This is a genomic window from Microbulbifer sp. ABF4_148, assembly GCF_056158985.1.
This window is the reverse complement of sequence record NZ_JBSWUI010000001.1, coordinates 2,313,636-2,371,306: the sequence shown is the minus strand read 5'-3', so window position 1 is coordinate 2,371,306 and position 57,671 is coordinate 2,313,636. Positions and strand designations below refer to the sequence as shown.

Annotated in this window: 56 protein-coding genes (2 of these 56 cut by a window edge); 13 read left to right on the top strand and 43 right to left on the bottom strand. The window is 57.9% G+C overall.

Annotated elements, in window-relative coordinates:
• Positions 1–752, top strand: the 3' portion of a protein-coding gene (locus ACXAD0_RS10335; protein ID WP_475088328.1) for a transglutaminase-like domain-containing protein. 712 nt of this gene lie to the left of the window's left edge; 752 of the gene's 1,464 nt are visible here — the last part of the coding sequence; its start codon lies off the left edge, out of view; it ends in the stop codon at positions 750–752.
• 144 nt (positions 753–896) lie between these two features.
• On the opposite strand, the gene ACXAD0_RS10330 is transcribed toward ACXAD0_RS10335, so the two are convergent.
• The 8 genes from ACXAD0_RS10330 to ACXAD0_RS10295 form a co-directional block, all read right to left on the bottom strand.
• Positions 897–1,682, bottom strand: coding sequence for a MurR/RpiR family transcriptional regulator (locus tag ACXAD0_RS10330; RefSeq protein WP_475088327.1), 786 nt, complete (start codon positions 1,680–1,682; stop codon positions 897–899).
• Between the two features lie 39 nt (positions 1,683–1,721).
• Complete coding sequence (locus ACXAD0_RS10325) at positions 1,722–2,816, bottom strand: dipeptide epimerase (protein WP_475088326.1); 1,095 nt, start codon at positions 2,814–2,816, stop codon at positions 1,722–1,724.
• 11 nt (positions 2,817–2,827) lie between these two features.
• Positions 2,828–4,228, bottom strand: a complete 1,401-nt coding sequence (locus ACXAD0_RS10320) for an SH3 domain-containing protein (RefSeq protein WP_475088325.1) — start codon at positions 4,226–4,228, stop codon at positions 2,828–2,830.
• 197 nt (positions 4,229–4,425) lie between these two features.
• Positions 4,426–5,517 (bottom strand): tRNA-queuosine alpha-mannosyltransferase domain-containing protein, encoded by a 1,092-nt coding sequence (locus tag ACXAD0_RS10315; protein ID WP_475088324.1) that lies wholly within the window; start codon positions 5,515–5,517, stop codon positions 4,426–4,428.
• Between the two features lie 31 nt (positions 5,518–5,548).
• Entirely contained in the window at positions 5,549–6,430 is an 882-nt protein-coding gene (locus ACXAD0_RS10310) for an NAD(P)-dependent oxidoreductase (RefSeq protein WP_475088323.1), read from the bottom strand.
• Positions 6,431–6,436: 6 nt separating this feature from the next.
• The gene (locus ACXAD0_RS10305; RefSeq protein ID WP_475088322.1) at positions 6,437–7,234 is read right to left on the bottom strand and encodes an undecaprenyl-diphosphate phosphatase; all 798 of its coding nucleotides are present in this window, start codon (positions 7,232–7,234) and stop codon (positions 6,437–6,439) included.
• 18 nt (positions 7,235–7,252) lie between these two features.
• Entirely contained in the window at positions 7,253–7,951 is a 699-nt protein-coding gene (gene tsaB, locus ACXAD0_RS10300) for a tRNA (adenosine(37)-N6)-threonylcarbamoyltransferase complex dimerization subunit type 1 TsaB (protein WP_475088321.1), read from the bottom strand.
• A 220-nt stretch (positions 7,952–8,171) separates the two neighbouring features.
• Positions 8,172–8,945: a hypothetical protein gene (locus ACXAD0_RS10295; RefSeq protein WP_475088320.1), complete on the bottom strand. Its 774-nt coding sequence runs from the start codon at positions 8,943–8,945 to the stop codon at positions 8,172–8,174.
• A 100-nt stretch (positions 8,946–9,045) separates the two neighbouring features.
• Between ACXAD0_RS10295 and ACXAD0_RS10290 the strand changes: the two genes are divergently transcribed.
• Positions 9,046–9,255: a hypothetical protein gene (locus tag ACXAD0_RS10290; RefSeq protein WP_475088319.1), complete on the top strand. Its 210-nt coding sequence runs from the start codon at positions 9,046–9,048 to the stop codon at positions 9,253–9,255.
• 15 nt (positions 9,256–9,270) lie between these two features.
• Here the strand turns inward: ACXAD0_RS10290 and hemH are convergent, their stop codons facing one another.
• Positions 9,271–10,263: a ferrochelatase gene (gene hemH / locus ACXAD0_RS10285; protein WP_475088318.1), complete on the bottom strand. Its 993-nt coding sequence runs from the start codon at positions 10,261–10,263 to the stop codon at positions 9,271–9,273.
• A 197-nt stretch (positions 10,264–10,460) separates the two neighbouring features.
• Positions 10,461–11,114 (bottom strand): adenylate kinase, encoded by a 654-nt coding sequence (adk, locus tag ACXAD0_RS10280; protein WP_475088317.1) that lies wholly within the window; start codon positions 11,112–11,114, stop codon positions 10,461–10,463.
• Between the two features lie 250 nt (positions 11,115–11,364).
• Here adk and ACXAD0_RS10275 point away from each other — a divergent pair, with 250 nt between their 5' ends.
• A complete protein-coding gene (locus tag ACXAD0_RS10275; protein ID WP_475088316.1) occupies positions 11,365–12,381 on the top strand; it encodes a 2-hydroxyacid dehydrogenase in 1,017 nt (338 codons plus the stop codon).
• A gap of 40 nt (positions 12,382–12,421) precedes the next feature.
• On the opposite strand, the gene mazG is transcribed toward ACXAD0_RS10275, so the two are convergent.
• Genes mazG through cysM form a run of 3 tightly spaced genes read right to left on the bottom strand, consistent with a single transcriptional unit; the run spans position 12,422 to position 16,486 of the window.
• Positions 12,422–13,267 (bottom strand): nucleoside triphosphate pyrophosphohydrolase, encoded by an 846-nt coding sequence (mazG, locus tag ACXAD0_RS10270; protein ID WP_475088315.1) that lies wholly within the window; start codon positions 13,265–13,267, stop codon positions 12,422–12,424.
• Between the two features lie 24 nt (positions 13,268–13,291).
• Complete coding sequence (relA, locus tag ACXAD0_RS10265) at positions 13,292–15,541, bottom strand: GTP diphosphokinase (protein WP_475088314.1); 2,250 nt, start codon at positions 15,539–15,541, stop codon at positions 13,292–13,294.
• Between the two features lie 51 nt (positions 15,542–15,592).
• Entirely contained in the window at positions 15,593–16,486 is an 894-nt protein-coding gene (gene cysM, locus ACXAD0_RS10260) for a cysteine synthase CysM (protein WP_475088313.1), read from the bottom strand.
• A gap of 145 nt (positions 16,487–16,631) precedes the next feature.
• On the opposite strand from cysM, the gene ACXAD0_RS10255 reads away from it, so the two are divergent.
• Positions 16,632–19,472, top strand: coding sequence for a response regulator (locus tag ACXAD0_RS10255; RefSeq protein ID WP_475088312.1), 2,841 nt, complete (start codon positions 16,632–16,634; stop codon positions 19,470–19,472).
• A 54-nt stretch (positions 19,473–19,526) separates the two neighbouring features.
• On the opposite strand, the gene acpS is transcribed toward ACXAD0_RS10255, so the two are convergent.
• The 8 genes from acpS to ACXAD0_RS10215 all read right to left on the bottom strand — a co-directional run bounded on the left by acpS (position 19,527) and on the right by ACXAD0_RS10215 (position 27,142).
• Positions 19,527–19,919, bottom strand: a complete 393-nt coding sequence (gene acpS / locus ACXAD0_RS10250) for a holo-ACP synthase (RefSeq protein ID WP_475088311.1) — start codon at positions 19,917–19,919, stop codon at positions 19,527–19,529.
• On the bottom strand, positions 19,909–20,658 hold the full coding sequence (gene recO / locus ACXAD0_RS10245) for a DNA repair protein RecO (protein ID WP_475088310.1): 750 nt from the start codon (positions 20,656–20,658) through the stop codon (positions 19,909–19,911). Before recO ends, acpS begins: the two co-directional genes overlap by 11 nt.
• Positions 20,659–20,789: 131 nt before the next feature.
• On the bottom strand, positions 20,790–21,689 hold the full coding sequence (era, locus tag ACXAD0_RS10240; protein ID WP_475088309.1) for a GTPase Era: 900 nt from the start codon (positions 21,687–21,689) through the stop codon (positions 20,790–20,792).
• Between the two features lie 88 nt (positions 21,690–21,777).
• On the bottom strand, positions 21,778–22,464 hold the full coding sequence (rnc, locus tag ACXAD0_RS10235) for a ribonuclease III (protein ID WP_475088308.1): 687 nt from the start codon (positions 22,462–22,464) through the stop codon (positions 21,778–21,780).
• Complete coding sequence (locus ACXAD0_RS10230) at positions 22,457–22,906, bottom strand: DUF4845 domain-containing protein (protein WP_475088307.1); 450 nt, start codon at positions 22,904–22,906, stop codon at positions 22,457–22,459. The genes rnc and ACXAD0_RS10230 overlap by 8 nt, the downstream gene beginning before the upstream one ends.
• A 47-nt stretch (positions 22,907–22,953) precedes the next feature.
• Positions 22,954–23,721, bottom strand: a complete 768-nt coding sequence (gene lepB, locus ACXAD0_RS10225) for a signal peptidase I (RefSeq protein ID WP_475088306.1) — start codon at positions 23,719–23,721, stop codon at positions 22,954–22,956.
• Between the two features lie 75 nt (positions 23,722–23,796).
• Complete coding sequence (lepA, locus tag ACXAD0_RS10220; protein ID WP_475088305.1) at positions 23,797–25,602, bottom strand: translation elongation factor 4; 1,806 nt, start codon at positions 25,600–25,602, stop codon at positions 23,797–23,799.
• A gap of 142 nt (positions 25,603–25,744) precedes the next feature.
• Positions 25,745–27,142 (bottom strand): Do family serine endopeptidase, encoded by a 1,398-nt coding sequence (locus tag ACXAD0_RS10215; protein ID WP_475088304.1) that lies wholly within the window; start codon positions 27,140–27,142, stop codon positions 25,745–25,747.
• A 242-nt stretch (positions 27,143–27,384) separates the two neighbouring features.
• On the opposite strand from ACXAD0_RS10215, the gene mpaA reads away from it, so the two are divergent.
• A complete protein-coding gene (mpaA, locus tag ACXAD0_RS10210; protein WP_475088303.1) occupies positions 27,385–28,095 on the top strand; it encodes a murein tripeptide amidase MpaA in 711 nt (236 codons plus the stop codon).
• Here mpaA and ycjG read toward each other — a convergent pair.
• The 5 genes from ycjG to rpoE form a co-directional block, all read right to left on the bottom strand.
• The gene (ycjG, locus tag ACXAD0_RS10205) at positions 28,083–29,033 is read right to left on the bottom strand and encodes an L-Ala-D/L-Glu epimerase (protein WP_475088302.1); all 951 of its coding nucleotides are present in this window, start codon (positions 29,031–29,033) and stop codon (positions 28,083–28,085) included. The two genes, mpaA and ycjG, sit on opposite strands and share 13 nt — an antisense overlap.
• A gap of 73 nt (positions 29,034–29,106) precedes the next feature.
• Complete coding sequence (locus ACXAD0_RS10200) at positions 29,107–29,556, bottom strand: SoxR reducing system RseC family protein (protein WP_475088301.1); 450 nt, start codon at positions 29,554–29,556, stop codon at positions 29,107–29,109.
• The gene (locus ACXAD0_RS10195; RefSeq protein WP_475088300.1) at positions 29,549–30,523 is read right to left on the bottom strand and encodes a MucB/RseB C-terminal domain-containing protein; all 975 of its coding nucleotides are present in this window, start codon (positions 30,521–30,523) and stop codon (positions 29,549–29,551) included. Before ACXAD0_RS10195 ends, ACXAD0_RS10200 begins: the two co-directional genes overlap by 8 nt.
• Before the next feature lie 2 nt (positions 30,524–30,525).
• Positions 30,526–31,203 carry a sigma-E factor negative regulatory protein gene (locus ACXAD0_RS10190; RefSeq protein WP_475088299.1) on the bottom strand — a complete coding sequence of 226 codons (678 nt, stop codon included), beginning with the start codon at positions 31,201–31,203 and terminating at the stop codon, positions 30,526–30,528.
• A gap of 186 nt (positions 31,204–31,389) precedes the next feature.
• A complete protein-coding gene (gene rpoE, locus ACXAD0_RS10185; protein ID WP_475088298.1) occupies positions 31,390–32,004 on the bottom strand; it encodes an RNA polymerase sigma factor RpoE in 615 nt (204 codons plus the stop codon).
• A gap of 161 nt (positions 32,005–32,165) precedes the next feature.
• Between rpoE and nadB the strand changes: the two genes are divergently transcribed.
• Positions 32,166–33,782: an L-aspartate oxidase gene (gene nadB, locus ACXAD0_RS10180; RefSeq protein ID WP_475088297.1), complete on the top strand. Its 1,617-nt coding sequence runs from the start codon at positions 32,166–32,168 to the stop codon at positions 33,780–33,782.
• 58 nt (positions 33,783–33,840) lie between these two features.
• Here nadB and ACXAD0_RS10175 read toward each other — a convergent pair whose 3' ends face one another.
• Together ACXAD0_RS10175 and ACXAD0_RS10170 are read right to left on the bottom strand one after the other, a co-directional pair.
• Entirely contained in the window at positions 33,841–34,242 is a 402-nt protein-coding gene (locus ACXAD0_RS10175; protein WP_475090360.1) for a protein YgfX, read from the bottom strand.
• A 46-nt stretch (positions 34,243–34,288) separates the two neighbouring features.
• Positions 34,289–34,534 (bottom strand): FAD assembly factor SdhE, encoded by a 246-nt coding sequence (locus ACXAD0_RS10170; RefSeq protein WP_475088296.1) that lies wholly within the window; start codon positions 34,532–34,534, stop codon positions 34,289–34,291.
• Between the two features lie 201 nt (positions 34,535–34,735).
• Between ACXAD0_RS10170 and ygfZ the strand changes: the two genes are divergently transcribed.
• The gene (gene ygfZ / locus ACXAD0_RS10165; protein WP_475088295.1) at positions 34,736–35,764 is read left to right on the top strand and encodes a CAF17-like 4Fe-4S cluster assembly/insertion protein YgfZ; all 1,029 of its coding nucleotides are present in this window, start codon (positions 34,736–34,738) and stop codon (positions 35,762–35,764) included.
• A 29-nt stretch (positions 35,765–35,793) separates the two neighbouring features.
• Here ygfZ and ung read toward each other — a convergent pair whose 3' ends face one another.
• From ung to ACXAD0_RS10140, 5 genes are read right to left on the bottom strand one after another with little or no spacing between them, the layout of a single operon-like run.
• A complete protein-coding gene (ung, locus tag ACXAD0_RS10160; protein WP_475090358.1) occupies positions 35,794–36,510 on the bottom strand; it encodes a uracil-DNA glycosylase in 717 nt (238 codons plus the stop codon).
• 20 nt (positions 36,511–36,530) lie between these two features.
• On the bottom strand, positions 36,531–37,133 hold the full coding sequence (locus ACXAD0_RS10155) for a uracil-DNA glycosylase family protein (protein ID WP_475088294.1): 603 nt from the start codon (positions 37,131–37,133) through the stop codon (positions 36,531–36,533).
• Positions 37,134–37,145: 12 nt separating this feature from the next.
• Entirely contained in the window at positions 37,146–38,105 is a 960-nt protein-coding gene (locus ACXAD0_RS10150; RefSeq protein ID WP_475088293.1) for an esterase-like activity of phytase family protein, read from the bottom strand.
• 22 nt (positions 38,106–38,127) lie between these two features.
• On the bottom strand, positions 38,128–38,610 hold the full coding sequence (locus ACXAD0_RS10145) for a YajQ family cyclic di-GMP-binding protein (RefSeq protein WP_475088292.1): 483 nt from the start codon (positions 38,608–38,610) through the stop codon (positions 38,128–38,130).
• A gap of 40 nt (positions 38,611–38,650) precedes the next feature.
• Positions 38,651–39,196: a YaeQ family protein gene (locus ACXAD0_RS10140; protein WP_475088291.1), complete on the bottom strand. Its 546-nt coding sequence runs from the start codon at positions 39,194–39,196 to the stop codon at positions 38,651–38,653.
• Between the two features lie 142 nt (positions 39,197–39,338).
• Here ACXAD0_RS10140 and ACXAD0_RS10135 point away from each other — a divergent pair, with 142 nt between their 5' ends.
• The 6 genes from ACXAD0_RS10135 (at position 39,339) to ACXAD0_RS10110 (ending at position 45,707) form a co-directional block, all read left to right on the top strand.
• The gene (locus ACXAD0_RS10135; RefSeq protein WP_475088290.1) at positions 39,339–39,968 is read left to right on the top strand and encodes a LemA family protein; all 630 of its coding nucleotides are present in this window, start codon (positions 39,339–39,341) and stop codon (positions 39,966–39,968) included.
• A 117-nt stretch (positions 39,969–40,085) separates the two neighbouring features.
• Positions 40,086–40,739 (top strand): TPM domain-containing protein, encoded by a 654-nt coding sequence (locus tag ACXAD0_RS10130; protein WP_475088289.1) that lies wholly within the window; start codon positions 40,086–40,088, stop codon positions 40,737–40,739.
• A complete protein-coding gene (locus ACXAD0_RS10125) occupies positions 40,739–41,359 on the top strand; it encodes a TPM domain-containing protein (RefSeq protein WP_475088288.1) in 621 nt (206 codons plus the stop codon). Before ACXAD0_RS10130 ends, ACXAD0_RS10125 begins: the two co-directional genes overlap by 1 nt.
• A gap of 73 nt (positions 41,360–41,432) precedes the next feature.
• A complete protein-coding gene (locus ACXAD0_RS10120; protein WP_475088287.1) occupies positions 41,433–42,305 on the top strand; it encodes a PDZ domain-containing protein in 873 nt (290 codons plus the stop codon).
• Positions 42,306–42,418: 113 nt separating this feature from the next.
• Positions 42,419–44,326, top strand: a complete 1,908-nt coding sequence (locus tag ACXAD0_RS10115; protein ID WP_475088286.1) for a hypothetical protein — start codon at positions 42,419–42,421, stop codon at positions 44,324–44,326.
• Positions 44,310–45,707, top strand: a complete 1,398-nt coding sequence (locus ACXAD0_RS10110; protein WP_475088285.1) for a HupE/UreJ family protein — start codon at positions 44,310–44,312, stop codon at positions 45,705–45,707. The genes ACXAD0_RS10115 and ACXAD0_RS10110 overlap by 17 nt, the downstream gene beginning before the upstream one ends.
• A gap of 21 nt (positions 45,708–45,728) precedes the next feature.
• On the opposite strand, the gene ACXAD0_RS10105 is transcribed toward ACXAD0_RS10110, so the two are convergent.
• The 10 genes from ACXAD0_RS10105 to ACXAD0_RS10060 all read right to left on the bottom strand — a co-directional run.
• Positions 45,729–46,523 (bottom strand): hypothetical protein, encoded by a 795-nt coding sequence (locus tag ACXAD0_RS10105; protein ID WP_475090356.1) that lies wholly within the window; start codon positions 46,521–46,523, stop codon positions 45,729–45,731.
• 142 nt (positions 46,524–46,665) lie between these two features.
• Entirely contained in the window at positions 46,666–47,952 is a 1,287-nt protein-coding gene (gene gntH / locus ACXAD0_RS10100; protein WP_475088284.1) for a guanitoxin biosynthesis MBL fold metallo-hydrolase GntH, read from the bottom strand.
• Between the two features lie 350 nt (positions 47,953–48,302).
• Positions 48,303–49,793, bottom strand: coding sequence for a lysine--tRNA ligase (gene lysS / locus ACXAD0_RS10095; RefSeq protein WP_475088283.1), 1,491 nt, complete (start codon positions 49,791–49,793; stop codon positions 48,303–48,305).
• A gap of 53 nt (positions 49,794–49,846) precedes the next feature.
• Positions 49,847–50,942, bottom strand: a protein-coding gene (gene prfB / locus ACXAD0_RS10090) for a peptide chain release factor 2 (RefSeq protein ID WP_475088282.1) whose coding sequence is annotated in 2 segments (ribosomal slippage) — positions 49,847–50,869 and positions 50,871–50,942 — 1,095 coding nt in all. Because the reading frame shifts where the segments join, the coding sequence is not laid out codon by codon here.
• A 156-nt stretch (positions 50,943–51,098) separates the two neighbouring features.
• Positions 51,099–51,548 (bottom strand): hypothetical protein, encoded by a 450-nt coding sequence (locus ACXAD0_RS10085; RefSeq protein ID WP_475088281.1) that lies wholly within the window; start codon positions 51,546–51,548, stop codon positions 51,099–51,101.
• 48 nt (positions 51,549–51,596) lie between these two features.
• Positions 51,597–52,235 carry a LysE family translocator gene (locus tag ACXAD0_RS10080; protein ID WP_475088280.1) on the bottom strand — a complete coding sequence of 213 codons (639 nt, stop codon included), beginning with the start codon at positions 52,233–52,235 and terminating at the stop codon, positions 51,597–51,599.
• On the bottom strand, positions 52,235–53,140 hold the full coding sequence (locus ACXAD0_RS10075) for a DMT family transporter (protein WP_475088279.1): 906 nt from the start codon (positions 53,138–53,140) through the stop codon (positions 52,235–52,237). Before ACXAD0_RS10075 ends, ACXAD0_RS10080 begins: the two co-directional genes overlap by 1 nt.
• A 62-nt stretch (positions 53,141–53,202) precedes the next feature.
• Positions 53,203–54,930: a single-stranded-DNA-specific exonuclease RecJ gene (gene recJ, locus ACXAD0_RS10070; protein WP_475088278.1), complete on the bottom strand. Its 1,728-nt coding sequence runs from the start codon at positions 54,928–54,930 to the stop codon at positions 53,203–53,205.
• Between the two features lie 10 nt (positions 54,931–54,940).
• Complete coding sequence (gene thrC, locus ACXAD0_RS10065; RefSeq protein WP_475088277.1) at positions 54,941–56,332, bottom strand: threonine synthase; 1,392 nt, start codon at positions 56,330–56,332, stop codon at positions 54,941–54,943.
• A 131-nt stretch (positions 56,333–56,463) separates the two neighbouring features.
• Positions 56,464–57,671 carry the 3' portion of a homoserine dehydrogenase gene (locus ACXAD0_RS10060; RefSeq protein ID WP_475090354.1) on the bottom strand. Its footprint extends 97 nt past the window's final position, so 1,208 of the gene's 1,305 nt are visible here — the last part of the coding sequence; its start codon lies off the right edge, out of view — the gene reads right to left on this strand; it ends in the stop codon at positions 56,464–56,466.

Below are 57,671 nucleotides of genomic sequence, written 5' to 3'. Positions count from 1 at the left end.
TCGAGCAAAGCGCCCAGGCCGGTAAAGCCACCGAATTCTCTGTCACCTACGCGTTTGACAGCCTGTCACAACGCTTCGATATTGACCCCGACATTGTCACTGCCATTGAAGACTCCGCGACGCTCACCCCTTTCCTGAGCGAACGCGCGCCCCATGTCGTATTCACCAGGGAATTGCGCGCGCTCTCCGAGCGCATCGTCGGCGATGAGACAAATCCCTACCGAATTGCGCAAAAACTCTTCAGCCATGTCGACGCGATTCCCTGGGCAAGTGCACGAGAATACTCGACCATCCGCAATATCAGTGCGTATGCCGCGGGTGCCGGCCACGCGGACTGCGGCCAGCAAACCCTTCTGCTGATTACGCTACTACGCATGAATGGTATCCCCGCGCGCTGGCAGTCAGGCTGGGAATTCTCTCCCTCGGAATTCGACACGATGCATGACTGGGGCGAAATCTATCTGGCCCCTTATGGCTGGATGCCAATGGATGTAACCCACGGCCGCCTTGGCGGAGAAGAAGCCACAGACTGGTTCTATCTGGGCGGGATTGATGCCTACCGACTGATCTTTAACAGCGACTACGGACGTCCTTTCTTCCCCGCCAAACAACACTTCCGCTCGGAGACCGTGGACTCACAGCGCGGCGAGGTTGAATGGCGCGGAGGCAACCTGTATTTCGATCAATGGGACTACTCGATGGATTGGAAACCCGTTGAACTGGCACAAAACGGCGGGACTGCGGGCGAATAGCCCGCGGCCAATGAAGCTGTACTGAAAAGGTTTCTGCATTCACGCATTCCGGGTGCGCACCGCGCTTACCAGGAATGCGTCAACAAGGCGGCAACAGAGTCGCCGGGGAAAGAACGTGTTTGATGAGGAGGCAGTAAAGGCGAGTTACAGTGACTCGGACGAAATCAGGCCACCAATCAGGCTTTCAATCACGTGCAGCTGACCGGAACGAAACAAGAGGCGTTGCATTTCCTGCTCCTCCTCGGCGGGCATGACGAAAAGCCGGATATCCGCATTGATACTCGCGGCATTGTAGTTATAGCGGGTGAGGCTCAGCACTTTGACACCCTGCTCACGGGCTTTGTTTGCGGCTTCGACCATCGCCTCTTCGCCATCGAGATCACAGATAATGCACAACAGATCCCGTTCCGTACGGGCATCCACCATCGCCCTCTGCAGCACCCCACCCTGATCGAACACCGCCCAGCGACCGAGTTCCAGCAGCTGGTAAGTCAGGTACTGGGCCACCGAGGTTGAACCGGGGCAGGCAGACACCTGAATACAGCGCGCCTGCCGAATCGCATCAACCGCATCGGCAAGATTCTGGTCATCATTGATGCTGGCGGTATTTTCCAGGATCTCGAGCTTTTTCTGGCCCAGTTGACGCAAGGGGGAGCTGGAATGCGCAACCAATTGCTCGCGGTCACTCGCTGCAGCAGGTGCACCGGCGTAAGTTTCATAGACCGCCAGCTTGAGGCTCGGATAGCCCTTATAGCCCAGCTTCTGGGAAAACTTTACGACGCTGGACTGACTCACCCCAACGGCATCGGCAAGCTGCTGGGAGGAGTAATCCCTGAGCAACTTGGTATTGTCGAGAATAAAATCCGCGAGTTTGCGCTCATTGACCGATAGCTGGTCTCGCATCGCGCGCATTTTTAACAAACAAGTCATCGCTGGCAGCTCCGCTCCCGCTTCTAGAATGCCCGGCAATTATGCCAGCATCTCCAGTCCTTCTATCTTTTCAATGCCCAATCCTGGGGTTTCATTGAGAATGATATCCGCATCGCGGTAGGTAGCACCACCAATAACCGGGTCAAACTGGCAAAGAGATGGCACATCCAGGTCGAGTTTCGATACCACTGGCGACTTTGCTGCAGCGACATGTGCGGCGGCCGACACGCCAATACTGGTTTCGAGCATACAGCCAACCATACACTCAATCTCATGCATTCCCGCAATATCAGCGATTTTCAGCGCATTGGAGATGCCGCCAGTCTTCATCAGCTTGATATTGATAATCTCGGCCGCCTGGTGGCCAATGACATCCAGCACCTCCCGCGGGCCAAAAATACTTTCGTCCGCCATAATCGGCGTTTTCACCCGCTCGGAGATATAGCGCATGCCGGCAAGATTACTCGCGTGCACGGGCTGCTCCACGAGCTCCAGCAGCACACCGGCCTCTTCCAAACTGCGGATCGCCGTGACTGCCTGCTTTGGCGTCCACCCCTGATTGGCATCGAGCCTGAGCAAAGCACTCCCCTTCACTGCCGAATACACTGCCTTAATGCGTTCGATGTCCAGCCGGATATCTTTGCCCACTTTCAGCTTGAGAATTTCAAAACCTCGCTCTACGGCACTTTCCGCATCTGCCACCATCTTGTCGATGTAATCAACACTGATGGTGATATCTGTGGTGAGGCTATTTTCGCCACCCCCAAGTATCCGATAAAGCGGAGTCTCGTAACTCTGTGCAAACAGGTCATACAACGCAATTTCCACTGCGGCTTTTGCGCTGGTGTTATTGATCATTGCGCTGCCGATTTCGCGAGTCAGGCGGTTGAGATCTGCTACATCGCGATCCAGCAACAGGGGCGTAAACACTTCACGAATCGCTGCGATCACAGAACCGTGCGTATCTCCCGTAATTACCGCGGTCGATGGTGCATTGCCGTAACCGATATGGCCCGTATCGGTCTCCAGCATCACAATCACGTCTTCGACATATTCCACCGTTCGCAACGCAGTTTTGAACGGGGTAATCAACGGCACTTTCAGCATGCCTAGCTTTACATCAACAATTTTCATCGTGATACCGGTTATTGGATAGTTTTTATAGCGTAGATACTGTCGACATAGCTCTTCTCCGGCCCGAGTCGCAGGGGCGACAGCGGCGTCACCGACACTCCCGACAGCGTGCCCCGGTAGAAGGTCTGGTCATCATCGAAATAAGCGAGACCCGTCACATCGTGGATCACATAGGGTTCATTCCCTACCCGACCGATATACATCATGACATGGCCGGGTATGTAAATCAGGTCTCCAACAGAAAGCTCGGCCAGGGCCTCTGCGCGGGACTGTGCGTCGTCAACAAAACGGGTTTTGGTAAATCCGCTGCGGCCCTGTTGCCCAGAATTTCGCGGCATCAACAAGCCGAAAGATTTGTAGACCTCGCCAACAAACCCCGTGCAATCGCGCCCGTTGTAATCGTGACCCCATCCATAGCGCTCCCCGAGGAATTTGAAGGCCTGCTTCAATATCTGCGAGGGCCGATAATCCAGATGCCCCACCGCTACATCGCGACTTCGCGCAATCAGCGTGGGCACCACTTCAAGCTGGCCCGTTTCTCCGCGTACGGGCAAGGCAACAATATGGCTCGCGAAGGGATTCTGCCCATGGACGTTATGCCCCACATCATCGGCAGTCAGCAATGGCAGACTGACCCCCATATCCAGTACTTGTTCCGAGGTTCTCGTATCGATCGGATTGTAATTGGTGCGCACCTGCGCTCCCGACACCACTAACCTGGGTGTGCGCCCCAACCAATCCGCAATCTCCTCTCGTTGGCCAACCGCCACAGCGGCCTTCGGTACCCAGGCGGCATAGTGATAGTTCACCGCAAACCACCACTCGCCATCGCGGCTCTGATGCAACAGTGCAACGCGCTGTCCGGGAAACACGCCGGTTTCCTGCAGGCGATCGAGATCGAGATCAGTGGGGGATTTAAAGACTTTCTCCATGGTGGGAAAACTGCGCATCGCCGCGCGCGCCGTCACCAGTCCCCAGCGCACGGAAACGCTCTCAGGTAACGCCTCCAGCGCGATCAGTCGATTCAGGCGCTGATAGTCCGCATCCCTCACCATTTGGCCATCCGCGAAAAATCGTGGCGCCCCAGGGACGCGACTGACGGATTCCATCAATTCCTGAACGTCGGCCGCAGGCAACGTATCGGGAAAGGCATCCAGATCGTGGAGAAAGGCATCCTGCTGCAAGTTGCGGCGATTTCGCGCATCGATTTGATCCGCCGACAGGCGAATGGCATCCGCATCCAGCTGATTGATCCAGAACGTGGCCGACAGCATCGATTCGTCAATACCTGGCACATCGGTGGAATACGCCACAGCGGTCGGCGCGGACTCTGCTGGCTGGTTACAGCCCGACAGTAAGGCGCAGGAAAAAGCAGCGAGAGCCAGCAGAACGGTCGCTCTAATCGTATTCACTATGCTTCCCCCATTTCGCAATACCGCAGCGGCTATGCCGCCGGTCGACGCGGCCGGCCAACCCCGCACTTTCGAGAGAGAATACATTATTCGAATACAGGCAACAACATTGAATAATCACGTAACCAAGATGGAATCTACGCCAACTGATCGCCGTACCATGCCCGGGCCGCGTCTTGCGGGCCCCAAGGAGGCGATCAACGGCCAACCAGCGTCGCCAGCTGTCGACGATACTCATCCCCCAGGACGGACCAACGCAAATGGCTCACATCTGGCCTGCAGACACTCTCTCCGGCCCGGAACGCATCAACAAGACCCTGAAGCCGTTCGACGGCTTCGTCGACACTGCGATAGCGCAGGTGTGCTGGGTAAAGCTCGGGATAGACCTGCTCATCGGGAACCAGGGGGATACAGCCCTGTGCCACAGCCTCCTGAACGGAGAGCCCCTGAAACTCGTGATAAGCGGTCGACAGAAAGACGTGACTGTTCCGCAAGGTGGCCAGGTAATCAGCACGCGACGCCTGAAAACCCTCCGTCAGCAGCACATCGGAAAATTCACGCTGAATCACCTGAAACGACTCCGGTACCTGCCGGAAGGCTTCTCCCATCAGGTTCAGGCGAAAGTCGACCTGAGCTCCACGCAGCGCCTGCAGGATCTGCAACAGCCGGTCCGCACCCTTGTCATATTCCCAGCGTGCGGCCCAACTAATGACCAGCGGCGCCTCGCTAGCGGATGGCAAACTGTCGTTACTGGTGGAGACCGGTTTGCGGGAGAACACTGCGTCTTCCAATGGCACAGGAAGAACACGGGACTTATCGCGGATTTCCGCAACAATCCCGGTAGGCACCTGATCGGGAAATTTCTTCAGCAGCGCCTGGGCCCCCTCAAGCAAGGTGCGTCGATTGAACTCTGAATTGAAGAGCAACAGATCACCGCTCAACGCGGTGTAGATGTTCAGTAACTGGGGTTCAACCGAAGCGAAGGCCTTGCCAGAAACGGGATAGGCAAACTGGTTCTCATGAAAGTAAACCGCAGTGGGGATCTGCGCGATCTCGGGCACCAGCCCCCGTAACGCCGAAAGATCCGTCATCGACGTGGCCACAATCAAGTCCCATGGCCCCCGCAATCGTTCCGCGTTTTCACCGCGCCCCCAGCTCAGGCTGTTACCGCGGATACGCCAACTGAAATATCGGGGTGGCAGGGCCAACTGCGTCCACTCCCACTCGGGAATCGCGGCCGCGAGCCCCTGCCGCCAGTGTCGATGGCTGCCGGCATCGTATGCCGACAACAGCAAGACCCTGGCTGACGTCACCCTGTCGTCAGTCAAAGCTGCGAATATTGGTCAGGCGAGCTAACAGGCTGGAAGTGTCCCAACGACCGCCGCCCAGAGCCTGGACCTCGCTATAAAACTGGTCCACCAGTGCTGTCACAGGCAACAAGGCACCATTTTTCTGCGACTCAGCCAGCACAATTGCAAGATCCTTGCGCATCCAGTCCACGGCAAAACCATGCTCATACTCGCCTGCCAGCATGGTCTGATATCGATTTTCCATCTGCCAGCTTTGCGCTGCGCCCTTGGAAATCACCTCGACAACCTGCTCGGCATCCAGTCCGGCCGCTTTTGCAAAGTGCAGGCCCTCCGCAAGCCCCTGAACCAAGCCTGCGATACAAATCTGATTGACCATCTTGCACAACTGGCCACTGCCAACCGGACCCAAGCGATTGACCGCCCGCGCATAACATTCCAGCAATGGCAGCGCCCGTAGATAGTCCGCCTCTTCACCGCCAACCATAATGGTCAAGGCACCATTCTCCGCGCCTGCCTGCCCACCGGACACTGGGGCATCAATAAACCCGAGTCCACGCTGCTCCGCCATCGCAGCAAGATCCCGGGCGATATCCGCAGAAGCCGTGGTGTGATCAACAAACAGAGCCCCTGGGGCCATTCCGGCAAATGCACCCTGCTCACCCGTCGTCACTTCCCGCAGGTCATCGTCATTGCCGACACAGGCAAACACAACTTCCGCACCGGACGCTGCCTCCGCAGGCGTCGGAAATGATTCACCCGGATAGGCCGCCAGCCACTCCTGCGCGCGACTGCCAGTGCGGTTGTACACGCGTACTTGATGGCCCGCCTTGGCGAGATATCCCGCCATCGGGAAGCCCATCACCCCCAGCCCGAGAAAAGCTACGGTTGCCATGGTTCGTTACCCCCAGATCATCCAGATCAGCGCGGCGCCCAGCACAAGCCGGTAAATGGCAAAAGGTGCCATGCCGATACGACTGATGAATTGCAAGAAAAAGTGAATACACAGATAGGCACTGATCCCGGACAGGACGGCCCCCAGAATAATGTCGAACCAGGGTACATCGTCCACGGACAGCAATTCGTATGTCAGCAGCAACGCGCTGAGGGCAATGACAGGAATCGACATCAAAAAGGAGAAGCGGGCAGCCGCCTCTCGCGTCAACCCCAGCATCAGTCCCGCCGTCATGGTAATGCCGGAGCGCGAGGTACCTGGTATCAGCGCCACTGCCTGGGCGAATCCAATGACCAGCGCCATCGGCCAGTTCAGCTGCGCCAGAGGCCTGGATCGCTCCGCACGGATATCCGCCCACCACAGTAGCAACCCAAAACCGATCGTCGTTGCCGCGATAACCCCGGCAGAGCGCAGGTGCGTTTCGATATATCCCTTGAACATCAACCCCACGAGACCCGCTGGGATTGTCGCAAGTACGATCAACCAGGCCAAACGCCCTTCATCGGTAAAGTTGCCGGTCGCAAAGCCGCCCACCCCGTCGCGGATCAATGCCCAGACGTCCTTGCGAAAATACAGGATGACCGCCGCCAGCGAACCAAAATGCACCGCCACATCAAAGGCGAGCCCCTGATCGGGCCAGCCGAGCACTTCTTTTGGCAAAATCAAATGCGCCGAGCTGGAAATGGGCAGGAACTCCGTCAAACCCTGAATCAGCGCAAGTACAATGATGTGCAGTATTTCCATATACAGACAGGCTTCTTATCAAGAACGAATCTTGCGGCGTTTCTGCCACGTTATCTCATCACGCAGATAAAGTGGTTGCAGCGCTTCCGCCACAACCGATTCCCCGCGTGCAAACAGCGTTTCCGCGAGAAGCGCGATCTCTGCCGCGTGGATATCACAATCCGGGTCGCACTCTGTCAGGCCCGCGCCATCAAATTCCGGATAATGCCAACCCGGTCCGGCCGCAAAGAATGGCTCGGGCAGCGAGCCATCCTCGAGCACCTTTACCACGTCGGAGGGATTCTGCACGGCTTCAGGCAGGACACTATCCGCAGGATCGGTGGCACTGTAACTCCCCCAATAGACCTGCCCCATTCGCGCATCGAGGGCAGCGGCGACAATGCCATCGCCCCAGGCCGGATTTTTTCTGCGTGCGCCACTGGCCAGCGCCGCCAGGCTCGATACCGGAACCACGGGCAAGTCTGCTGCAAATGCCAGCCCCTGTACCGAACTGATTGCAATTCGCAGACCAGTGAATGATCCGGGCCCACGACTTACCGCCAGCGTATCCATATCCCCAAGGGAGAGACCACCCTCGGCAAGTACCTCGTCCACCATCGGAAGCAGACGCCGGGTATGGTCCCGCTCAGCACGAACGAACAGCTCGTGCACATGCCCGTCTACCCGCAGAGCAACAGAGCAGGCGCCCGAAGTAGTGTCCAGAGCGAGGATTTTCACGGTATTTGATCCCTGAGCCTTGAGAGGGGCGAATTGTGGCATGACGGTGACGTCGAGTCATCCGCAATACCATTCAATCACGCCAAAGGCCAAAGGAGGCAGCTGGAATGGCGCGCGCCCCGAATCACCGTCCGCAGGGCACTTTACAGGCAGGAATAACGCACTAACCCCGGAAATCCGGGGTTAGTCGAGGGAAAGAAGGGGGTTCCCCCCAACAGCGTCAGGCTTTTTTCTTTGGCGGACGACCGCGTCTGGCCGGAGCCTTCTTGGCCGCCGTCTTGCGTGCGGCCTTTTTGGGGGCCTTCTTGGCAGTCGCGCGTTTGGCCGGAGCCTTCTTAGCACGAGTCTTCTTGGCAGGCGCTTTTCTAGCCGCTTTTTTGGCAGCTTTCTTTTTCGGTGCCTTCTTCGCGGCCTTCTTGGCTGCTTTCTTCGCGTCAGCCTTCAGTTTTGCAGCAATTTTCTTTTCCAGAGCCTTGGTTTTCGCTGCGGCCTTCTTGGCGGCAGATTTTACTTTTGCCTCGACTTTCTTTTCTGCTGTCTTCAGTTTTTTGGCATCGGCCTTGGCCCGGGCCTTTTTCCATTTTGCGGTGAACGCCTTCACCGCTGCATCCAGGTCCTTATCGGCTTTACTGGACAAACTATCCGACATCTCGGCAACTTTTACTTTTGCCGATTCCTCAACCGTGCGGACCGCGTCCATCACCTTGGCTTTGGCGAGATCGACCTTTGCCAGCGCAACTTTGACGCGCAGATCCTTTAACTTGCCACTGGCGTTGCTTAACGACGTTTTTGCTGCGACGGAATTACTCTTTTGCGCCCTGGCCCTGGCCTTGGCGACACGATCCATCTGAGCGTCGAGCGACGCTACCGCACTATCTACGGACTTTTGTGCTCTGGTAACGACTGGTGAAGCTGACGCTGCACTCTTTGCCGCCGCTTTCCGCTTTGCCGGGGCCTTCTTCTTGGCTACACGCTTTTTTGCTACCCGTGCCATCCCTAGTCTCCTATATGAGAAAAGTTTCTTTCATCAACCCGAAAATGTGTTGGCAACTTCGTGTCTCAAACGGGCATACCCCCCCTGGAACACAGCCACTTTGGACCACCTGCTGGTTACCGGCTTCCCCGGAATTCCGTTGAAACAGGTATGCGTGCTGGACTGCATTGACAGCAACTTAATCAAAGTTAATAAAAAAAACCGGCATTGCAAGAAAAGACAACAAAATTTTGAGGTATTTTGCAAAAAAAAGAGAAAAACTGTTCAGGCCGCCGCCATTTTTCCAAAAACGATCATCCGGGCGTTCTGAAAAGAGAAATTTCTCTTAAACAGGAAATTGCTCCCGGACTACGGCCGCGAGCAGTTCAATATGATCTTCCCTGGCATTCAGCGCGGAAATATATCGATAGTCTCCACCACCAGCTTCCTGAAAAGTAGCGCGATTCTCTACCGCAATTTCCTCAAGCGTTTCCAGGCAATCCGCCGAAAATGCCGGGCAGATAACATCAACACTTGGCAGCCCCTGCGCACCCCAGGCTTCCAGCGTCTTGTCGGTATAGGGCTGAAGCCACTCCGCCTTGCCGAACCGCGATTGAAAGCACAGCTGCCACTGATGCGAATCAAGCCCCAAGTCTTCGGCAAGCAATCGCGCTGTGCGCTCGCTTTGTTTTTGGTAGGGGTCTCCCTTGTCCACGTTGGCCCTGGGAATGCCGTGGAAAGACAATAAGAGGCGCTCGGCAGCCCCGTGCGTTTCGCGGTGCTCGCGTACTGAAGTCGCCAACGCGCGGATATACAGCGGATGGTCGTGATAGTCGCGCACCACCCGAACATCCGGAATATCCCGATTCAGGCGGAACAGATCGGCCACCTGATCGTAAATCGCACCCGTAGTCGTCGCGGAATACTGCGGATACAGGGGGAAAACCAGAAACTGCTGGACTCCCTCACCGCGCAGCTTGGCAACCACATCCGACAACTGCGGATCACCATAGGTCATCGCGTAATCCACTCGAATATCGGGATTGGATTCACGCAGGCGCGCCTGCAATCGCTCAGCCTGCACGCGTGTGTAATGCATAATCGGCGAGCCTTCGATCCGCTCTCCGTTCGCGCCCTCGCCCCAGATGCCCGCATAGGCGGGAGCGACCTTGCGCGGACGAAGTGTCAACACGATTCCATGCAGGATCACCAGCCAAATCAACCTGGGAATCTCCACCACCCGCGGATCAGAGAGAAAGTCTCGCAAAAAGCGCCGAACGGCCTTGGGCGTGGGCTCGGCGGGGGTGCCCAAATTCATCAAGATTACGGCTTTTGACATGAACGGAACCTGTTGCAGGAGATGACTGAGAGGCAATAGTAAAGGCAAGTGACCCAATTGGTAAGCAGGGGTCAACTTTGCAACGATAGCGCACAAAAAAAGGCCCCCTCAACGGGAGCCTTTTTTGCGGCTGTACTGCAGCAAACTGCCGCGGCACAGAGGGAAGGAGTGTCTGGGACTATCAGGCCCAATGGCAATCAGGACAGCGCAGCCATCACTGTTTCCCGGATATCCGCCATCGAGCCCACACCCATTACCTTGCTGTACTTAGGCGCGGTCTCCGGGGCACGCTCTGCCAGCTCACGGTAGAAGCCTACCAGCGGCGCAGTCTGCTCGTGATAAACCGCCAGGCGATTGCGTACAGTCTCTTCGGTGTCGTCTTCACGCTGCACCAGAGGTTCGCCGGTCGCGTCGTCAACGCCTTCTTGCTTGGGCGGATTGTAAATAACATGGTAAACACGACCAGATCCTTCATGTACGCGGCGTCCGGACAGGCGCTTGACGATCTCTTCATCATCAACCGCAATTTCCAGTACGTGGTCGATGGCAACATCTGCGTCCAACAGTGCCTGGGCCTGCGGAATGGTGCGCGGGAACCCGTCAAACAGGAAACCGGAGGCGCAGTCCGGTTGTGCAATCCGCTCTTTCACCAGGGCGATAATCAGGTCATCAGATACCAGCTTGCCGGCAGCCATAATGTCTTTCGCCTGCAGGCCGAGAGGAGTCCCCTCTTTAACCGCGGCGCGGAGCATGTCACCGGTGGAAATCTGCGGGATGCCGAACTTCTCTGTAATAAATTGTGCCTGGGTACCTTTGCCAGCACCTGGGGCGCCCAAGAGAATAATTCGCATGTCTTGCCTGCCTTAACCTTTATATGAAAGCTGCCTGACGGCCACGGTGAGGGCCCGCAGCGTCAAAAGAGCGCTACCTTACACGGAGACCCAGATTAGGGCAAGGTGACGAAAGTCCATGGCTCTTAGGGCGATTTTGTAGGAAAAATTCCCAATTTGACCAGAAAAACATCGCTTTTCGACGACGGAACAGTCTGTCACCTCGCGAAACTACCCTTTCCTATACCTGTATTACCCCGGATAGCCGGCTATGAAGATTGCCCTATTTAATGCCCAGTCATACGACCGGAGCTATTTCGATCGCTACAACCGCAATTTTCGCCACGATCTCCTGTATATCGATGCCCATTGCAACGAAGATACCCTGCCGCTGGCGCATGATGCCGAGGCCGTGTGCATTTTCGTCAATGACCCTGTGGATGCCCGCCTGCTGGAACGGATGCGCGAACAGGGTGTGAAAATGCTGGCATTGCGATCTGCCGGCTATAACCACGTGGACCTCCAGGCGGCCTTCCGCTACGGGGTGATGGTCGCCAACGTACCCAGTTACTCCCCCTATGCCGTCGCCGAACATGCCGTTGGCCTGATTCTCTGCCTGATACGGAAAATCCACCGTGCGCAGTTCCGTATCCGCGAGGGCAATTTCTTGCTCGATGGCCTGATGGGGTTTGATCTCTATGGCAAAACCGTCGGCGTCGTGGGAACCGGCAAAATCGGTCGGGTATTCACCCGGATTATGCACGGCTTCGGCTGCGAATTACTGGGCACCGATCCTGTCGAGGATGACCTCTGCAAGGAATTGGGCATGCGCTACGTCCCTCTGGATACACTGTGTCGGCAAGCCGACATTATCTCGCTGCACTGTCCGCTGCTCCCTGAGACCCATCACCTCATTAATGAACGCACGATTGCTGAAATGCGCGCTGGTGTCTGCCTGATCAACACGTCAAGAGGCGGCGTCATCGACACGCAAGCAGTGATTCAGGCCCTGAAGCACGAGAAAATCGGTTATCTGGGCCTTGATGTTTATGAAGAGGAGGACACGCTGTTTTTCGAAGATCATTCCGACACGATCATCAATGACGAAGTGTTCGCCCGACTGCTCACCTTCAACAATGTATTGATCACCGGTCACCAGGGCTACTTTACCCGCGAGGCCATCTCCAATATCGCCCGCACGACCCTGGCGAATGTCAGCGAATTCGAGACCACGGGCAACTGCGAAAACCAGCTATTGCCTCCAGAGAAGATTGAGCCGGAAAGGTAACCGCGGGAAAAGACAGGAAAGCCCCCTGCTGTATCAGTCATTATGGTTTGGACGGGGATTCGGCACGCTTTGCCGCGCACCAAGCGTTTTCCAGCTCCTCGACAGAGCATTCCGATAACGTGCGACCAGTCGCTTCTATCTGACGCTCTACCAGTGAAAATCGCCGCTCAAACTTCCTGTTGCTCTGGCGCAACGTCGCTTCGGGTTCCAGCTTCAGGTGCCTTGCCGCGTTGACACAACAAAACAGCAGATCCCCCAACTCTTCCTGGATATGCGCCTGATCCTGGCTCTCTACGGCTTCGCGCAACTCGCGAATTTCCTCTTCAATTTTATCCAGGACTCCGGACACCGCAGGCCAGTCGAATCCTACATTGGCAGCCCGCTTTTGAAGTTTGAAGGCGCGGGTCATCGCGGGGAGTCCGTTGGCGACACCGGCCAGCGTGCCGGTCTCCCCCTTGGACTCACGCTCCGCCGCCTTGATCGCTTCCCAGTTGCGCTTGACCTCGCTCTCTTCGATGGCATCGCTATCGGCGGCAGACTGCAAAGTGCCGGAGGGAAATACGTGGGGATGGCGGCGCACTAGCTTGATCACAAGGGTGTCCACAATACGGGGAAAGTCGAAGTACTCCGCTTCGCTGCCCAGCTGGGCATAGAAAATCACCTGGAAGAGGAGATCACCCAGTTCCTCATGCAAGTGTTCAAAATCTTCAGCTTCGATGGCCTCTGCTACCTCATACGCTTCCTCAATGGTCGAAGGCACGATGGAGGCGAAAGTCTGCTTCAGGTCCCAGGGACAACCTCCCTTCGGGTCGCGCAGACGCGACATCAGGTAAAGCAGGTCATCAACCGTGTACCGACTCAGCGCATTGTCGTCATTCGTTGCCATTCCCTAGCCCCTTGCGAGAAAGTATCAGTGCAGGATACGCCGACGGGCGCGTGCAATATTCGGCAGCTGATTGATTCTGTGCAGCACGCGGCTCAGTTCCTCAAAACTGTGCACCTCCGCGGTCAGCACCATATCCACCGTATGCTTATGCTTGTTCGACTGAGTCTGCATGGCAGTAATATTGATACGCTGGCTGTCCAGCATGGCAGTCACATCCCGCAGCAGTCCGTGGCGATCGTAGGCTTCAATCATGATCTCCACTGCATAGACCTGCTGCGGTTTTTCCGCCCAGGATACCTGCAGCACCCGCTCGTGCTCCTCGGTCTCCATCCGCAGCATGTTGGGACAATCCTTGCGATGGATTGAAACGCCGCGCCCCAGGGTGATATAGCCCATAATGTCGTCGCCCGGGACCGGGTTACAACAGCGCGCGATATGGGTCATCAGGTTACCCACGCCATCAATGTAAACATCCGTTTGTCCGTCGCTGCGCGCCACCGGCGCAGTGAGCGAAGGCACCGGCTCGACATCGACGACCCGCACCATGCGCTGTGCGGCATTGAGCACCTGGCCAACGCCGATATCTCCAGCCCCCACCGCGGCATAAAGGTCATCCAGCGAGTGCATGTTCATCTTGCTGGCCAGCTCACCAAAATCGAGTTCCACCAATCCGAGCTGGCGGAACTCGCTGTCGAGGATAGTGCGCCCGTCCGCAATATTCTGGTCCCGCGCCTGCATCTTGAACCAGTGGATCACCTTGGCCCGGGCCCGCGATGTCGTGATGTACCCCATCCCCGGAGACAGCCAGTCGCGGCTGGGCGCTTCGCGCTTGCCGGTGAGGATCTCTACCTGGTTGGCGGTCTGCAACTTATGGTTCAGCGGGACAATACGACCATCGATCTTGGCCCCGCGGCAACGGTGGCCGATTTCGGTGTGAATCTTGTAGGCGAAGTCCAGCGGTGTCGCGCCACTGGGCAGGTCCACGACATGCCCGTCGGGCGTAAAGACATAGATCCGGGTATCCGCTTCACTGGCTGCGAGATCATCCTGCAGCGGGTTTCCACCCACTTCTTCGTGCCAATCGAGTACCTGGCGCAACCAGGATATTTTTTGCTCGTAACTATCCTGTGACTCTCCGCCGGACTTCTGGTCCGTGCCTTTGTAGCGCCAGTGGGCACACACCCCGTACTCCGCCTCTTCGTGCATCGCAAACGTGCGAATCTGCACTTCGAGGACTTTGCGATCGGGGCCAATGACTGCGGTGTGCAGGGACCGATAGCCATTCTCCTTGGGCGAGGCGATATAGTCGTCGAACTCGTTCGGGATATTGCGCCAAAGATTGTGCACGATCCCGAGCACCGCATAACAGTCCCGGACCGTCGGCACCAGAATACGTACCGCGCGAATATCGTAGACCTGGGTAAAACCGATATTCTTCCTGCGCATTTTGCGCCAGATACTGTAGATATGCTTGGCCCGGCCAAAGACCTCACCGGCGATATCTGCGCGCCCCAACTCGTCTCTTAACAGCTCGAGCACATTATCGATGTACTTTTGCCGGTCCAGTCGCTTTTCATCCAGCAACCGGGCGATCTGCATATAGTCTTCCGGCTCCAGATAGCGGAAGGCCAGATCCTCGAGTTCCCACTTGATATGACCGATGCCCAGGCGATGGGCCAACGGCGCATACACATCGGCAACCTCCCGGGCTACCCGGCGTCGCTTGGCATCATCGGCATTCTTGGCAGCCCGAATGGCACAGGTCCGTTCCGCCAGCTTGATCAGGGCCACGCGGACATCGTCGACCAGGGAAACCAGCATCCGGCGAATGTTTTCCGAATGCTCCTCCACCGCGCCGCTGACCTGGACTTCTGTATCCGCACTGCGACTGCGGATGGCGGCCATCCGCAGCACGCCCTGAATCAGTTTGGCGACCGTCTTGCCAAAATCTTTTTCCACGGACTCGAGCGAAAGCCGCTTTTCCCGCACTGCGCGATAGAGCACCGCAGCACACAGCGCTTCACCATCAACCTGCAAGTCCGCGAGGATCTCCACCATTTCCAGACCGGTGCGGAAACTACTGGCGCCTTCACTCCAGATATTTTCGGCCTCAATGGCTTTCTGCTCAGCCTTGCGACTGCATTCGGCCGCGCGGCGCAGAGTCACCAGGGTCCCGCCATCCAGCTCAGCCAGTTGCTGCACGTGACGCAACCAGGCTTCAAGGTCGAGGACGCTGTCGGTGTCCGAGGAGTGATGTTTTCTAACTTGTACCATCGCGATCGATATTGCGCTGACTTATCCGGGGTTCGAGTACTTGGGGTTGGGTCATTGGTCGAATAGACCGGACGACAAATACCGGTCGCCGCGGTCACAGGTAATCGCCACGATCGTGGCATTTTCGACCTCGGCGGCCAGCTGTAGCGCAGCTGCCACCGCGCCTCCCGAGGAAACGCCGGCGAAAATACCCTCTTCGCGCGCCAGACGGCGAGCCATCTTCTCGGCCATGTCCTGTTCCATGTCGATCACCCGGTCCACTTCTTCCGGGACAAAAATCTTCGGCAGGTAGGCCTGGGGCCATCGCCGTATACCCGGGATACTGGACCCCTCGGTCGGTTGCAGACCAAGAATCTCGACTGAAGGGTTCTGCTCTTTCAGGTAACGTCCGCAGCCCATAATAGTGCCGGTCGTCCCCATCGAAGAGACAAAATGGGTGATTTCTCCCCCGGTCTGCCGCCAGATCTCCGGCCCGGTGCCCTCATAGTGGGCCTGCGGATTGTCCAGGTTCGCAAACTGATTCAGTACCTGGCCCCGGCCCTGCTCCTGCATCTTCAATGCCAGATCCCGCGCGCCCTCCATGCCCTCTTCGGCAGAGACCAGCACCAGCTCGGCACCATAGGCACTCATGGAAGCCTTGCGCTCCTCCGTAGCAGTTTCCGGCATGATCAGGATCATTCGATATCCCTTGATCGCCGCCGCCATGGCCAGCGCGATGCCTGTGTTACCGCTCGTCGCTTCAATCAGGGTATCCCCGGGACGGATCTGCCCGCGGGCCTCGGCTCGGTTGATCATCGACAGTGCCGGGCGATCCTTGACCGAACCAGCGGGATTATTTCCCTCCAGCTTGAGCAATACGGTATTACCGCGCCCTTCGGGAACCAGTCTCTGCAGCCGTACCAACGGGGTATTGCCCACGCAGTCTGCGATGGTGGGATATTGCATGGCGATGTCCGTGCCAGAAAAAACGGAGCGACATTCTACCCCTGCCGTGTGTTTGGTGCTAATCCGGATATTTGCGACCAGATAGTGCGCTATGCGCCACAGAGGAGTAGAATCGAGCGAAAACAACACCATTTTCGGGGTTCCCATGACTGCCGAGAAGTCCCAGGAGCAGGCCCCGCGCCGCTCCCGAGTCCTGTCCCTTCGCGCGCTGATCTTCCGCACCACGCTGACGCCTGCGCTTATCCTGACGGTTCTGCTCGGGTCGCTATTGTCCCTGCAGCAAATGAGTGACCGCCGACACCTGCTGTTGAGCCACGGTCGCGCCAGCGCCGAGCAACTCGCACGCCTGATCGAACTGAGCGGTGGGCATCCCAAGGAAATGCGGCTCGAATGGCTGCATCAGAGCCTTATGGCGCTGATGCTGGAAAAGGATATGGTGCGTTCTGTCCAGATATACTCGACCGAAGGTGAGGGACTGAACCCCACAACGGGCCTGAAGCTTCTGGCCGGCGCCGGTCCGAGGCCGAGAGAACAACTGTCGGCAGACGTGCTCGACGGTTCCGCCCCCTTTGTTCGGGAAGAAGGCGACAGCATCCAGGTGCTTCAACCCCTCCCCAGCCAGGATGGCCTCACCTGCTGGATTGCCGTCGAATTGCATCGCCCGTATTTCACTATCGGCAGCTACCAGATTGCCCTAGCGGGGCTGGTCGGACTGATCCTGTGTACCCTGGCAGCACTCGTATGGACTGTATATCTGTCGGAGCGGTTTGCCCGGCGCATTTCCCGCATCGGGGACGTCGTCGAAGCCGTCGGTAATGGCCAGCTGGACCGCCGGGTAAGGCACGGCTCCAACAGAGAGCTCAATGTGCTGTCCGATCAGGTGAACAGGATGGCGACGAAGTTCTCCCAGTACCAGGAAGACTATAAATCCAACCTGATGCAGTCGATGGAGGATCTCCGCCAGTCGCTCGATAGTATGGAAGAGCAGAACATCGAACTCGACCTCGCACGCAAACGGGCTGTCGAGGCAAACCGGGTCAAATCGACGTTCCTCGCCAACACCAGTCACGAGATCCGCACCCCGCTAAACGGCATTATCGGTTTCACCAACTTGCTGCTGAAAACCGATATCGATGAACTCCAGCAGGACTACCTGCAAACCATCCTGCGCTCGTCAGAAAACCTGCTCACGACCATTAACGATATTCTCGATTTCTCCCGGATTGAGTCCGGCAATCTGGTGCTCGACCATATTCCGATGAATCTGGGCCAGCTGCTGGAAGAGACACTGCAGATCCTTGCACCATTCGCCCATGACAACCATTTGGAGCTGGTGCCGCTCATTGACAGTCAGCTGCCGAACACCCTGATCGGTGATCCGCTGCGGGTCAAACAGATTCTGACCAACCTCGTCGGTAACGCGGTGCGGAACTCCGAGCATGGCAATATCCCGGTCCGTATCGGGGTCCAAAGCGGTAAAGATTCAGAGTTGATGGTACGGATCAGTATCACCGACCTGGGCAACCGGATCGATGAGCAGGGTCGCAAGGAAATGCAGCAGATCCTTGAGCACGGCGCCCAGGCTCAGGCGCAGGGTCAGCAGATCAGTAGCAATGGCATTGGACTCGCCATTGCGCGAAGCCTTGTAGGCCGCATGCGCGGCAGCATTGGTATCGATGAATCCCCATCCGGTGGCGCAACCTTCTGGGTCCACATTCCGTTGCACCTCGAACGCAATCGCACGCTGCCAGAGAGAGACCAGTTCCCCAGCAACCGGATCCTGATCGCCGATCCCAACCGCATGACGCGCATGCAGGTGGCGCAGCTGCTCTCCAACTGGCAAATTGAGCCCATTGAGCTCTCGGACACGTCCACACTCAAACCCGCCCTGGAGCAGCTCTGGAACCACGATGCCCTGCCTGACGCCGTGATTATCGACACGGCCATTGCGGGAGAGCACTTCAGCGACTTTATCGAAATGGTCCAGTTGCTGGTCGACACCTACCAGTGTCGAGTCATTATCCAGGGAGCGCCGGTAGAGCTGCGACGCTGCTATGAACAGCTTCGCACCCGGGTGCTCACCTTCGTGCCCAAGCCGGTCACCAGGGATAACCTGTTGCGCTCGCTGCGCCGGGTGCTGCCCAATAGCCAGTCGCGTCCGATCACCAACACGGCCCCCGCCCTCCCCGCAACCGAGGCACCCAAGGTGCTGGCGGTCGATGACCATCAAGCCAATCGCACCCTGGTCGCCGAGTTATTGCGCAGCCAGGGTACTGACGTCACGATCGCAGCGAGTGGTGCAGAGGCGCTGGAATTGTGGCGCGAGCAGGAGTTTGACCTCATTTTCATGGATATCCAGATGCCCGACATGGACGGGATCGAGGCAACCAAACGTATACGCGAGGCGGAGTCAGACAGCCGCACCCCGATTATCGCCCTGACGGCGCATGCGGGCGCAGAAGAAAAAGCCCGGCTGCTCGCCGCCGGACTGGATGATTACCTCAGCAAACCCGTGAGCGAAGTACAGCTCAGCAATATGATCAAGCGCTGGATGAAAATCATCAGCCCCACATCCATGGCCTCCGCCGCCCAGACCAGTGTCGAACGGCTGGTTGACGTTTCCGATAGCCTGCGTCTGAGCAACGGCGACAGCCGGCTCGCCCGGGACATGCTGCAAATGCTGTTCAAGGATCTGGATGCGGACGAACGGCAATTGCGCAAACTGGCCAGCGCGGGACAGCACAAAGGCCTGTTCGAGTTCGTGCACCGCCTGCACGGCGGATGCTGCTACTGTGGCGTGCCTCGGCTGCGTAAAGCGACTGGCCGACTGCAGGAACATTTGCGCGGGCAACAGCAGGAAGAAACGGCGAGCATCGACCAATCGCTGGTAGAAGCCGTGGCAGAAGAACTCCGTGCACTGAAGAGCTGGTCTGAAGAACAGGATCTGGATGCGCTGTTCGGCCTGCGCGAAGCGGTGGGCACCTGATCCGCTAACGCGCGTGCTGGCAGTATTTGCCTGCCAGCACGCGGGCTTATGGGCTTAGGGATGAGCCCCCTCGAACACCACAAAAGCCACGGCGAAATCACGCTCATCAGAAAGTGTCAGATGCACCCGTTCGACGCCCATTGACTGAGCGCGCTCCCTGGCGGCACCGCTCAGCATGACTTGCGGCGCCTGCCGTTGCCGGCGCCGCACCTCGATGTCCTGCCACGAAATCCCCTCGCCGATCCCGGTACCCAGGGCTTTGCCCAACGCTTCTTTTGCCGCGAATCGCTTGCACAGGTAGGCCCCCTGATTTGCCGCGGCCAGTTGCGAAAACGCCTCGCGCTCTGCGGCGCACAGGACCCGCTGGACAAAGCGTTCACCAAACCGGTGCCAGGCCTTTTCCACGCGGGAATAGCTGCAAATATCTGTGCCGATACTAATGATCATGATAAACCTGTTTGAACAACTCCCGACTTCGCAGGGGACGACGACCGAGTAGCGGCTGGAGTAACACACGACTGAGACGCTTGGCCGCGGCAAGCTGGGCCTCATTGAGTTCGATACCCGCATGATAGCGCCCCAGCGCCAGCAAATCGCTCCCGCTGAACTCGTCGATTCGGGCACTTGCGTCCTGCCGATGGACCGGGACAGCCCCTCGATCGCGCAACAGTCGATACCAGCCGTGCGGAAGCACCGGGCTCTGGGTCTCCACGCACAAATCCAGTTGTGGGCAGGTGCCCAACTGCTGCAACAGCGTCAGCTCGAAATAGCGCAACGGTGCCTCCAGCTGTCGTGCGTCGGAACCATCTAGCGCAGCCAACTGGCTCAAGAGAGACTGGTAAGCAGCAAACAGCGCATACTGCGTCTCCCCTTCGGGCAGCAAGCGCACCAGTAACTCATTGGCATAGAGCCCACCATACAGCGCCCTACCCTTTAACCAGAGCGCAGCCCCGGCGTTTTCCACCGGGCCGAGCGTGCGTAGCTCCCCCCGCCCCAACAGGGAAACGAGCAACGGCGCAAAGGGTTGTAACGCTTGCTGGCGACGCTGCTTATCGCGGCGGGCCCCGCGCGCAATACAGCTGATCAGCCCCTGCTCGGGGGTGAGCAACTGCACAATCAGGCTGGTATCCCGGTAAGGACGTGTATGCAGGATATAAGCGGGTTGCTGTATGGGTGCTTGAGGCATGGAAGTCCCGTAGGGGCAAATAGTTGTCGGTACTTCTCGGATAGTTTTCGCGGGCGCACTTGCGCTGCAGTTAGTGCCGGGGGAGATGCAGCTCCCCCGACCAATCGTCGCGCAAGACTCTACTCAGCGCATTATTCGTCGCGATAGCCCAGGCTGCGCAACGCGCGTTCGTCATCAGACCAGCCGGATTTTACTTTTACCCAGAGGTTCAGCATGACCTTGCTATCGAACAGGCGTTCCATGTCTTTACGGGCTTCGCTGCCAATCTGCTTGATACGGTCGCCCTTGTTACCAATGAGGATACGTTTCTGTCCCGACCGCTCAACCAATATTGCCGCACTGATGTGCAGGATACCGCCCTCGTCGGAAAACTCTTCCACCTCAACGGTCACCTGATATGGGATTTCGGCACCCAGCTGACGCATGACTTTTTCTCGTACGATTTCGGCGGCCAGAAACCGGGAGCTGCGGTCCGTAATCTGGTCCTCCGGGAAAAAGTGCTCACTCTCCGGAAGAAAGCCGGTGATGACATTTTCCAGCGTGTCGAGGTTCACCCCCCGCAGTGCTGAGATCGGCACGATTTCGGCTTTGGGATGCTGTTCTGCCAGGGCCTGCAGTTGGGGAAGCAGTTCAGCCTTGTCCTCCAGCTGATCCACCTTGTTGACCGCGATAACCAGCGGGCTTTTGATTCCCCGCAGCTTGTCCGCCACCAGCTGGTCGCCTTCGGTCCACCGCGCTCGCTCCACCACAAAAACCACCACATCCACATCCCGCGCGGCACTGCTCGCGGCGCGATTCATATAGCGATTGATGGCTTTTTCCGCATCTCCGTGCAACCCCGGGGTGTCCACAAAGATAATCTGGTTGGGCCCCTCGGTTTTGATACCCAGCATATTGTGTCGGGTTGTCTGGGGCTTGCGCGAGGTAATCGCAATCTTTTGGCCGAGCAAGTGGTTCAGCAGGGTAGATTTGCCGACATTGGGACGGCCCACGATTGCAACATATCCGCAGCGAGAAGGTTGTTCAGTCAAGAAAGAGTCTCCGATTCACGCGGCCAAACGGAGGACCAGCGCGGTGATTTCGGTAATCAGCAAGGATGTTAACGTGGCGACCAATCAGTCAGTCACTATCGGTGCCGGTAAGTTGGTTGAAGGCCAGGGAAGCGGCAATTTTTTCGGCACTGCGACGACTGCTTGCCTCACCGCGTGTGGGCTTGGCTAACCCCTTCACGCGACACTCCACTACGAACTGCTGGGCATGCTCCTTACCGCTGACTTGCACCACGGCGTATTCAGGTAGAGGCCTGCGCTGGGCCTGCAGCCATTCCTGTAGTCGTGTTTTGGGGTCTTTCGCGGTCTCCAGTGACAGCTCTGCGAGCCGGCTATCGAACCAGGCGAGAATACGGGCGCGGGCCGCTTCGAGCCCGGCATCCAGGTAAATGGCCCCGATCAGGGCTTCCACGGCATCGGCAAGAATCGAGGCACGGCGATGGCCGCCACTTTTCATCTCGCCCTCCCCCAACAGGAGGCAGTCGCCAATTTCCAGCTCGCGAGCCAGCTCGGCCAGGCTTTCCCCACTGACGAGTTTTGCCCGCAAGCGGCTTAACTCGCCCTCACGCCCCTGCGGAAACTGCTCAAACAGGGCCGCACCGATGGTGAAGCCGAGAATGGAATCGCCGAGAAACTCGAGACGCTCGTTATTGGTGCGACCGCGGGAGCGGTGGGTCAGCGCCAGCTCCAGCAAGTCCTCTCGCTGAAAGTTGTGTCCGAGGCGGCCACACAGGCGCTGCAGGTGGATATCACTCACTTTTGACAAATTGTTCCAGGTCTACCAGCGGCTCACAGCACTGATCCGCCTTGGCGGTGTTGAGCTGCTTGTTAAATTTCATTACGACATCAATGTTAGCCAGCAAGGGCTGACGCAGTTCGTAGTCGATACTGACCAGGACGCTGTCTGCGCCACGCAGCACTCTGACCGACTTGGTGGGTTCGCCCCGCACGTTGTTGATCAGGAAATAGCTACCGAGCTCCCGCTTGATGTCAGCCCGGCTCATTTCCCGAATATTCGGGCGTTTGGAAAGCTCCTTCAAGCCCTCTTCGACGTAATACGCATCGATATAACCCGGGCCCATTTTGGACACGCAGGTCAGCACAAATCCGAAAACGGCGATAATCATCAGCAGAGACCAGTAACTCAGACCGCGCTGCGCACCCAGGCCACTACTATTGAGATTAACGGATTGATTCATGGTTCTGCTCCCATTGTTATCTTATCGAGCGTGATTACTGCACTGTGCTATTCGATTGAACCCACACGTTTGAAGCTGGGCACGCTGGTCAGCTTGTCCCAATGCATCCAGATCGCAAACGCTTTGCCGACAATATCGTTCTCGGGGACGAAACCCCACTCACGGCTATCCAGGCTGTTGTCACGGTTGTCCCCCATCATGAAGTAGTGCCCCTCTGGCACCACGCCATTAAAGTTCGCAAACCGACTCGGCCGCACGTTTTTGGCCATCAGGTGGCGATGACCATCAATATCTTCCCACATCACCTCTTTCAGCGGGTTGCCGGGCGGGACCGCCTGTATCAGCTCCTGAGACGCCAGCTCACCATTGATGTAGAGCATGTTGTTCTCGATCTTGATCCGGTCGCCGGGCAAGCCGATTACCCGCTTGATGAAGTAAGTATCATTCATATGTGGCGGAAAAAACACCATAACATCGCCGCGCTCCGGCTCGCCAATATCCACCACCTTGGTGCGTGATACCGGCAGGCGCAGTCCGTAGGCAAATTTGTTCACCAGAATAAAATCGCCGACTTCCAGGGTGGGCACCATGGACTTGGACGGAATCTGAAAGGGTTCGACGATGAACGAGCGCAGCACGAACACAATAGCCAGAATCGGGAAAAAGGATTTGGCGTACTCGACGACCACAGGATCCTCGGCGCCCGCACCGGCCTGCTCGCGCCGACGCCGGGCAAAAAACAGGCTATCTACCAGCCAGATTGCACCACTGCCTGCAACCAGCCACAGCAGAATAAGGGGGAAATTAATATCCATATTGTTCTCTTGGACAGCCTTACTGTTTTATTGCATTCATTGTTCTGATGGGCCGATCAATAGCCACTTCCGGGGCTATTGATCAACCTTCAACACGGCCAGGAATGCCTCCTGAGGCACCTCTACGCGACCCAGCTGCTTCATCCGGCGCTTACCGGCCTTCTGCTTTTCGAGCAGCTTCTTCTTACGCGTGACATCGCCACCGTAACATTTTGCGGTCACGTTCTTGCGCAGTGCCTTGACCGTTGTCCGCGCAATCACCTGGCCGCCGATGGCAGCCTGAATGGCGACATCAAACATCTGTCGCGGGATCAGCTCTTTCATTTTTTCGGCCATTGCGCGGCCCTTCTGCTGCGCATTCTCCCGGTGGACAATCAATGCGAGGGCGTCCACGCGGTCACCATTGATCAGGATATCGAGGCGTACAAGTTTTGCCGGGTCAAATCGCACAAAACCGTAATCCAGCGAGGCGAATCCGCGGCTGACCGACTTCAGGCGGTCAAAGAAATCCATCACCACCTCACTCATGGGCAAGTCGTATCGAAGCGATACCTGGGTGCCCACGTACTGCATATCCTTCTGGATACCGCGCTTCTCGACGCACAGGGTAATGACATTACCCAGGTACTCCTGTGGCACCAGGATATTGACCTCGGCAATAGGCTCGCGCATCTCTTCGATCGAGCCCAAATCTGGCAGTCGCGACGGGTTGTCGACGGTGACCACTTCGCCATCGTTCATCTGAACTTCATACACTACGGTCGGCGCCGTGGTAATCAGGTCCAGGTCATATTCCCGCTCCAGGCGCTCCTGGATGATTTCCATGTGCAGCATGCCCAGGAAGCCACAGCGAAAACCGAAGCCCAGTGCATCGGAGGTCTCCGGCTCATAAAACAGGGAGGCGTCGTTCAGCGACAGTTTGTCCAGGGCATCCCGGAATGCCTCGTAGTCGTCCGAGCTGACCGGGAACAAGCCCGCGTAGACCTGCGGCTTCACTTTCTGGAAGCCTGGCAGCATGTCGACGTCGTCAACGCCTTTTGCATGGGTCAGTGTGTCACCCACCGGTGCACCATGAATGTCTTTAATACCCGCGACGACGAAGCCCACCTCACCCGCGCGGAGCATACCGGTTTCGGTCCGCTTCGGCGTAAAGATGCCAACACTGTCGACGACGTGCGCTCGGCCGACGGACTTGGTGACGATCTTGTCCTTGGTGCGCAGGGTGCCCTGGACCACGCGGACCAGAGACACAACGCCCAGATAGCTGTCGAACCAGCTGTCGATAATCAGAGCCTGCAGGGGCGCATCGACATCCCCCTCCGGCGGCGGTACCAGGCGTACCAGATCTTCGAGAACATCCTGCACACCGAGGCCGGACTTGGCACTGCAGCGTGTGGCCTCCGTGGCGTCAATGCCGATGATGTCCTCAATCTCTTCCGCCACCTTGTCCGGGTCCGCCTGGGGCAGGTCCATTTTGTTCAGGACAGGAATCACCTCAAGGCCCTGCTCAATAGCGGTGTAGCAATTCGCGACCGACTGCGCCTCGACGCCCTGAGCAGCGTCTACCACCAGCAGGGCCCCTTCACAGGCGGCCAGGGAGCGGGAGACCTCATAAGAGAAATCCACGTGTCCGGGGGTATCGATGAAATTGAGCTGGTAGGTTTTCCCATCGCGCGCGGTGTAATCGAGGGTCACACTCTGCGCCTTGATGGTGATACCGCGCTCCCGCTCCAGATCCATGCTGTCGAGGACCTGTGCGGCCATTTCCCGATCACTGAGGCCACCGCAGTCCTGAATAAAGCGGTCAGCGAGTGTGGATTTGCCGTGGTCGATGTGGGCAATAATGGAAAAATTGCGGATATGGGAGAGATCTGTGGCCACAGCGGAGTAGAAATCCTATAAAAATCAAAAGGTTATCTGGAATTACAACCAGAGACGTGGCGCAAGTCTACCAAAGGCAGGGGTGGCTGGGCAGGGGGAAGTCGCCGCGACCCCAATTTGGGGCCACGGCACAGGATCACGATCAGTCATCCTCAATCTGAATGGTACGGAAAGTCGGCTGGCCGCCGCGGAAGAATCGGATGGGCAGCAGCTCTTTTTTCGGCATGTCCGCGACCACGTCATCGAAGTCCTTCATATTCTGGACCTCTTCAAATCCCAGCTGGGCGATGACATCGCCGGAACGCAATCCCGCTTTTGCACCGGGCTTGCCCGGCACAACCTGCTTGACCAGGACCCCGCTATCGACGCCCTGCCGCTGCTTCATGGCTTCGGGAATATCGCCCACCACCAGCCCCAGGCGGCCGCCGATCTCGGTCGAAGGCGTGGACGAAGCCTGCTGCTCACTGTCGTCACCGGTGAGCGCACCCACCACCACCTTGATGCGGTGGTTTTTGCCCTTGCGCATCAGATCAACATTCACTTCCGTGCCGGGCTTTGTCTGGCCCACCGCATGGGGCAGGTCACCGGACATGCTGATTTTCTGTCCGTTAAAGCGGGTGATGATATCCCCTGCGAGAATACCGGCCTCAGCGGCGGGCGCACCGGCCTCAACCTGGGCAACCAGCGCCCCATTAGGCTTGCCGAGCCCCATGGCTTCCGCCAGCTTGCGGTCCACATCCTGGATTCCGACCCCGAGCCATCCGCGATCGACACGGCCCTTGTCTTTCAGTTGAGCCACCACATCGCGGGCGAGATGCGCGGGTATCGCGAATGAGAGGCCAATCGATCCACCGCTGCGGGTGTAAATCTGGCTGTTGATACCGATGACTTCGCCTTCCAGGTTGAACAGCGGACCGCCCGAATTACCCGGGTTGATCGCGACATCCGTCTGGATAAACGGGACGTAGTTCTCGCGGCTTTCGTTGGGAATACTGCGCCCCATCGCACTGACGATACCCGCGGAAGCGGAATAGTCCAGGCCGAACGGCGACCCGATGGCAACTACCCATTCACCGACTTTCAGGTCCTCGGAATCCCCCCAGTCCAGGGAGGGCAACCCTTTCCCGTCCACCTTGAGCAGTGCCAGGTCGGACCGAGGATCCGTGCCGATCACACGGGCTTCAAATTCGCGGCGGTCGGTGAGGGTCACCAACACCTGATCCGCGCCTTCCACCACATGATTATTCGTGACTACGTAGCCATCGCTGGAAATAATAAACCCGGACCCCATGCTGGCCACCGGACGCTGCTCGCGACGCCGGGGCTCAAGCAGGTGGCGGAAGATATCGGGAATCTCCTGCTGAAAACGCGGGGACATCCCCCCCCGCGCCACGCGGGTCCGCTCTACCGTATTGATTTTGACGACCGCGGGCGAGTTTTCCTCGATCAGGTCGGTGAGTTCTGGCAGCCCCCTGGCGGAAGCGCCCGCGGAAACAAAGAGAAAGATCGTCAGCAACACCTGAATACTGCGTGTAACCATCGGTTTGTTACCCCTAGTTATCCCTTCTAATATGACTGGAGTGGCATGAAAAAATGCCTTTTCGTGTATCCGGCGGCCATCCCCCCAAAATCGGGCACTGACTGGCCGGCCTACGTTATCGGCATCGCCCTGGGGGCGTGCCTTCATTGTTTAGTGGCGATTCGTCCACAAAAGTTCTGTGAACTTTGTTAATGAATGTTAAGCCGTCACCATCCCAACGACCGAGGTAGTCACGAAACCGCATGAATCCCCGTCGCCCGCGCCCAGAACGAGGCTTTTTTGGCCTGCCCTTCGAGACCTATGGACGCTCCGAACTGGGGGCGCCACTGGTCTACTTTCCGGCACAGAACCCGGCCTCAACCGGGGCGGGTCTGGTACTGGCCGGTACCCACGGCGATGAAGCGGCGGCCATCGTTTCCCTGTCCTGTGCCCTGCGGACCCTGTCACCCGGCGCGTTGCGCCACCACGTTGTCCTCACCGCCAATCCCGATGGCAGTCAGCTTGGACTGCGCTGCAATGGCCGCGGGGTCGATATCAACCGCAATTTCCCCACGGCCACCTGGCAGGCTGGGGGAACGGTGTACCGCTGGAATTCCATGGCAGATGAGCGCGATGTGCGCCTGGCAACTGGTGAAAGCGGAGGATCCGAAGCGGAAACCCGCGCACTGTGCGCGCTCATTGACCAACTGATGCCGGTCTGGGTGGTATCGATTCACGAGCCACTGGCCTGCATTGACGATCCGGACGAATCTCCGCTTGGCCACTGGCTGTCACAACAGCTGTCACTGCCCCTTGTCAGCGACGTCGGCTACGCCGTACACGGCTCCTTTGGCGGCTGGTGCAAAGAACGCGGCCTGCCCTGCATCACCATCGAGTATCCACCGATCTCCGCCGACGCAGCCAGCGAGGACTACCTGGAAGCACTGATGGCCCTGCTTTGTTACGACCAATAAACCCTGCCCGCATCAAAACGCAATGATGGCCGGGCGTCCTGCGCCAGCCAGGTGGGGCCGTCCAGATCACAGAATTCCATGTTTTCGCCCAGCGTCCAGGCAGCGCGAATTGCCCGCGAGGTACACAACATACAGCCGAGCATCAGGCGAAACCCCTTGGCCTTGCCCTGAGCCGCGAGTGCGGTGGCTTCTGTGATGCCACCGGTCTTGTCCAGCTTGATATTCAACATGTCATACCGTCCTTCCAGTCGCGGCAGGTCGGCGCGGGTGTGGCAGCTCTCATCGGCACAGATCGGCAGCGGGTGCGGGAAGGTTTCCAGAAAGTGATCGTTATCCGCCGGCAGTGGTTGCTCGAGCATGCTCACTTCGTGGTGCGCGAGCATCGCACAGCGCTCCTCCAGGCCCTCGACACCCCAGGACTCATTGGCGTCGATAACCAGACGCGCACCGGGCGCCGCCGCGCGTACGGCCTCGACACGCGCCTCCACATCCGTTTCATCGAGTTTCAGTTTCAGGGTTTCAACTCCGGCGGCCACCAGTTCACTGGCACGCCTAGCCATCGCCTGCGGTGCGTCAATGGCCAGCGTTTGCACCGAAGGGAGTACCTCAGGACCCGGCGCTCCCGTTTCCCCACACTGTTGTCGATGAAGATCGACCAACGCGCAGTCCAGCGCATTGCGCGCTGCGCCAGCTGCCAAACGCAATTGCAGCCGATGGCGATCCATGCCCGATTCAATTTCCGGCAATAGCGCGTCGATTTCCGCCATCACCTGCTCGGGAGTCTCACCATAGCGTGCGTAAGGTGTGCATTCGCCAACGCCGATGATTCCGTTGTCGTCAAGTTCAACAACGACAACGACGGCCTCGGTTCGCACACCGCGGGAGATGACAAATGGGGTTTTAAGGGGCCAGCGCTCGATAAAGCAACGCGCGCGCATTGGAATCTCCTGTACGGGGCCTCCCGAGTGCTCTCGGGTCCTTTATCAGGGTTTCCAGCAAGTGTAGGAGTAATCAGCCCGACAGCGCGGGCTCAATGCGGATCAACACCGGTTGGTAGAGGGAATTGGCACGCTGTACCGCACTGTACCAGCGCACGGCGATCGCCGAGACGAGCAGGCCGAGGACAGCCCCGGCAATGGCTCCAATTTCACCTGCATAGCGATCGCCGATAATGGCCCCGCCCAGTAAGGCCAGCAACGGCACCAGATACAACAAGAGCACACCGCGCGTCACCGCGCGCTCCGGTACGCCAATCACGGCAGTATCGTTGATCTCGATAGACTCGGAATCCCGCTCGCCGAGGGCAATTCTGATACGGGATCGGCTGCCAAAATAATCGCCCAATAAACCCGTGCCGCAGGAGGATTTGGCGGTACAGCCGCCGCAGGTGGTTTGCTGTACCGTCTCTACCCAGATCGCGTCCTGTTCAACGGCGACCACCCGGCCCCGCTCCTCAACCACCCTGCTGCCCCGCACCTTCCAGCGCCACAGAGGCCGCTACCCGCTCTGCGGTTGCGCCCGGTATTTCGCCGACAACCGTTACGGTGTAATTGGTGCCATCGGCGTCGATACGGTTCATATAGGCCACGGTGGCGCCACGCATCGCCCGCCCCTGGAAATCCAGTCCGGGTCGATGTTGCACAAACACGGAGAACATACTGAGGCCATCACTGAACACCAGCATTTCGCCATCGGCCAGGCGGCGGACCGCGACCTGTTGGTAGCCAGACGGGAGCCAACTCAAGCGCCAACGACTTTCCGTCTCTTTGCAGGCTTCACTGTTATCGATGCGCTTTACGTTCGCGGAACGCGGCTCCAGCGCATTTTCAGCCAACGGGGTGAGATCCAGCTGCACAAACTGGTAGCGCTCGAGCACCCGCCCCTGAGTGCCAATCAGCATGGATTTCAGTGGCAAGCCCGTATCACGATCGATATAGAGAAACATTCCGAGACGGTGGGGATCGCGCGGCCGCGCTTCGATGACCACAGTGTCGCGATCAGCGATGCGCTCGTTACCGCGCAAGGCAAATTGATAGGCCTCTCGCAGGCGCGCACGCACCGTGGGATTCCCGAGCATCGCGCGCCCGAGCAGTGTCGCACCGCGTTCACAGGTAGGATTACCGCGACTAATCAGTTCGCGGGGCTCCCCGCTCAGGTAACGCACGCGCTCGATGGGTACGCCCTCATCCAGGCCGTGCACCACCTGCAGCGTCTCGAGCATGCCACCATGTTCAAACGTCACCAAACCGCTGTATTCAAGCTCACTGACCGACTGGCCCAATTTGTCGAGCCAATAGTCAACGCCACCTGATACCGACTGGCGATCCGGTGTTCCCTCTTGCTGGGCAATGGCCGAAGGCGCCAGCAACAACAAAGCCAACAGCAAGCTGTTGGCTTCAGTGGTCAAATTCGCAAAGTATCGAAGCACAATTACTGCCCGTTCTGCTCACCATAAGTGGCGCGCACAAAAGGCACCATGCCCTGATTACCGAGATGTGCGGCCTGTTCGGAATGCTGGATCATGACCCGATTCAGGTGCTCCATCAACTCTGCGGGAGGCTGGCGCATTGGGACACCAATCTGGCGTTCAAGGACCATACGCGGTGCGGTACTCACAGCACGCGTACTCGGTGCGGGCACGTAGAAGCCACTGGGCCGTGGCGTGGACTGAACCACCGGCTTGGGTGCCACCGCTGCCGGCTCGGTACCCGCGACCAGCTCAGGGCCAGCCTGGGACCCGGAAAATTGCTGCACGCCGAGGATGGCTGCGAATGCCACGGTGGCGGCGACCGCCCCTCGTGACAGGGAGCGCCACCAACGATTATCCGTGGCGGAATGATCAACACTGCTCCCCTCCGCGGACTCGTTCAGCGCAGGTTCGGCATCAATTGCCGCAGAAATACGTGCCGCCAAGTCGGTATCAACCGCCGACACCGATTCTCGACGCATGACACTCGCGGCCAACTGATAGCGGGTCCAGCGTTCACCAATCTCTTCACCGCCCTCACTGGCCTTGAGCACACGCTGGAGCTCCAACTCCGTTGCCTCGCCATCCATCAGCGCCGACAGCGACTCGTTTAGTCGCTCCTGATGATTCCCGTGGGACATACGGGCACACCCTCTTGTGGTATTTGTTTCGTTTTGGCGGGTTGCCACCCACCCCCTGAGAATTGTTACCTCCGGCGTCTATGGTCACCGGTTATCCCCTATGACCCGCCTCTTTGCTAATTGGTTCACAATTCACGACGTTTTTTTGCAAAAATTTACACAAATTTTGAAAAGGAAACCGACGAGCTAGCTTCGGTCACCCATCGGTTCTGCCTCACCTGACATAACCGCCTGAACTGTCCGATCAATGGCTTCCCGCGCCCGAAATATCCGCGACCGGACCGTACCTACCGGGCAGCCCATCACTTCCGCAATTTCTTCGTAGCTGAGCCCCTCCATTTCCCGGAGGGTAACCGCGGAGCGCAGGTCTTCTGGCAATGCACGGATCGCTTCGTGCACAGCCTCTTCGAGCTGATCGCGAAACAACTGGTTCTCAGGCGTCTCGTTATCCCTCAACAGGTCCGCACCCGAATAAAACTCCGCATCATCCAGATCCACATCGGAGGAAGGCGGCCGGCGGCTGCGAGATACCAGGTGGTTCTTTGCGGTGTTAATCGCGATCCGATACATCCAAGTGTAGAAAGCACTATCGCCCCGGAAGTTGGCCAGCGCACGATACGCTTTGATAAACGCTTCCTGCACGACATCTTGCACTTCGGCGTGGTCTTTAATGAATCGGCTCACCACGGCCACGATCTTGTGCTGGTATTTCAATACCAGCAGGTCGAAGGCGCGCTTGTCTCCCTTCTGGACCCGCTCTACCAGCTGGCGATCACTGGGTGACGCCTGTTGCGCTGTCATCCCCTACTCCCTAAAACAGCTACTGCCCCCACAGCGCGCAAACTGGAGATCTGCGCGCCGACGTTTATTCTATGGAGCTGGAGACAGCGGCCGTTGGACATAAGTTCCCGTCAAATCGACGAATCTGAAGTTGGCGCTATACTACGCCACCCCTCGAAACAATGAAAATTATGAGAGTACAGTCAAATTACGATGTTCTGGTGATCGGTAGTGGTGCCGCCGGTCTCACACTGGCGCTGCATCTCGCTGCCCGCTATCGCGTGGCCCTGCTGTCCAAGCAAAGACTGAAAGATGGCTCCACCTGGTTCGCCCAGGGCGGCATCGCCGCAGTACTGGATGATACCGATTCCGTTGAATCCCATATCGCTGACACCTTAGACGCGGGCGCAGGCCTGTGCCACCCGGACGCGGTAAGACAGGTTGTCGAGAATGGGGCTGCCGCCATTCAGTGGCTGATTGACAAGGGCGTGGATTTCACCCGCGAGGAGACCGGCTACCATCTCACCAAAGAGGGCGGCCATAGCCACCGGCGCATCATCCACAGTGCTGACGCCACCGGACGCGCCGTGCACAGTCGCCTGATTGACGAAGTGCGCAACACGCGGAATATCGATTGTTTCGAGCATCACGTTGCGCTCGACCTGATCCGCCAGCCAGACACGTCCACTGGACGCTTCCGCTGTGCCGGTAGTTACGTCTACAACAAGAAAACCGAGCAGGTTGAGCTGTTCCAGGCCCGCGCGGTGGTGCTGGCCACTGGAGGCGCCAGTAAAGCATACCTCTATACCAGCAATCCCGACGGCGCCAGTGGCGATGGTATCGCCATGGCCTGGCGTGCGGGCTGCCGCGTCGCGAATATGGAGTTCAACCAGTTCCACCCCACTTGCCTCTACCACCCCAAAGCCAAGGCCCTGCTGGTGACCGAAGCGCTGCGAGGAGAAGGCGCGCACCTGAAGCTGCCCGACGGCAGTCGCTTTATGGAGCGTTTTGACAAGCGTGGGGAACTGGCGCCACGTGACATTGTGGCCCGCGCGATCGACCACGAGATGAAGCGTCTCGGTGCCGACTGTGTCTATCTGGATATCTCCCACAAAGACCCGGAGTTTGTGCGCGAACACTTCCCGACGGTCTACAGCAATTGCCTGAAGTACGGTATCGACATCACCGTCGAACCCATTCCCGTGGTACCAGCCGCGCACTATACCTGCGGGGGTGTCATGGTAGACGAACACGGCCGCACGGATCTGGATCAGCTGTATGCCATCGGCGAGACCACATTCACCGGACTGCATGGCGCCAATCGCCTTGCCAGCAATTCCCTGCTGGAGTGCCTGGTGTACGCCCGCGCGGCAGCACATCACATAGACGCCACCCTCGATGGCGTGAGCAAACCGCGGACAGCGCCGCCCTGGGACGCTTCGCGGGTAACCGACTCCGACGAGGACGTCGTGATCTCCCACAACTGGGACGAATTGCGGCGGTTTATGTGGGACTACGTCGGCATTGTAAGAACCCGCAAGAGATTATTACGTGCCCATCATCGCGTCGAGTTATTGCAACAGGAAATCCGCGAATTCTATGCCAACTACCGGATTACCAGCGACCTGATCGAGCTGCGTAACCTCGCGGTGGTGGCGGAATTGATCATCCGTTCTGCGCTGGATCGACGTGAAAGCCGCGGCCTGCACTACTCTCTCGACTACCCGGAACTCCGTGAGCTGGCCATGGACACCATTCTGGTACCGGAAAATTTTGCCAACCAGAGACACATTGTTTAATTCGGACTTTGTATTACGCGGTGACTGCTACTTGAGGGGAATGGCTCGAAGGGGATGCTTACGCGCGACGCACGGCACCAGCCCTGGAATGGCGCAAGGCAACCTGTAACGCGTGCCAGTCGCCTGCGGTCACGCTGTCCGGCATCAGAACCAGACACAACTTTTGCGCGTGACTGTCGCGACCATGGATGATCAGCAGCCACTGCCACAAGACCAGCTCACCAGTGAATTCGAACGCCTGAACGTCACCAGCTGCATTCTCCCAGTACCAGCGGCGATCACGGGAGTGAATCCGCCCTCGTACAGCGCCCAGCCGCTGGTAATCCCGTGCGGCGAACGCCAATACCAGCAGACTGAAAGACAATAACAGGAGCCAGCCGGGAGCCAGCAGCCAGAGCAGGGTCAGCACCAGCAGCGTGAGGCCTGCCAGAATGCCCATGAGACATTTAGATGGCTCCACGGCAATCGATAGCCGGGCACTGCGGTCGCCCGCAAGCGTGTCCGCGCTACTCTTGCAGGCCGGTGTTGTCACGGATGATCTGAACGATGCGCAGCAGCTCCGGATCGGCCGGATCCTCGCGGCGCAGGAACCAGGCAAACAGGTCCTGATCCTCGCTATCGAGAAGCTCTACATAGCGCTGCTGATCCTCTGGATCCAGCGAGTCATAGACATTCTCCAAAAAAGGGAGCAATACCAGATCCAGTTCCAGCATGCCTCGGCGACTGGCCCAAAACAGGCGGTTGCGATCCATACTTCCATCCAACCCAGAAAATTTGCGGCAGTATACCCGCTAACGCGCCGCCGCACAGCCGCCATTGGTACGGGGTGCCTGCAAGTCACCACAGCAACAGCGGCGCTTGAAATCACCGCAGACAGCCCCAAATCAGCATTCCAGAAGGACTCGCGCTGTGTGACAGCGACAGAGCAATACCACAACGACGGATGAGACAGCATGAATCAGGAGCAGTGGCACGCATTTCTCGAATCGAAAGGCGCGGTTTGGCAGGGGGACGCTGCCGAATTCACCCCGTCCGGGGATGGCCTTGCGCTGGTCGACCTCTCACCGCAGGGGGCGATTCGAGTTGCAGGCCCTGACAGCCAGAAATTTTTGCAGGGCCAGGTCACCTGCGACCTGGTCAATCTTCCGCCAGAACACTGGACTCTGGGGGCACACTGCAACCCCAAGGGACGTATGATCAGCGCTTTTCGCGCGCTGAAGCACAGCGAAGAGACGCTCATTCTTTGGATGCCACGGGATCTGGCTGAGACGGCCCGTGCTGCCCTGGCGAAATATGCTGTGTTTTTCAAGACGGAACTGGAGAACATCAGCGATAGCCACCGATGGCTCGGCCTGCAGGGACACCATGCACTGACATTGAGCGCTGAGTTGCTCGGCATTCCGACTATGGCTCCCGGCGCTATGCACAACTTCGAGTGGCAGGGAGCACACCTGATCGCCGTCGCACTCAACACACATCAGGTTGCCCTGCTCGTGCCCAACTCGGCATCTGCTGCCGCGTGGGATCATCTCGCTGAGTCCGCGCACCCGGGCGGTTATAACAGCTGGAGTGGCGCGCTGATACAAGAGGGGATGCCGCAGATCTTCGCTGCCACCAGCGAACAGTTCATCCCACAAATGACCAATCTCCATGTATTGGGCGGTGTCAGCTTCAAGAAAGGCTGCTATACGGGCCAGGAAGTAGTAGCCAGAATGCAGTTTCGTGGCGCGTCAAAGCGTCGAATGTACCGGGCATCCATTGATGGTGGTAGCCCCCCACCGGCCGGTGCAACGATTTTCGCCGGCGGCGATCAGGGCGTCGGCAATGTTGTCGAGTCCAGCTCCAACAACGGCGGTATCGAGCTACTTGCGGTACTCACCAACAGTAAAGTCGCGGAGGGTGCCACCTTTCATCTGGAGGACGCTCGTGAGCTCGCCCTGCAGGAACTGCCGTACGATGCAGATGCGGACCCGCTCGCTTAGCGCGCATTACCGGTAGGACTCAGTCCGGATCAAATCTCTACCGCAACCCGGCGCAGTGCAGACGCGTCGGGCAGCGCCCAGTCAACCGGTGAGGTGCCATGCTGCTGCAACCAGGCATTAGCCTGCGAGAACGGGCGCGTACCAAAAAAGCCCCGATGGGCGGACAACGGTGAGGGATGTGGAGCGCGTAGCACCAGATGGCGCCCTGAGTCCACAAAGGCGCCTTTTTTCTGCGCGTAGCTGCCCCACAAAATAAACACCAGGCCTTCACGCTGTTCTGCCAGCGCATGAATTGCGGCGTCCGTAAATATCTCCCAACCCTTACCCTGGTGCGCACCGGCCTTTCCATCTTCGACGGTGAGCGTCGCATTCAGCAGTAACACGCCCTGCTCTGCCCAGGGCTGCAGGCAGCCGTGCTTCGCAGGCGCAATGCCGAGATCGCTATCCAGCTCCTTGAATATATTCTGCAGGGAAGGCGGAATACGCACCCCGGGCATCACCGAGAAACAAAGACCGTGTGCCTGATTGGGACCGTGGTAGGGATCCTGCCCGAGGATCACGACCTTGACCTGATCAAACGGAGTGGAATTGAAGGCATTGAAGATTTGCCCACTCGGAGGATAGACACTTTTACCAGCGCCTTTTTCCGAACGGAGAAAATCTCGCAATTGCGCCATGTAAGGCTTGGTAAATTCCTGTTCCAGCACCCGATGCCAGGACGGATGAATTTTTACCGATGAATCCATTGGCATGGTTGCTCCACCACTTAACCGATGACTTTTTTTACCTGTCGACGCAACTCGGGCACGACTTCCGCCTCAAACCACGGGCGCTGGCGTAACCACAGCGTATTCCGCGGGCTGGGATGCGGCAACGGAAAGTACCCCTCGGGTAACGCTTCACGAAAACGACGCACGTTGTCTGAAAGACTGGCAGCGCGCGGGAACAACGGCCGCGGCAGGTAATACCGCTGGGCATATTGCCCGACCAGCAGGGTGAGCTGCAAACTGGGGAGCTGATCGAGCAAGCGCTGGTGCCAGGTGGATGCGCATTCTGGCCTGGGCGGCAGATCTCCGCCGCGTCCTCTCCCGGGATAGCAAAACCCCATCGGAATGATGGCCACCAGCCCCGGATCGTAGAAGCGCGCCCTGGAGAGATTCAGCCAGTCCCGCAAGCGGTCTCCAGATGGATCGTTCCAGGGAATACCAGTCTCGTGCACGCGGGTACCTGGTGCCTGCCCGACAATCAACAGCCGCGCGCCCTCGCCGACCTGAATGACCGGCTTTGGGCCACGCGGGAGATTGGCCTCACACAGGCGGCAGCTGCGCACTTCGCGCAGCAGATCTTGCAGGGGAATCTTCGTACTCACCCGACCCGCGGATTAGTCAGTGGATCCCAAAGCGGGATGGGCCAGGTGCAGGAGCAAACCGCGGCGATCCTCGGGCTCCGCGGCTCGCGCGACATTGTTGTTGTCGAGGACAACAAAGATGCCTTTCTCATTGATCGCAAGGCCCTCACCTTTGCCGTATTCGGTGTCCTGGTAGACGTACTCCGGGCCCTCTTCAATATGCCGGTAGTCAAGGCACCACTCCGCCTCCAGGTCATCGGGTCCGCGACGACAGACCGCAGAAGCATTGCGCTCCAGTGTGTACAGTGCCCCGTCATAAAAGAACAGGCCGGCCACATCTTCAGAGCGTCCCTTAAAATCGAGTCCGGCTACTGCGGGTATCTGGTGAAACCGGGGCTCTACCTGCGCGTCCTTGAACTGCACGAGGCCACGCTGATCGCGCTCTAGTGCCACCCAGACATCTTTGCCCATCACGACCACACCTTCGGCCGCGCCATTGAAGTGCTGCATGAATCCACGTCGGCGCGCTTCCAAAGCCCACACCGCCGGCAACCACTCCACCTCCCCGGAATCCGGACGGTACGCAGCGATCCGGTGGTGACGCTCGCTGACCAGATAGATCGTGCCCTCATCCGAACAGGAAATACCTTCGAAGTCCGCAGCCGGTGCTTCCTGAACCACATTCAATAGCGCCGGAACAACCCCTTCCCAGGGACCATCGGGTACCTCGAGACGAATGTCCTGATCGGGAACAAACCGACCGCGCTGCCCTGCCAGTTCAATGGTATATATCGAACTGGGCTTTTTGTCGGAAACCGCGAGTAACCTGCCATTGCAGAAACTCAGACCAGAAACATCAAGCCCCTCGCTGCCATCCAGCCAATAGCTGTGTAACAACGTCGCCGGCTGTACATGAACACCACTAGATCCCGCCTGCAGAGCAACGGGCACCAGGGTGAGTGTGAACAGTAGGAACAATATCGAGTAGCGCAAACCGGTTAGCTCTCCTGCAGGGTTAATCGCGGAAATTATTGAACTGCAATGGTTGTTCCAGTTCCTTCCCTTTGAGCAAGGCAATCACCTGTTGCAGATCGTCACGCTTTTTGCCGGTGACGCGTACCTGATCCCCCTGAATAGAGGCCTGCACCTTCAGTTTCTCTTCTTTGATTATTTTGGTGATTTTTTTTGCCAGGTCCTTGTCCAGACCATTTTTCATCGCCACGGAGATCCTGACTTCCTTGCCGGATTGCTCCATCTCACCGACATCCATGGCCAGGGGATCAATATTGCACTTGATCAGCGCCGCTCGCAGCATATCCACCATTTGTGTCACCTGCATGTCAGACTCCGCCCGCAAGGTCAGGGCAAAGTCTTTCATTTCCGCAACAGCATTAACCCCTTTAAAATCAAATCGGTTGCCCACTGTGCGGTTGACCTGATCTACCGCGTTGGTGAGCTGATGTGCATCGACTTCAGATACGATGTCAAAAGAAGGCATAGTTTTTCCTCAATTCTTGCCGCCGGCTAACTTGCGGCGATTACTGCCAACGATCCAGGGAAACTTCCAGTACAGACTGGTCCCCACCCTGCGCCGCGACCCAGACCTGCCCGTCCTGGATCGTCACGCTCAAATCCATATTCCGCTCAGCCATGGCTGCCAGCGCTTCGCTTTGCTCTGCCGGCACATAATAAACCTGTAATTTGTCAAAACGGGCGAGGCCATCACGCTGCTTTTCCCACCAAACCGGAGCCGTTCGGCGACCGTAAGCGTAGACACGAACCTCTGTGGAGCGGTTACAGGCCTTGCGTACACGCTCTTCTGCCGGCACACCCACTTCAATCCAGCTTTCGATCTCTCCGCTCAAATTCTTTTTCCAGAGTTCTGCTTCATCGTCACTGGACAATCCACGGGTAAATTCCAGTGAATCACTGGCATTGAGAGCAAAGGCCAGCAAACGCACCATCATCCGTTCATCGGTCTCAGAGGGGTGGCGTGCCAAAGTCAGCGCATGTTCGGCGTAATAATGCCGATCCATATCCGCTACCTGTAGTTGCGCTTTGAATATCGTCGCTTTCAGTGCCATTCGCAATCCTGTTCCCGCTACCGCCGTCCTGCCGGACCAACCGGCGACTATTATTTAGCTGCCTTGAAATACCGTACTGTGAGCGTGGCATACCCCTCACAGCCCAAACTCAGCGCCCCCAACAACCCAGTGGAATCCCAGGATGCCGACTTTACCTTCTTTCGCCCGCCACTATACCCGGTACCGGTTGCTGACACTGCTACTCGTTAGTGCCCTCGCGGCATCGCTGAGTGGCTGTGGTATCAACAATATCCCGACATATGATGAACAGGTCAAAGCCGGTTGGGCTCAGGTCGAGAACCAGTATCAACGCCGCGCCGACCTGATCCCCAATCTGGTCAAGACCGTCAAAGCCTATGCCTCTCACGAACGCGAAACCCTTGAGGCAGTCACCGCAGCGCGTGCGAAAGTCAACCAGATGCAGGTCGACGAAAACCTGATCAATGACCCTGCCAAGCTGGAGCAGTTCGAAGCAGCTCAGGCCCAGCTCAGCGGCGCACTTTCACGCCTGATGCTGGTCGTGGAGCGCTATCCCAATCTCAAGGCGGACCAGAATTTTCTCGCCTTGCAGTCGCAACTGGAAGGGACAGAAAATCGGATCAGTGTGGCTCGGCGCGATTATATCGCTGCCGTCGAACGCTACAACCGGGAGATCCGCACCTTCCCCGGGCGAATCTGGCACAGCATCCTCTACAGCGACTTGCCTATTCGCGAGACGTTCTCGGCGACCAGCGAGGATGCGGACAAGGCTCCTGAAGTGGACTTCCAGTAAGCACCCGAATCCATGGAGCCTTTGCGACACTTTTTATGGTGTCTGATCTGTGGCCTCGCGCTGGGTGTGGGCCCGGCAGACGCAGCCCCCGAATTCCCTCCCCTGAGTGGAAGGGTCGTGGACACCGCTGGCATGCTCAGGGCTGACACCCGCTTTCAGCTGACCGAGCTGATGCAACAACATGAAAAAAAGACTGGGAACCAACTTGTCGTGGTGACGGTTCCCGATCTGGGTGGCACCACCATTGAGGAATATGGGTACCAGCTTGGACGGCACTGGGGGATCGGGCAGAAGGGAAAGAACAACGGCGTTCTGCTCATTGTCGCCCCGAACGAGCGAAAAGTTCGCATTGAGGTAGGCTATGGTCTCGAGGGCGCGCTGACCGATGCCCTGTCCGCCAACATCATCCACACCAAAATTCTGCCACGCTTCCGCGCCGGTGATTTCGACGGCGGTGTCAGCGCTGGTATTCAGTCCGTCATTGCCGCTATCAAGAATGAATACGTCGCTGAACCCACTGATTCAGAGGGGGATGAACGACTTGCAATGCTGGTGGCCCTGGTTTTGCTACTGATCATGCTGAGCCTGTTCTCGTCCTCCCTGTCGGGAGGTAATACTGGGCGCAGCTACCGGCGTGGACGCTACGGTGGTTATTACGGCGGCGGCGGCTTTGGCGGCGGATTCGGCGGTGGCGGCGGAGGCTTTGGCGGAGGTGGCTTCGGTGGCGGAGGCGGCGGTTTTGGTGGCGGTGGCGCATCGGGAGGATGGTGATGCTGGATAGCCAATTTAAGCGAGAGGTAGCCGATAGCATCCGTACGGTGGAAGCCAAAACCGACGCTGAAGTCGTCACCGTGCTTGCCAGAAGTGCAGATAGCTACCTGTACATTTCCACCCTCTGGGCGGCTTTTCTCGCCCTGTTACTCGCACCTCTCCTGCAGTTCCTGCCCTGGTGGATTGACTATCAGCAGGCTTTCACCCTGCAATGGTTCCTGTTTATCGCGCTTGCACTGCTCTTCCGCTGGCCACCACTCACCATGCTGCTGGTGCCCAAAAAAGTGAAGTTCTGGCGCGCAGCCAATCTCGCCAGACGCCAATTTTTGCTGCAAGAACTTCACAGTACCAAGGGGCGCCTCGGGCTACTGATTTTCGCTTCAGAAGCGGAACATTATGTGGAAATTCTCGCAGACCGGGGACTCGCAGAACATATTACCAACGAGCGCTGGCAGGAAATTGTGGAGCAGCTCATCGGTGAAATTCGCAAAGGCAAAACCGGCGAAGCTTTCATACACTGTATCCAGCGATGTGGTGAATTATTGGAAGAGGCAGCACCACTGACAGAAATGAAAAATGAGCTGCCAAATCATCTGATCATGCTGGACTACCCGGAATAAACCGCACCCGGCCCTTCCAGCACCTGTACAGGTTTGGCGTATATCATTCCCAAATCACTAGCCTGATGGAACAATGAAAAAAGGAATTTTTATCACCCTGGGTACCGCCCTGATTCTTATTCCGGTTGCCTACCTCGCCGGCGGACCGCTGGACTCTGACACGCGGGAAAGCGACCGCGCAGGTCGCTCTGACAGTCACGTATTTGCCAGTGAAGACGCAGCGGGCAATGCATCGCTGGATGAACGGGTGCAACAGCTGGAAAAGTCACTGCGTGCAGCGCAGGAGATCCAGGCGCGCACATTGGATCTGGTGGAAGAACTGCAGGAGCAGCTGGAGTCGACCAGTTCCGCCCCCGGTCAAGTCAGCGCGGCAATGCGCGAGGCCGCAACCTCCCACGACAACCGCCGTAGCAGGCGTAGACTCAGTCGCGCAGAGAGTGAAGCCCGCCTGCGCGACCACCAGTTTGAGCAACTGGTGTTAGCGGGAATGACGCCTGAACGCGCAGAATTTGTCTTGCGCAAACAAGAGCGTTTCCAATATGAGCACATGCAAATCTCCCATGCCTATCAGCATCAGAATAACAAGCGTTCACCGGAGGCCCAGGCACTGAGAGAGAAACTGGACACCTATTCCAATCCGCGCAAGATGTTTGCTGAAGAGCTTTCCGATAGCGAGTTTGAAGCCTATTTGGATGTACTGAATGGTCGGCAGGATATGGAAATTCGTTCCGTCGTCAGTGACACACCAGCGGCAACAGCCGGCCTTCAGTCAGGGGACAAGATCATCTCGTACAATGGCTCTAGGGTGTTTCATATGGGGGATCTACGCACCGAAATTTACAAGGTACCCCCCGGTAAAGACGTCGCGATTGAAGTGAAACGTGCTGGTAGTGGCCAGGTACAGACACTGTATGTACCAAGCGGCCCCCTCGGGATTCGCAGCTGATGCCATATCGTCGGCTGCCCCCGGTTTCTGTCGAAATGGAAGGACTGCGATAGCGAAAAAGTGAGCTTTGGTTCAAAAAACCTGCACTACAGAAGAATGCAGGAGACGCCCGAATGAACCAACAGCTAAACCAACAAGTAGATGAAGCGACAATGCACTTCAAAAATAAGAATGCGTGCAAAATACGGGATATCGTCTGCCTGGCATTGCTCATTGGTCTCTTGCAGTGCGCACTGGCGCGGGCAGATTACACCAGCCTGACTGGCGCGGAGACGGCCCCCAACATTGCAGAGCTGGCAATCGAAGGGGACGAGCTGCATATCACGCTGGAAATATCTGCGCGCGACGCGTACTATTTCTGGCCCGCCAATCAGCGCTCCACAGATCTCGAGGCGCTCGCGACACAAGCGCGTGAGCATCCTGACATGAACTTTCAGGTTTTCACGGAGCGCGGCGATCTACCAGCGCAGCAGCCCCAGGTGACCGTCGCCGCACGCACACCGAGAAAATCACCCTTCGCCGGCTCAATTGATCCGCGAACCGGCAGGCGACTCCCAGCGTTACCCACTGATCAACACGTTATCCGCTTTGAGGCCAGTTACCCGCTCTCCGGTGCCGACACAGTCACTGTGGTTCCGCCACTGGATAGCGACGGCCAGACGGCAGCCGTTATTGGCTTCATATCACGCCACGATGCCATGCCCGTGAATAATTTTGCTTATATGGCGCGCTCGGCCACTTGGCATATCAGCAGGCTCGACCCCTGGCAGACTCAACTCGAAAATCCACGCATTCTCAAGCACCTCCGCTATCCATTGCAGTCCTTCCTGTATGTTGGGCCACGAGAAGTTCGGCACGAAGTCGTACTGCGCCCCAGGGACCTGGCAGCCTGGTCAGGGGTACCGTTTGAGGCCTGGCAGGTACTGACTGCGGAAAAACGATCGGCTTTGCGCGCAGAAACACAGGCCTATCTCCATGGTCGTAACCCCACCTCGATCGAATCACGGCCTGTTCAACCGGACTCCATCCAGGTAGCGTTTATGAAGCTCACGCTAGACGGATTGATCCCGTTGCAGCCGGCGGAGGAAATTCCCCTGGGCGCACTCCTGATTGGCTATCGGGAGCGCTATGTCGTCGAGCAGCTGCCAACCAACGTCGATATTGAATGGCAACTGTTCAGCCATCTGGAGGAGCGAGTGCCCTCGCTGGTACAGGATCCGGCCGGGCCTTTCCCAACTTTTCTGACATCGACACTCGCCACAGTTCGCTGGCAGAATTTCCTCACCGCCCATGATGATCCCCAAGTCATGCCGATAATGGCTGAGAGAAGCGGATATACGATTACCCCACGCCTGATCGCCGCGTTTGTGGCCATTGCCTTTCTGCTCTTCGTCATATTCGACTTTTATCGAACCCGCAGACATGGCCGCGTTCTCGCTACCGCACTCGTGGGACTGGTCACCAGTCTGGGCCTCGTCGTGCTTGCCCCCAGCTCGATCAACCTGCCAACACCCACTGAAAACGCGGAGCAGCAGCTTGTGAGGGTATTGACCCAGCTGCTGCGGGAACTTCCCGATGCGTATCTGGAAAGCGAGCCTCATCGTTACGATACCGCCCTATCTCGCCTGGTGTCCCAGCAGCACTCCGTCGCTACTGAGAATGCCCTGTCAGCGGTATATCGACCGCTTACCATTACCGGGGACCGGGGATTCGTGACGGCAATCGATGAAGTACAGCTCGAACAGGTCGATCGCAAGCACGATGGCAACCAAACGATCTATCAAACGCTATCCAGCTGGAACGCCACCGTGGAGGGCTATTTCTGGGGGCACAGCGACCGCAAGCAAGTCAAAGTTCGGGCCATGCTCGACCTGGTCGAACTTGACCGGCAGTGGAAGATTGTCGGATTTACCCCACTGTCGGTGCGGGAATGGACCCCCTCTTTGACGGCGGCTCAGACAGGCCGGCAGCCCATCACTTCACCTGACCCGGGAAACCCCGCGAATGTTGAAACAGACTGATAACAACGCCAAAACCCAACAAACTGCGGCAGGTATCGCGGCGACAGGAGCCCGCGGGTCATTTCGCTTTCGCATTTTTTTTCTGGGTCTGAGTGTGTGCCTGCTCCTGCTGGCCAGTTCACAGGCAACGGCACACTTTCTCCTCAACCTCAACGTGCGAATTTTCCATGTCGAGCACAGTGACTACGGTACGGAGTTGTACCTGCGTATGCCGCTGCCATACCTGCTGGCGGACAAGGTCGGCCGTGACAATGCACCCGGTAATTTGCCGTCACCAGCGCCCTATACACGCAACGCTTTGGAGGATGGCGCAGTCGTTCATTTTGTCGACTTCACTCAGGTGGCCGCAGTACCGCTGGGGCTCGGCAACATTGCAGAGTCAGCCTTACGCCTGGAAAGCGGTGACGCTGTGCTGCGCGGTGAAATCATCGATGTACGACTCCATGCGCTGGGCACTGAACCCGACTTCGCGACGCTCGAAGAAGCGCAGAATGCCTTCACCAGGGCCCGCCCAATCCCGGTTTCGATGCGGCGACAAACTGCACAGTATGTCGGCGACACCGTAATCGACATTCGCCTGAGATATCCCACGATCACTGGGGAATCCCGTTATCGTCTGGCCGATTATTTGAATCCCGGCCTGCCAGGACAGGAGAACACGGCCAATCTGGTGCTGGACCACCGTGGCGGAAAAACCGAGATTTTCCGCTCCAACGGACTGCTGACAAACCCCATTGAAATCAGCCATTCAACGACTCGCGCGATGGCGACGTTTATCCATGAGGGCGTTATTCATATCCTCGCAGGTCTGGATCACGTCCTGTTCGTGTTATGCCTCATTATTGGTGCCACTTCCCTGTCGGCGCTGCTCTGGCGAATCACGGGATTCACCATTGGCCACAGCGTGACGCTGTCAGCGGGCTTCTTCGGGCTGGTGCCTTCCGGTGCCTGGTTTGTGCCTCTGGTAGAAACCGGTATTGCACTCTCCATTATTTTTGCTGCCTGGATGGCCATCAGCACACGCCGACGTCCCGGTAATGCATCGCCGCGCCAACGGATCATACTGAGTGAAACCTGGATCGTGGTCGGCACCTGTGGGCTGGGACTGCTGCACGGCCTGGGATTTTCCTTTGTGCTGCACGAAATTCTGAAAGTCGACGCGCCGAATATCTGGCAGAGCCTGCTGGCGTTCAATATCGGGGTGGAGCTGGGGCAGGCATTGATTATTCTGGCCATCTGGCCACTGCTGGCTTTGGTGAGAAACCGGCGCGAAAGCTGGGAGCAATCCGTTTGCAGCGCCGTCGCACTAGGCTGTATTGCGATTGCCCTGTTTTGGACGGTCGACCGCAGTTATCAGTTTGTCAGCGCCCTCGGCGCCTGAATGCTATGCCCAATGAACGTCCTACCACCGCCAGCTATAGGCGATATAAGGCCCCCGCTGATTGACGTCATAAGCAAAAATGCCGTCTGAGCGACGACTCCGATAATCAATGCCGTAAAACAGATAGCCAAAGCGCAGCGCATGACGATCATTAAACGCGCGTTCCGCCCCGGCAAGGATCCCCCACTGCAAGTCATCTCCCCCCGCACCGAAGCCCCCGGCGTCCGCGCGCAGCGCCAGCGTCAGGCATTCAGAGACACTCACACCAGCGCGAAACCCAATCACCGGCTCCCACCAGGTTTCCGAACCGCCGAGGGTTTGCTGGATACCCGGCCTCGGCCCGATGTTCAGCGACAGGTCTGTTTTGATTTCCTGTTTCAGGTAATTCCAGCGCGCCCCGGCAGACACGTCAAACGCCCACGGAAAGCGCGCGTCGGCGGGGGACTCGAACGCGCGGTAAAGGCCCTGCAGCGACAGCCAACCCTGCCGTACATCAACATCTACATTCAGCGTTGCGGTCAAGTCCAGATTCGGATTATTCCCCGGCGTTAACTGCGCGCCTCTGTCCAGGCCCAGCGAGACATAGTACAGATCCGCCAGTATGCCGAAGCGATCACGACGGGCCTCAAAACGCGTTGCAAATGCCACATCGAGAATCTCCAGTACGTCGGATAAATCGAGATCCAGCTTGGCTTCGGTACCAGCAACCACCGAGGTACCCTGTGTCGCCACCGGCAGAAAAAGATAGGGAGTCAGTGAATATTCCCATTCTTCCTCCTGGTTCTCAGCCAGAATCTTCGTCGGCAACAAAAACACAGACAACAAGAGTAAAGCGAGCCAACCATGCAAAGCCCGGCCGCTATCCCGAGCTTGCCCGCCTGTCGGTCTTTTATTTCTTTCGAGATCCATGAGCAATACTCCATATGATGGCGGACAGGCAGGCGAAAAAAATAGACCATTACTCGGGCATCGGTGGCGGCGTGTAGCCCGGCCACTTGCCCGCCTCGATCGCTTTGGACGGGCTTTTCTCATCGGTCCGCGGGGCTTCTTTGTAGGCCTCACTCACGGCGGGCGGCAGCACATACTCGTCCACCGTCGCCATACGCACGACGATATCGTCCCTGGTGACATTGATTACCATCAGGTCACGTGCCAGCGCCAGCGGCCCGCTATAGGTGGTCCGCACACTATCCATAATCGCCGCATTATTTTCCGGCGACTGCACCGAGTGATAGCCGACAGCGAGACGCGGTTTGACCGCCGACATTACTTTGCCGAAGGCATCCGGTGAAGTATGGATTCTTGTCGCCACATAAGTGGCCTGCTTCAGGTCCCAGCCAAAGTACGTAGCCAATTCTTCCGGTGGCAGGAAACATTCGTGGGAAGCGACATCGGCATCCTTGGCGTATTCGATATACCAACTGTTCGGGTAGGTATCGCCACCAAATACGTACTTTAAACCCTTCCATTCCAGGCTATAGCTGACAGAACCATCGAGGCTGTGTATGGCGGGCCAGGAGCGAATCGTTACCCCATTTTCCTCATAAACGACTGCATTCTCCTGGCGGTAATCAAATTCATGCACGACGATCTCAGCACCCTTGTCAGGCAGTGCGCCGGAGCGCGTGGCCAGGTCCCACGCGTAACCTTTGCGCATCCCCTCAATAAAAGCCGCGGAACCTAACTCGGGTGTGGAGCCACTGGGCCCAAAGAAATGAATTGGCGTATATCGTCCCGAGAGCCATCCACCGATATGCAGTCCCATAAAGTCGCCTACATGATCAATATGCAAATGACTGGCAAATACTTTGTCGAGCCGGGAAAAATCCGGTCGCAAGGAAAACAGGTTCGCCATGGCGCCCATGCCAATATCAAACAGGAAGCTCTCGCCGTTACCCAGCTCCACCAGATAGGAAATAGAGACCGCGGCGCGGGTTTGATTGGGCATACCCGTACCGAGTGCGGTAATGCGCATTTCCTCAGAGCCAAGCAACTCGGTATTGGGAAAATAGCTGGCAGGATAATCGCCACCACGAATCGGCGAAGCGGTACGCCCCGGTGGTGTCGCCGGCGCGTTCGCCCGATTTGCCTGGGGAAGGACTTCCTGTGCCAGCACCCGGTTGCCCTGCTCCGCAATGATGCCGAGCAGCACAATCGCGAGAGGAATCGTAAAAATCAGGGAGACGGTACACCGCCTCCACGGGAATCGCTTTCCGGCCATGGCACCCCCGAGACGCTCCTTCATCTTTTTGCTGGATCCGATGTGTTCCGCCTATCCGTAGGCTCATTGGCGTCAGAACACCCACCGGCAGTCGAGGCATATTTCGCCCAACACTAACGATAGATCCAGTTGCGAATGACAGGTGGCGTAACTTTGGTGTCCGGCGACAAAATGCTGCATTCAATGCCATAGAGACGCTGGTGGACACCGCTGGACCTGCGTGCTGGAGGGAAGTAATAGTGCTGGCGCGGTAGGTTTCATATCGGGAAGAGACTCCCCGGACGACAGGCAGAAAAAGGTGAGATCGAAGCTGGGAGGGGATGACGGTACTGCGGACATTGAATGCCCGCAGCACCCGGTATGTGAGGTGACTATCAGGCGCCTTCTGGGCGCATATGTGGGAACAGCAATACGTCGCGAATGGACGGAGAGTCGGTCAGCAGCATAACCAGCCGATCAATGCCAATGCCCTCTCCCGCCGTTGGCGGCAGGCCGTATTCAAGCGCACGGATATAATCGGCGTCAAAATGCATCGCCTCATCGTCACCGGCATCCTTCTCTGCCACCTGGGCTTTGAAACGCTCCGCCTGGTCTTCGGCATCATTCAGTTCCGAGAAACCATTGGCAATTTCACGGCCACCGACAAAGAATTCAAAGCGATCGGTCACAAACGGATTGTCGTCATTGCGACGGGCCAATGGAGAAACCTCGGTCGGGTATTCAGTGATAAACGTCGGCTGGTCGAGGCGGTGTTCGACGGTCTTTTCGAAAATTTCTATCTGGATCTTGCCCAGGCCCCAGATTTCCTTCAGTGGGATTTCCAGCTTCGTGGCGACGGCTTTGGCGCTATCGAGGTTATCGATATCCGATGCCGATAGCTCGGGGTTGAAGTGCAGGATGGAATCGAACACGGACATGCGTGCAAACGGCTTGGCAAAGTCGTAACTGCTGCCCTGGTACTCAACCACGGTCTTGCCGAGTACATTCTCACAGATACCGCGGATCATCTGCTCGGTGAGGTCCATCAGGTCATTGTAATCGGCATAGGCCTGGTAGAACTCCAGCATGGTGAACTCGGGGTTGTGCCGGGTGGACAGGCCCTCGTTGCGGAAATTGCGGTTGATTTCATACACACGCTCGAAACCGCCAACCACCAGACGCTTCAGGTAGAGCTCCGGTGCCACACGCAGATACATATCAATATCCAGCGCGTTGTGGTGAGTGACAAACGGACGTGCCGTCGCACCGCCGGGAATCACCTGCAGCATCGGGGTTTCCACTTCCATAAAATGGTTGCCGTTCAGGAAGCTGCGGATGTATTCAATCACCTTGGAGCGGACACGAAAAACTTCACGGGACTCAGGTGTGGCAATCAGGTCCACGTAGCGCTGGCGATAGCGCAGCTCCTGATCGGCGATACCGTGGAATTTTTCCGGTAGCGGACGCAATGCTTTGGTCAGCAGCTGGAACTCTTCACAGTTCACGTACAGGTCGCCCTTGCCGGATTTGTGGAGTGCACCGCTCACACCAACGATGTCACCAATATCCCAGGCACCAAAGCGCTCCTTGATCTCTTTCTGGGCAGTCTTGTCAGCGTACAGCTGGATGCGGTCAGAGACATCCTGGATCACCAGGAAAGGGCCTCGCTTGGCCAGGATACGCCCCGCCACACACGCCCGTTTACCCAGTGCCTCAAGCTCTTCCTTGGACTTCTCGCCAAACTCTGCCTGCAGGTCAGCGGCCAGGTTTTCACGGCGGAAGCTATTGGGAAACGCATTGCCCTTTTCACGCAGTGCGGTCAGCTTGGCACGGCGTTCGGCAATCAGCTTGTTTTCGTCTTGGGCGACAGGGGTTTCGTGACTCATGATCGGGAGTATCGCTTTCTGATTTAGTGTTTGGGGAAACGGTCGGCCGGGCTTTACAGCCCGGCTTTGAGGCTGGCCTCGATAAACTGGTCGAGGTCTCCATCGAGGACGGACTGGCAGTTGCTGGTCTGCACACCGGTACGCAAATCCTTGATGCGCTGGTCATCCAGCACGTAGGAGCGAATCTGGCTGCCCCAGCCAATGTCAGACTTGCTGTCCTCCATGGCCTGTTTTTCTGCATTGCGTTTGAGCATCTCCTGCTCGTACAGGCGCGCGCGCAGCATCTTCCAGGCCTTATCGCGGTTCTGGTGCTGCGAGCGCTCGCTCTGGCACGCCACCACAATGCCGGTCTCAATATGGGTCAGTCGCACCGCGGAATCGGTCTTGTTCACGTGCTGACCACCGGCCCCGGAAGCCCGGTAGGTATCTTCGCGCACCTGGGACTTGTCGACCTCAATCTCGATATTGTCATCGATCTCAGGAGAGACAAAGATGGAAGAGAATGACGTGTGACGGCGGTTACCGGAGTCAAACGGGGATTTCCGTACCAGACGGTGCACCCCGGTTTCGGTACGCAGCCAGCCGAACGCATGATCGCCGGCAAAGTGAATCGTGGCGCTCTTGATACCCGCCACTTCACCGGCCGAGACTTCTTCCAGTGTGGTCTTGAAACCATGCGCCTCACCCCAGCGCAAATACATACGCAACAGCATCTCGGCCCAGTCCTGGGCTTCGGTACCACCGGAACCTGCCTGAATATCGAGATAGGCATTGTTGCTGTCGTTCTCGCCCGAGAACATACGGCGAAACTCGAGAATACCCAGCTGCTGCTGGAGCCCCTCAATCTCGGCGGTCACCTCGGTAACGGAATCCTCATCGTCTTCTTCAACCGCCATCTCCAGCAGCTCTCGACAATCACTGACACCACTGTCGAGCGATTCGATGGTGTTGACGACCGTTTCCAGCGATGAGCGTTCGCGACCCAGCTCCTGGGCGCGATCCGGCTCTTCCCAGACACTCGGCTCCGCCAGCTCCAGCTCGACTTCGGTCAGGCGTTCTTTCTTGCTGGCGTAGTCAAAGATACCCCCTAAGAACGTCAGTGCGCTCTTCGAGGTCTTTCAACTGGTTCAGGAGGGGGTTGATTTCCATGATGCGTGAAATTCCGGACAACGGTTCAACATTCAGGCACGCCGGTCATCCGGAGCAGTGCCCTGCCAGTCTCCCACGCAAGGCTGCTGCGAGGGCGGCGCGCATTCTACCGCAGGGAGGCACCCAGCGGCAAAGCCCGGCGCCCGGAACGGCGATTCAGCTGGGGGCCGGGCTGCTCGATGCGGCCTGCTTGCACTCACTGGTCTGGTACTGGATCTGCGAGGCCGGGTCGAACCCCTGCTGCAGGGCCACATCCAGACTCGCCGTTGGAATCAAATGCAGTACCACATCGCCGGTTTGACCGCCGCACACCGCCGGAAACATCCGGTCAGTCCTGACCCCGCAGGTGGACTCTTCGACGTCCACCCCGTTGGCAGTCAGCGAGGTGGTACTGGTTTCCAGCGTCAACCCACCGTTTTCGCACTGGCGATTGCCCCGCGCCCGATAGACCCAGATCAACTGCTCGGCCTGCACGGCCATGGGCTCTCGCGACGTTTCCGCGGCGGTGCCCTGCTGCTCGTTATTCGGATCCGGGGCTTCGCGTTTTTGATCACAGGCGGTGACCGCAAGTACCGCAAGCAGTAACGCTACCATCCGTTGGTTCATCTCTTCACTCCTGTGTAAGTCTATTCCCGCGTAGGCCGGAAGACCTGCCTATCCGAATGCCAGCCACACCCCGACAACAAGCATCAGGGTGCCCGCCAGCCGGTTCACCAGGCGCACATTTTCGCTGCGCTGCAGCAGCTGCCCGAGCGCCCTACCGCCACCGGCATATACCAACATGCACACGGTTTCCAGCAGCAAAATAATAGCAACCAGAACGGTGAGCTGTGGCGCCAGGGGTAAAGACTGGTTGATAAATGGCGGGAGCAACGCAATGGTGAACGCCCAACCCTTGGGATTCGCAACCGCGGTCAGAAACCCCTGGGCGGCCAGCGCGCCGCGGGACGGGAGCGCCCGGGGAGCGCCATCTGCCGGCGCCACCAGCACCATGCGGCCGCGGGAGCGCCACATCTGCACCCCCACCCAGCAAAGATAGCCGCCACCAAGTACTTTGAAGACCTGAAATGCCAGCGGGAACTTTAACATCAGGGCAGCGATGCCAAGCACCGCGGAAATCGAAACCAGCGCCACGCCGGCCAACTCGCCCAGCATCATCCAACTGGCGCGACGCACCCCTACCGTCATTCCCAGTGTCAGCGCCAGCGTCATGCACATCCCCGGTGTGATCGATACCAAGAAAAACGTGGGCACAAACAGCGCGAGCAGGGAAAAATCCAGCGAGGGCATCATCAGTGGTGTGTCCCGGCGTGGTTACCAAAATGGCTGACCAGCATACCCGCCAGCATCAGTCCGCATCCTGCCAATTCGCGGACCGTCAGCACTTCGTTGAGAAACAGCCAGCCGGCAGCCAACGCGAAAACCGCCTCCAGGCTCATGATCACGGTGGCATGGGAGGGGGCCGCGTACCGCTGCCCAAGCAATTGGAACGTAAACGCGATGGCCGTTGAGAAAACCATCATGTAGGCAATCGGCCACGCTGCCGCCTTCGCCGCCGCCAATGTCGGCTCTTCAATCAGAAATGCGGCCAGTGCCGACAACAACCCGCAACTCAGGAATTGCACGCAGGCGAGGCGCAGGGCATCGTGCCGACGCACCAAATGGTCCGCCGACAAGACCTGAATGGCAAAGACGAATGCGCTGGCAAACACCATCAGGTCACCCACCAGCTGCGCTTCTTCAGAAAAGTCTGCCAACCAGTAGAGTCCGACTAACGCTAGCGCCACTCCCGCCCAGGTCCAACGATTGGTCTTGTGTCCCAGAGAGAGGCCGATGACCGGCACAAGCAGCAAATAGAACCCGGTGATAAAGCCGGCACGTCCCGCAGAGGTGTAGAGCAGACTGACCTGTTGCAAAGCCGCGCCGAGGAACAACCAGAACCCCAGCACTGCACCTCCTGGCAGACTGGCTCTCCAGGTGCGCGTCACACCCTCAGACGCTCCTTGCCCATCAGCGGACCGCCGCGAGAACCAGTAAACGACGGGCACCAAGAGCAGACCACCCAGCAAGAAACGCCAGGCATTGAAGGCCAGCGGCTCGATGTGGTCCATCGCAATTTTCTGTGGGACAAAGGCAACCCCCCAGAACAGGGCAGCCAATACCAGCAATAACTCCGCACGGGCCTGCTTGCGGTCCATTCATACACCTCAAAAGAATATGGGAACGTGGTGCACCCCGCCGGGCACCACGGAAAATTGGATCAGGCGGGCTCGAGATAGTCCACCATCAGCTGCAGGGACTCCCGGCCGCGATATTCGTTGATATCCAACTTGAATGCCAGCTTCACCCGTTGCGTGGCGTTCGGCCAGAGATTCGTATCGACATTGAACGCGATGGCATCAATCACCTGCTGCGGCGCACTCGGGTGTGCGACCACCATTTTCAGGTGTCGATCCCCCACAATTCGCTGCTGCAGCAGTAGAAATTCCCCATCGAAAACAGGCTCTGGAAATGCCTGGCCCCAGGGCGCACAAGCGCGCAGCATCGCCGCAATCTGCATGCTGAAGTCCCCCGGCATCAGCTCACCATCGGATTCGACAATCGCCTGTAGCTGCGAAGCCTCCAGTCGCTGGCGTACCGCGTGCTCAAACGCGGCAGTAAAGGCCGGCAGATTTTCTGCCGGCAGACTCAGGCCCGCGGCCATCGCATGACCACCGAACTTGCTGATCAACGCCGGATCCGCGGCTGCCACATCACTCAGCGCGTCACGAATATGCAGACCCGGGATAGACCGCGCCGACCCTTTGACCAAGCCGCCATCACCATCGGCAAACGCGATCACCGGACGATGAAATTTTTCCTTGATACGGCTGGCAAGTATCCCCACCACACCCTGGTGCCAACCAGCATCGTACAGGCAGAGACTCCAGGGCAGGTCACTATCCAACTGAAGCTTATCCAGAGCGGCCATCGCCTCACGCTGCATGCCCTGCTCGATCGCCTTGCGGTCGCGATTCAAGCCGTCCAGCTCCCGCGCCAGCTCCTGAGCCTCGGCCGGGTCCTGTGTCAGCAGGCAGCGAATCCCGGTGCTGATATCATCGAGACGACCCGCCGCATTGATGCGCGGACCTATGGTGAAACCGATATCCGTAGTCGACAGGCGTCGCTGGTCGCGACCAGCGACTTGAAGCAGCGCCGCAATACCGGGGCGACAGTGACCGGCGCGAATCCGGGCAATGCCCTGGTGCACCAAAATGCGATTGTTATGATCCAACGGCACCAGATCCGCAACGGTACCCACCGCGACGAGATCGAGATAATCCGCCATATTGGGTGCGGCAATGCGAGCGTCCTCAAACCAGCCGGATTCCACCAATGCAGTTCGCAGGCGGCTGAGCAAGTAGAAGATCACACCAACGCCGGCAAGGCTGCGGCTGGGGAATTCACAACCGGGCTGGTTCGGGTTAACGATCGCATCGGCAGCGGGCAATTCGGCACCGGGCAGGTGGTGGTCCGTGACGATCACCCGCATGCCCGCTGCTCTTGCAGCAGCGACGCCGTCGATACTGCTAATGCCATTGTCGACGGTGATCAGCAGATCCGGATTGTACTCCCGCGCCACTTCGACAATTTCCGGGGTCAGTCCATATCCGTAGTCGAAGCGATTGGGCACCAGGAAATCGACTGGGCCCGCACCCATCGCCCCCAACGCCAGTACTGCGAGCGTACTGCTGGTTGCCCCGTCCGCATCGAAGTCACCCACGATAAGGATTTTCTGCTGCGCACGTACGACTTCCACCAGCAGTTTCACTGCCGCGTCCAGGCCACGCATGGTCCGCGGATCGTGCAAACAGGCGAGACGATGGTCCAGCTCTGACTCACTGGTAACGCCACGCCCCAACAACACACGCTGGAGAATTTCCGGGGTTTCAGATGCAAAACGGCCAGTGGATACCTCCACTGGCCGCCGCTGGATCTGTTTGTTCATGCGCGATCCGCTAGGTCAGCGCCGACGCCATATAGTCATGAACCTGGGCAATGTCGTTCGACAGTACTTTCATGCGCTCTTCACGCTCAAACAGGTCTTGCATGTGGGCCGGCAGGGGAATTTCCTGTTGCGGCAGGGCTTTTGCCACCGCATCGGGGAATTTTGCCGGGTGTGCCGTCGATAGGCAAACCATTGGCTCAGATTCCGAGCGACGCGTACGCCGGGCCGCTTCCACACCAATTGCGGTATGCGGGTCCAGCAGGTAACCACTGCCCTCATACACTTCACGAATCACTTCGACGGTACGCTCGTCATCCACCCGCCAGGAAGTAAAGAGCTCCTGCGCCTTCGCCAGCACACTGCCATCCAGATGCATCGGAGCGCTCCGGTCTGCCAGCAACTCCGCCACAGCGGCACCGTCACGCCCGTAGAGATCGAACAACAGTCGCTCAAAGTTGCTCGAGACCATGATGTCCATACTCGGGGAAAGACTGTGCACCAGCGCCTGCGGTGAGTGATCGTTATCACTGATACAGCGGTGCAGAATGTCATTGGCATTGGTGGCAATCACCAGCTGGTTGATCGGCAGGCCCATCTTCCGCGCCAGGTACCCGGCGAAGATATCGCCAAAATTACCGGTGGGTACGGAAAAGTTCACCGCGCGATCGGGCGCACCCAGATTCAGGGCTGCGTAAAAGTAGTACACGATCTGGGCCATAATGCGCGCCCAGTTGATCGAGTTCACTGCCACCAGGCGTCGGCCGTCGGGCAGGAATGACTGATCGGCAAAACTGGCCTTCACCATATTCTGGCAATCGTCAAAATTACCCTCCAGGGCGATATTGAAGACATTGTCGGACAGCACACTGGTCATCTGCCGACGCTGCACTTCCGATACGCGGTTGTGCGGATGCAGAATGAAAATGTCGATATTGTCGCAGTGGCGACAACCTTCGATTGCGGCAGAACCGGTATCACCGGAAGTTGCCCCCATCACCACCACGCGCTCGCCCCGCTTTTTCAGCAAGTGATCGAACAGCTGCCCGAGAAACTGCAAGGCAAAATCCTTGAAAGCCAGCGTCGGCCCATGGAACAACTCAAGAATCCACTCGTTACCCGCAGACTGCACCATCGGCGCCACGGCATCGTGGCGGAATGTGCTGTACGCTCGTTCGATAATGCCCTGCAGCTCACTATCTTCCAGGTCGCCACCCACAAAGGGGTGGATAATGCGGAACGCCAACTCCCGGTAATCGAGACCGGCCATCTCGCGGATTTCCTCCAGCGAAAACTCAGGCAGGGTTTCAGGCACATACAGACCGCCATCACTGGCGAGGCCCGCAAGAACGGTATCGGCAAAGGAAAGGGACGGCGCCTGGCCGCGGGTACTGACAAATTTCACGGTGGTACTTTTACTTAACGCTAAAGAAAAAAGCTGGGAAGGCTGACGCGAGGCGGCATTCCAGTGCCACGTCGATGCGCCAGCTCCAGCTCGCCCCCCGGGGCAACTTGCCCGGGGCTTGCTGACTGGGTTTACCCCAGGGATTCCACGCGAATGCGAACCACGTCGCCTTCCACGGTATCGAGCTCTTCGATTTGGCTCACTGCCGCGCGCAGACGGGATTCCTGTGCACGACTGGTGAGGATCACCACCGGCACCAGAGCCTCTCCTTCCGCCGGCTCGTGCTGAATCAGGGCCTCGATACTAATGCCCTGATCACTGCAAATCTTCGCGACCTGGGACATAACACCGGGCTTATCATGCGCGGAAATACGCAAGTAATAGCTGGTAATGACCTCATCCATCGGCAGCACGGCCGGACTGTCTTCAGCAGAGGCACGCATCCCCGCGGGAGGTACACGATGCTCCGGACGAGCCTCCAGGGTACGGGCAACATCCACGATGTCGGCGATAACCGCGGAAGCCGTCGCCTCGGCGCCTGCACCCGCCCCGTAATACAGCGTTGGGCCCACAGCATCGCCATTGACCACCACCGCATTCATCACGCCATTGACATTGGCAATCAGGCGGCGCTCAGGAATCAGGGTCGGGTGTACACGCAGCTCCACGCCTTTGTCCGTACCACGGGCGATCCCCAGATGCTTGATACGGTAACCGAGCTCGTCGGCATAGCGAATATCTTCACTGGAGATCCGGCTGATACCTTCGGTATAAGCCTTGTCAAAAGCCAGCGGAATCCCGAAAGCGAGAGAAGCGAGAATCACCAGTTTGTGCGCGGCATCGATGCCTTCGACATCAAAGGTTGGATCGGCTTCCGCATACCCAAGCTCCTGGGCCTGGCGCAAAACATCCGCGAAGTCCCGTCCCTTTTCACGCATCTCAGTGAGAATAAAGTTGCCGGTGCCATTGATGATGCCCGCAAGCCACTGAATACGATTGCCGGCCAACCCCTCACGCAGCGCCTTGATGATGGGAATACCACCCGCGACTGCGGCCTCATAGGCAATGGTTACACCCTGGGCCTCAGCGGCCGCAAACAGTTCATTGCCATGTTCCGCAATCAACGCCTTGTTGGCGGTCACCACATGCTTGCCGTTGGCGATGGCCGCCAGCACCAGCTCACGGGCAACGGTCGTGCCGCCAATCAGCTCGACCAGGATATCCACCTCGGGATTACTGGCCACATCAAAAATTTCACGAGAGACATTCAGACTGCTGGTATCGCAGGCCGGATTATCCCGCCGCGCACCAATCTGGACGATTTCGATACTGCGCCCAC

Coding starts and splice junctions, on each gene's coding strand:
- ACXAD0_RS10330 (WP_475088327.1), bottom strand. CDS start 1,682: ATGACTTGTTTGTTAAAAATGCGCGCGATGCGAGACCAGCTATCGGTC.
- ACXAD0_RS10325 (WP_475088326.1), bottom strand. CDS start 2,816: ATGAAAATTGTTGATGTAAAGCTAGGCATGCTGAAAGTGCCGTTGATT.
- ACXAD0_RS10310 (WP_475088323.1), bottom strand. CDS start 6,430: ATGGCAACCGTAGCTTTTCTCGGGCTGGGGGTGATGGGCTTCCCGATG.
- ACXAD0_RS10305 (WP_475088322.1), bottom strand. CDS start 7,234: ATGGAAATACTGCACATCATTGTACTTGCGCTGATTCAGGGTTTGACG.
- ACXAD0_RS10295 (WP_475088320.1), bottom strand. CDS start 8,945: ATGGCACGGGTAGCAAAAAAGCGTGTAGCCAAGAAGAAGGCCCCGGCA.
- hemH (WP_475088318.1), bottom strand. CDS start 10,263: ATGTCAAAAGCCGTAATCTTGATGAATTTGGGCACCCCCGCCGAGCCC.
- adk (WP_475088317.1), bottom strand. CDS start 11,114: ATGCGAATTATTCTCTTGGGCGCCCCAGGTGCTGGCAAAGGTACCCAG.
- ACXAD0_RS10275 (WP_475088316.1), top strand. CDS start 11,365: ATGAAGATTGCCCTATTTAATGCCCAGTCATACGACCGGAGCTATTTC.
- mazG (WP_475088315.1), bottom strand. CDS start 13,267: ATGGCAACGAATGACGACAATGCGCTGAGTCGGTACACGGTTGATGAC.
- relA (WP_475088314.1), bottom strand. CDS start 15,541: ATGGTACAAGTTAGAAAACATCACTCCTCGGACACCGACAGCGTCCTC.
- cysM (WP_475088313.1), bottom strand. CDS start 16,486: ATGCAATATCCCACCATCGCAGACTGCGTGGGCAATACCCCGTTGGTA.
- ACXAD0_RS10255 (WP_475088312.1), top strand. CDS start 16,632: ATGACTGCCGAGAAGTCCCAGGAGCAGGCCCCGCGCCGCTCCCGAGTC.
- acpS (WP_475088311.1), bottom strand. CDS start 19,919: ATGATCATTAGTATCGGCACAGATATTTGCAGCTATTCCCGCGTGGAA.
- recO (WP_475088310.1), bottom strand. CDS start 20,658: ATGCCTCAAGCACCCATACAGCAACCCGCTTATATCCTGCATACACGT.
- ACXAD0_RS10230 (WP_475088307.1), bottom strand. CDS start 22,906: ATGAATCAATCCGTTAATCTCAATAGTAGTGGCCTGGGTGCGCAGCGC.
- lepB (WP_475088306.1), bottom strand. CDS start 23,721: ATGGATATTAATTTCCCCCTTATTCTGCTGTGGCTGGTTGCAGGCAGT.
- ACXAD0_RS10215 (WP_475088304.1), bottom strand. CDS start 27,142: ATGGTTACACGCAGTATTCAGGTGTTGCTGACGATCTTTCTCTTTGTT.
- mpaA (WP_475088303.1), top strand. CDS start 27,385: ATGAATCCCCGTCGCCCGCGCCCAGAACGAGGCTTTTTTGGCCTGCCC.
- ycjG (WP_475088302.1), bottom strand. CDS start 29,033: ATGCGCGCGCGTTGCTTTATCGAGCGCTGGCCCCTTAAAACCCCATTT.
- ACXAD0_RS10190 (WP_475088299.1), bottom strand. CDS start 31,203: ATGTCCCACGGGAATCATCAGGAGCGACTAAACGAGTCGCTGTCGGCG.
- rpoE (WP_475088298.1), bottom strand. CDS start 32,004: ATGACAGCGCAACAGGCGTCACCCAGTGATCGCCAGCTGGTAGAGCGG.
- nadB (WP_475088297.1), top strand. CDS start 32,166: ATGAAAATTATGAGAGTACAGTCAAATTACGATGTTCTGGTGATCGGT.
- ACXAD0_RS10170 (WP_475088296.1), bottom strand. CDS start 34,534: ATGGATCGCAACCGCCTGTTTTGGGCCAGTCGCCGAGGCATGCTGGAA.
- ygfZ (WP_475088295.1), top strand. CDS start 34,736: ATGAATCAGGAGCAGTGGCACGCATTTCTCGAATCGAAAGGCGCGGTT.
- ung (WP_475090358.1), bottom strand. CDS start 36,510: ATGGATTCATCGGTAAAAATTCATCCGTCCTGGCATCGGGTGCTGGAA.
- ACXAD0_RS10145 (WP_475088292.1), bottom strand. CDS start 38,610: ATGCCTTCTTTTGACATCGTATCTGAAGTCGATGCACATCAGCTCACC.
- ACXAD0_RS10140 (WP_475088291.1), bottom strand. CDS start 39,196: ATGGCACTGAAAGCGACGATATTCAAAGCGCAACTACAGGTAGCGGAT.
- ACXAD0_RS10135 (WP_475088290.1), top strand. CDS start 39,339: ATGCCGACTTTACCTTCTTTCGCCCGCCACTATACCCGGTACCGGTTG.
- ACXAD0_RS10125 (WP_475088288.1), top strand. CDS start 40,739: ATGCTGGATAGCCAATTTAAGCGAGAGGTAGCCGATAGCATCCGTACG.
- ACXAD0_RS10120 (WP_475088287.1), top strand. CDS start 41,433: ATGAAAAAAGGAATTTTTATCACCCTGGGTACCGCCCTGATTCTTATT.
- ACXAD0_RS10115 (WP_475088286.1), top strand. CDS start 42,419: ATGAACCAACAGCTAAACCAACAAGTAGATGAAGCGACAATGCACTTC.
- ACXAD0_RS10110 (WP_475088285.1), top strand. CDS start 44,310: ATGTTGAAACAGACTGATAACAACGCCAAAACCCAACAAACTGCGGCA.
- gntH (WP_475088284.1), bottom strand. CDS start 47,952: ATGAAGGAGCGTCTCGGGGGTGCCATGGCCGGAAAGCGATTCCCGTGG.
- lysS (WP_475088283.1), bottom strand. CDS start 49,793: ATGAGTCACGAAACCCCTGTCGCCCAAGACGAAAACAAGCTGATTGCC.
- ACXAD0_RS10085 (WP_475088281.1), bottom strand. CDS start 51,548: ATGAACCAACGGATGGTAGCGTTACTGCTTGCGGTACTTGCGGTCACC.
- ACXAD0_RS10080 (WP_475088280.1), bottom strand. CDS start 52,235: ATGATGCCCTCGCTGGATTTTTCCCTGCTCGCGCTGTTTGTGCCCACG.
- ACXAD0_RS10075 (WP_475088279.1), bottom strand. CDS start 53,140: ATGGACCGCAAGCAGGCCCGTGCGGAGTTATTGCTGGTATTGGCTGCC.
- recJ (WP_475088278.1), bottom strand. CDS start 54,930: ATGAACAAACAGATCCAGCGGCGGCCAGTGGAGGTATCCACTGGCCGT.